Origin of the sequence: Pseudomonas sp. NPDC089743 (genome assembly GCF_044748785.1) — a bacterium.
In the GTDB taxonomy this organism is placed as follows: Bacteria; Pseudomonadota; Gammaproteobacteria; order Pseudomonadales; family Pseudomonadaceae; genus Aquipseudomonas; species Aquipseudomonas putida_X.
Genome location: NZ_JBIVGS010000020.1, coordinates 1 through 57,671 on the forward strand (window position 1 = coordinate 1; position 57,671 = coordinate 57,671).

Here is a 57,671-nt window from a genome sequence, read left to right on the forward strand (position 1 = left end):
TGATCGCATCAAGCTCAGGCTCAATGGCCTGAGCCCTGTGGAGTACAGGACTCGGGCTGCAGCTTAAAGCTGTCCAACTTTTGGGGGGCAGTCCATGGATCGCGCCGGCTTTTAGAGGTTGAGCAAGACAGTTGCTACAACCGGGGTCGGGTTTGCCGGCGAATCAGCGGGCAGGTCAGAGGGTGCGGGGGCGGGTGACGCGGTCTACCAGGTAGACCAGCCCGTGGTAATCGATGCCGCTGTGGCTGGACAGCCCGATCTCGCAGGTTCGGCTGGTAGAAATCCCTTCGCTGCAATGCTGCACCGCGTCCTTCAGGCTGCGCAGTGAGTGGGCATTCAGCTCGGGTGTGGTAAAGCCTTTGTCACCGGCAAAGCCGCAACAGTGAATCCCTTCTGGGATCACCACCTGCGTGCTGCAGCGCCGTGCCAGGTCGATCAGGGCCTGGCTTTCACCCAGGTGCTGGGTGCTGCAGGTCACGTGCACGGCCACCGGCTCGTCCTGTGGGGTGAACTCCAGCTTGTCCAGCAGGTGTGTGCGGATGAAGCGCACCGGGTCGTACAGGTCCAGGCGGGTGTCGCCCAGGCCCTGTACCAGGCGCAGGGTGCAGGGGCTGGTGTCACAGTAGATGGGGTCCAGGCCGCCGCGGCTGGCGTGCAGCAGTGCGTTGATCAGCTCTTGGCGCTTGTGCTCCGCTTGCTCGGGGTAACCTTTGGAGGCGAACGGCTGGCCGCAGCACAGGCTGTCGGCGTTGCCGGGGAACACCACTTGGTAACCGGCCTTTTCCAGCAGGGCGCGGGTTTTGTCCAGCAGTGAACTTTGTTCGCGGTCGGCATAGGCCGGGCCCATCACCCGCGACACGCACGCCGCCAGGTACACCACCCGTGGCCGGGCATCGTTGCTCGCCGGGCCAAAACTTACGCTGCGCAGCGGTTGCGGCATGGCGGCGGACCATTGCGGCAGGCGGCCTTTGCTGGCTTTGCTCAATGAGGCGCTCAGGCGGCCCAGGCGCGGGGCGCCGAGCAGCTTGCGCGCAGTGTTGGCGGCGGTCAGGGTCAGGCGGGCGCCGGCCAAGGTGGTGTGGAAGTGTTCGGCCAGCCAGTCGGCGGCCTTGGCATGCTCGGCGGCCTGGCTGCGCAACTTCTTCACCAGCTCGCCGGTGTTGATGCCCACCGGGCAGCGCTGGGCGCACAGGCCAGTGGCGGCGCAGGTGTCGATGCCTTGGTACTGGTACGTCTGCAGCAGGGCGCGGGTGTCGATGCCGGCGCGTTTTTTCGCCTGAATGTCACGCCACATGACGATGCGCTGGCGTGGGCTGAGGGTCAGGCCTTTGGATGGGCAGACCGGTTCGCAGAAGCCGCACTCGATGCATTTGTCGACGATCTCGTCGGCGGCTGGCAGCGGCTTGAGGTTTTTCAGGTGGATGTCCGGGTCTTCGCTCAACACCACATCGGGGTTGAGAATGCCGTTGGGGTCGAGCAGGCGTTTGAGCGTCCACATCAGCTGATAGGCGTCATGCCCCCACTCCAGCTCCACGAACGGCGCCATGTTGCGGCCGGTGCCGTGCTCGGCTTTGAGCGAGCCGCCGAATTCCACGGCCACCAGTTGCGCCACGTCATCCATGAAGGCCTGGTAGCGCGCCACTTCCTGCGCGCTGTTGAAGCCCTGGGTGAAGACAAAGTGCAGGTTGCCCTCCAGCGCATGGCCGAAGATGATCGCTTCGTCATAGTGGTGCTTGTCGAACAGCTGGATCAGGCGGTTGACGCCTTCGGCCAGTTGCTCGACGGGGAAGGTGACGTCTTCGATGATCACCGTGGTGCCGGTCTGGCGCACGGCGCCGACGGCGGGGAAGGTGTCCTTGCGGATCTTCCACAGCTGGTTGTACACCGCCGGGTCTTCGCTGAAGTCGACTTGCTGTTCCAGCGGGTATTCGGCGATGGAGGCCATGACCTGTTGCAGTTGTTCGTGCAGCAGGCTCTGGCTGGCGGCGCGGGACTCGATCAACAGCGCGCAGGCATTGTCCGACAGGCCTTTTACCCACAGCGGCATGCCCGGCATGTTCTGCACCGAACGCAGGCTGCGGCGGTCGAGCAGCTCCACGGCGGACACTGGCTGGCGCTTGAGCACGGTCACTGCGCGGCAGCAGCTTTCTACGCTGGGGAACACCAGCAGCGCGCTGGCCTTGTGCGGGTGATCGGGCACGGTGTCGTAGGTGACAGCGCTGATGAAGCCCAGCGTGCCTTCAGACCCAACCAGCAAGTGCTGGAGGATATCCAGCGGCTCGTCGTAGTCCACCAGGGCGTTGAGCGACAGGCCGGTGGTGTTCTTCAGCCGGTATTTGTGCCGGATGCGGTCTGCCAGTTCGGTGTTGGCGCGGGTTTCGCGGCCAAGCCGGGCCAGCGCTTCGAGCAGTTCGGCGTGGCTGCTTTCAAAGGCGGCAACGCTGGCCGGGTCTTCGCTGTCCAGGCGCGTGCCGTCTGCCAGCACCAGGCGCAGGCCGGCCAGGGTGTGGTAGGTGTTTTGCGCGGTGCCGCAGCACATGCCGCTGGCGTTGTTGGCAACGATACCGCCGATCTTGCAGGCATTGATCGAGGCCGGGTCCGGGCCGATCTTGCGCCCGTAAGGAGCCAGCCAGGCGTTGGCCTGGGCACCGATGACCCCGGGTTGCAGGCGGATCTGTTCGCCCTGGCCGCGGATCTCTTTGCTGCCCCAGTTATCGCCGAGCACGATCAGCACCGAGTCACTGATGGCCTGGCCGGACAGGCTGGTGCCCGCGGCGCGGAAGGTTACCGGCACGCGCTCGCGCTGGGCCAGCTGCAGCAGCCCGACCACTTCGTCTTCCGACTCCACACGCACCACCAGCTTGGGGATCAGGCGGTAGAAACTGGCGTCGGTGCCAAAGGCCAGGGTGGACGTAGGGTCGTCGAAACGGCGGTCGGCGGGTATCAGGCGCTCGGCATCACGCAGGAAGGCGGCGGGCAGGCTCATGCTATCTCCTCACGGGGCCACGGCGTCTGGCGCGCCGCGTGCCCCGGTCATACAGGCGGTGTTTGTGCAGGCGCTCAAGCGCCCAGTTCGCGTACCAGCGAGTCGCGGCTGATATCGCTGATCGACTTGGCGCCCGTGAGTACCATGGCCACGCGCATTTCCTTTTCGAACAGTTCGAGCAGGTTCTTCACCCCGGCCTGGCCGTGCACGGCAAGGGCCCAGAGGAAGGCGCGGCCGATCAGCACGGTGTCTGCACCCAGGGCGATCATGCGCACCACGTCCAGGCCACTGCGGATGCCGGAGTCGGCGAGGATTTTCAGGTCGCCTTTGACGGCGTCGGCAATCGCCGGCAACGCACGGGCGCTGGACTGCACGCCGTCGAGTTGGCGGCCGCCGTGGTTGGAGACGACGATGCCGTCGGCTCCGAACTTGACCGCGTCCCGTGCGTCGTCGGCGTCGAGGATGCCTTTGATGATCATCGGGCCGTCCCAGAACTCGCGGATCCATTCCAGGTCCTTCCAGGAAATGGACGGGTCGAAGTTGTTACCCAGCCAGCCGATGTAGTCGGCAAGGCCGGTGGGGTTGCCGCGGTATTTGGAGATGTTGCCCAGGTCGTGCGGGCGGCCCATCACGCCAACGTCCCAGGCCCATTCGGGGTGGGTCATGGCCTGCAACACGCGGCGCATGGGCCCATTGGCGCCGCTCATGCCGGAGTGGGCATCACGGTAACGGGCACCTGGCACCGGCATGTCGACGGTGAACACCAGGGTCTTGACCCCGGCAGCCTTGGCCCGCTCCAGCGCGTTGCGCATGAAGCCGCGGTCTTTGAGCACATACAGCTGGAACCACATCGGCCGGTCGATCGCCGGCGCCACTTCCTCGATCGGGCAGACCGACACGGTAGACATCGTGAACGGGATGCCGTGGGCGGCTGCCGCGCGGGCTGCCTGCACTTCGCCGCGGCGGGCGTACATACCGGTGAGGCCGACCGGGGCCAGGGCCACGGGCATGCTCAGGGTTTCGTCGAACAGCCGGGTTTCCAGGCTCAGTTCGGACATGTTCTTGAGCACCCGCTGGCGCAGGGCGATGCCGGCAAGGTCCGAGACGTTGTGGCGCAGGGTGTGCTCGGCGTACGCGCCGCCGTCGGCATAGTGGAAGAGGAAGGGGGGCAGCTTGCGTTGGGCCGCGGCGCGATAGTCAGTGGAGGCGGAAATGATCATGGATTCTCGCAGCGTGGGTTGAAGGAGACGCCGGGCGCTCGCTGGCGCCCGGCCCCTTTCACTTTAGTGATGAACCAGCATGCCGGTCAGCCAGTAGGCCTGGACCAGGGTGATCAGGCCAACGATGGTGGCGAAGAACAGGCTGTGCTTGACGGTGAAGCGGAACAGGTCGGACTCCTTGCCAACCAGGCCGGTGGCTGCGCAGGCCACGGCGATCGACTGCGGCGAGATCATCTTGCCGGTCACGCCGCCGCTGGTGTTGGCCGCTACCAGCAGGGTGTCGTTGACGCCGATCTGGTGGGCGGTGGTGGCCTGCAGCGAACCGAACAGGGCGTTGGACGAGGTGTCCGAGCCGGTGAGGAACACACCCAGCCAGCCCAGGAACGGCGAGAAGAATGGGAACGCAGCGCCAGTGCCGGCCAGTACCAGGGCCATGGTCGAAGACATGCCCGAATAGTTGGTGACGAAGGCGAAGGCCAGGACCATGCCGATGGAAAGGATCGGCCAGCGCAGTTCCCAGAAGGTCTCTTTGAAAGTGGTAAGACCAGTTTTGAAGTTGATTTTCAGCACGGCCATGGAGATCAGTGCCGACAGGAAGATCGCTGTGCCGGTGGCGGAGATCGGGTCGAGCTTGAACACCGCTGGCATGGCGGTCGGCGCGGCGACGATCGGCGCGGTCTTGATCACCAGTTGGTCGAGGTGCGGGATGGCGAAGTTGAACACGAAGTTGTACATCGCTCCGCCTGGGGCGAATGCTGCCTTGAACGGTTTCAGGGTCCAGAGGGTGACCAGCACGGTGAGGATCAGGAATGGCGACCAGGCCTTGAAGATTTCACCAAAACTGTAAGGGCTCGGCTGGCTGCCGCCGCTGCTGACCACGGCGGCGCCGACGCTGCCTTTGGCTTCGGCGAACGAGCGCTTGGGTTGCCAGACTTTCAGGAACAGGGTCAGGGCCACCAGGCTGGCCAGGGCCGAGGTGATGTCTGGCAGTTCCGGGCCGATGAAGTTGGAGGTGAAGTACTGGGTGACGGCGAAGCTCAGGCCGGCCACCAGGGCTGCAGGCCAGGTTTCTTTGACGCCGCGCAGGCCGTCCATCATGAACACCAGCCAGAACGGCACGAACAACGACAGCAGCGGCAGCTGGCGGCCGGTCATGGCGCCGATGTGGAAGGCGTCGATGCCGGTCACCTGGCCGGCGACGATGATCGGGATGCCCAGGGCGCCGAACGCCACTGGGGCGGTGTTGGCGATCAGGCACAGGCCGGCTGCGTACAGCGGGTTGAAGCCCAGGCCCACCAGCAGGGCGGCAGTGATTGCCACGGGGGCGCCGAAGCCGGCCGCGCCTTCGAGGAAGGCCCCGAAGCAGAAGCCGATCAGCAGCACCTGTAGGCGCTGGTCGTCGGTGATCGACAGTACCGAGCTGCGGATGACCTCGAACTGGCCGCTCTTGACGGTGAGCTTGTACAGGAACACCGCGGCAACGATGATCCAGGCGATTGGCCAGAGGCCGTAGAGGAAGCCATAGCCCGCGGCAGCGAGGGCCATGTCGACCGGCATCTGGAAGGCGAAGATCGCTACCAGCATGGCTAATCCAAGGGTGATGCTGCCGGCGACGTGGCCTTTGAGGCGGAACACGGCGAGGGCCAGGAAGAAGAACACGATGGGTATGACCGCCGCCAATGCGGACAGGCCAAGGCTACCGAGCGGGGAATAGAGTTGTTGCCAGGTTTGCATATGGGGTGGCCCCTAATTGTTGTTGGTCAGGCACTGGCATTGGATAATTGGTAAGACCAATTTACAATGGCTGGACGCTAGGTTAAAAGCGCTGTGATGGGTGTGTCAATTTGTCCTGTGCAAAACTTTGGTCGTGTGCCGATGAGCGGGCGGCTGATGGGGTTTGAAAAACGTCGCCTGATGGGTGTCGGCGTGGCGTGGATCGGCGAGAATAGACGCCCCCTGAATTTTGCCGGGGGTTTGTGGAGAGCATGTGATGGTTTTTGATCAGGTCCGCCAGCGGCGCCTGTCCGACGACATCGTCGACCGGTTGGAAGGGATGATTCTCGAAGGCACCCTGACCTCGGGCCAGCGGCTGCCGGCCGAGCGCGCCCTGGCCGAGCAGTTCGGTGTGTCGCGCCCCTCACTGCGCGAGGCGATCCAGAAGCTGGTGGCCAAGGGATTGTTGGTCAGCCGGCAGGGGGGTGGTAACTATGTGGCCGAATCGCTCGGCTCAACCTTCAGCGACCCGTTGCTGCAACTGCTGGAGCACAGCGCCGAAGCGCAGCGCGATTTGCTGGAGTTCCGTCATACCCTGGAGGCGTCATGCGCCTATTACGCTGCCCAGCGCGCCACCGAGCCTGATCGCGCCCGGCTCAAGGCTGCATTCGACACCCTGCAGGACTGTTATGCCCGGGCTGACCAGGTTACCCGGGCAGAGGAGGGGGCAGCGGATGCGCGCTTCCACCTGGCGATTGCCGAGGCCAGCCACAATGCCGTGCTGCTGCATACCATTCGCGGGCTGTTCGACCTGCTCAAGCGCAATGTGGTGACCAATATCGGGGGCATGTACCAGCAGCGCACCGAGACGCGGGACATGCTGATCAGCCAGCACCGTGAGTTGTATCAGGCGATTGTCGAGGGCAGGGCGGACGATGCGCGGGAGGTGTCCAGCCGGCACATTCTGTATGTGCAGGAGGTGCTGGAGGAGGCGCAGAACGAAGCCCAGCGCGTAGCGCGGGCAGAGCGGCGCAGCGGGCGCTGAAGTTCGTGGCCCTATCGCCGGCTTGCCGGCTTCCACAGGGGTTGCGCCAGCTTTTAGCAGTTGAGCAAGACAGATGTTTCCACAGGCGCGTCACTGACCTGAAGCCAGTGGGCTGCCTGTGAAAGCCGGCTTTCCGGCGATAGAGGCGCTACAAAGCGAAGAAGCCTTTAGTCTTCCTTGCCCTTGTTGCGCACCGCACGCTGCAGCTCGCGGTTGGAATCGCGTTCGCGCACGGTGTCGCGCTTGTCGAATTCCTTCTTGCCCTTGCCAAGCGCAATCTCGCACTTGATCAGGTGCTTGCTCCAGTACAGCGCCAGGGCCACACAGGTGTAGCCCTTTTGCGCCACCGCAGCTTCCACACGCTCCAGCTCGCGCTTGTTCAGCAGCAGCTTGCGCGAGCGGATGGGGTCGGCGATGACGTGGGTGCTGGCAGTGGTCAGCGGGGTGATGTGGCTGCCGAACAGCCAGGCTTCGCCATCCTTGAGCAGCACGTAGCTGTCGGTCAGGTGCGCCTTGCCGGCCCGCAGGCTTTTTACTTCCCAACCGGACAGGACCAGCCCGGCCTCGAACTTGTGTTCGATGAAGTAATCGTGTCGCGCCTTTTTGTTTTGCGCGATGGTCCCGGTCGGATGTTTCTTTTGTTTAGCCATAGGGGCGGCATTATAGGCAAGTCACCGCGTGGTCGGCTACGGGATTTCGGTGCGCTTGAGCCACCGCAATGAATACCGGACAATACAGGCCCTGTCTTACGCACAGGTTCTGTTTTTGGCACGCTGCGAAGCCCGCCACCCAGCCTTGGAAGTGACGCCTGGATGACTACCCATATTCAACGCTCCGCCCTGCTGCCGTACCCTGCCCAGGCGCTGTACGACCTGGTCAATGATGTAGCCAGCTACCCGCAGTTTTTGCCCTGGTGCTCGGCCTCGACGGTGCTCGAAGCCAGTGACACGCACATGCGGGCCAAGCTTGAGGTGGCCAAAGGGGGGATGAGCCAGCAGTTCGTGACCAGCAATGTGCTGGTGCCGGGGCAGTCCATCGAGATGAACCTGGAGGAAGGGCCGTTCACCCAGCTGCATGGCGTGTGGGTGTTCAAGGCGCTGGGCGAAAAAGCCTGCAAGATCAGCCTGGACCTGTCCTTCGATTATGCCGGGCCGATCGTGCGGGCGACCTTGGGGCCGCTTTTCAATCAGGCCGCCAATACATTGGTGGATGCGTTCTGCCAGCGTGCCAAGCAGCTCAATAGCTGATGCTGCCTAGCCACCAGGCACAAAAAAAGCCCGGAATGATCCGGGCTTTTTTTCGCCTGCAATTTATTGCGGCGAGGTATCCAGTGGGGCGGGTGTCGGCACCGGTGTGGTCTGGATGGTGTCGATCTCGCGCTGGATGGATTCTTCCACAGAGCCAGGCTTGGCCGGCTTCTCTTCCGGCTGCGATGCTGGCTGGCCTGGCTCGGTGGCCGGGCTGACAGTGGTATCGCTGCTGCCGCCCAGGATTTCCTGGTCGCGGCTCACCCCTGGCATGAAGTCGCCAGACAGGCTGACCAGCTGGTCGCTGTCATTGAAGAAGATGCTCATGCGCTCCTGTTGGCGTTGGCCGCCACCAGGCTGCAGGCTGTACAGGTAATCCCAACGATTGGTGTTGAAAGTATCCTGGAGCAGAGGGTTGCCCATGATAAACCTTACTTGCCGGCGGGTCATTCCGGGGCGTAATTGGTCTATCATGTCTTGCGTAACGACATTGCCCTGCTGGATGTCGATTTTGTAAACCCCGGGAAACGAGCAACCGGCGAGTGCGAGCAGTCCCACGAAGGTGAGGCTGGTTAGCAAGTGCTTGGTGTTGTTTTGCATCGGTGGGCGACTTCCACTATCTTGGCTGGACAACGTAAACCCCGATCATACCCGTATTAAGAGAAGCTGCGAAGCAGCATCGGCGAGAAAGCTGACCATGGTTGAAAATAGCGAACTGCGCAAAGCCGGTCTCAAGGTGACACTGCCTCGAGTCAAGATCCTTCAGATGCTCGATTCGACCGAGCAACGTCACATGAGCGCCGAGGATGTCTACAAGGCGCTGATGGAGGCTGGCGAGGACGTCGGTCTTGCAACCGTTTATCGCGTACTCACCCAGTTCGAGGCTGCTGGGCTGGTGGTGCGTCACAACTTCGATGGCGGTCACGCAGTTTTCGAGCTGGCGGACGGCGGTCACCACGACCATATGGTCAACGTGGAGACCAGTGAAGTCATCGAATTCATGGATGCCGAAATCGAGCGGCGTCAAAAAGAGATCGTGGCCGAGCATGGCTACGAGCTGGTGGACCACAACCTGGTCCTCTACGTGCGTAAGAAAAAGTAACGATTTCGGTCGTTATGAGCAGCAAAGGCGACCCTAGGGTCGCCTTTGTGCTTTGTGCCGCAGGGTTAACTGCTGGAGCCAGCTGCAGGCAGCCTCACGCCTTGCCGGACACCACCATCTTGCGTGCATGCGCCAGCGATTCCTTGGTCAGGTCGATCCCCCCCAACATCCGCGCCACCTCTTCGACCCGCTCGCGCTTGCCAAGGTTGGCCACGGCCGTGTGCGTTGTGTCGCTGTTGCGCACCTTGTGCACGAACAAATGATGATGCCCTTGCGCCGCGACCTGAGGCAGGTGGGTGACGGTCAGCACCTGGCCGCGTTCACCGAGGCGGCGCAACAGTTGGCCGACGATCTCGGCCGTCGGCCCACCGATACCCACGTCAACTTCGTCGAAGACCAGCGTCGGGATGCGTGAGGTTTGCGCCGTGATGACCTGAATCGCCAGGCTGATCCGTGACAGTTCACCGCCCGAGGCCACTTTGGCCAACGCTTTGAGCGGCTGCCCGGGGTTGGCGCTGACCAGCAGTTCTATCTGCTCAAGGCCGTGTGGCGACAGGTCGTTGCTTTGGTTGGGTGTGAGTTCGATGCAGAACCGCCCGCCAGGCATGCCCAGGCGCTGGATCTCTTGTTCGACCGCGACGGCGAGCTGTTTGGCGGCCTGTTGGCGCAAGGCGCTCAGCTCGGTTGCCTTTTCCTGATAATGCTTGGCATAGGCGGACAGTTCCTCACCCAGGCGCTCTATGGATTCGTCGCTGGCATTCAGGCCTTCGAGCTCCTCAAGCAGTTGTTGCTGCAGGTGGGGCAGTTCGGTCGGGTGCACGCGGTGTTTGCGTGCCAGGGTGTAGATGGTGTCGAGGCGCTCTTCCAGGGCCTGCAGGCGCATGGGGTCGGCGTCGAAGTTGTCGAGGAAGCGGTTGAGTTCGCCTACGGCTTCTTCTATCTGGATCTGTGCGCTGGCGATGAGGTTGGCGGCTTCACCCAGTGCCTTGGGCGTATTGGCTGCGGCGCCCAGGCGGTTGAGGCTGGAGGTGAGGGCGCCGAGCACATTGCCCGAGTCGCTTTCGCTGCACTGGTCGATGACCTGGCGGCAGATGCCGAACAGGGCCTCGGCGTTGGTCAGGTTCTTGTGTTCCTGCTCCAACTGCTCCAGTTCGTTTTCACCCAGGCCAAGGTTGTCGAGCTCTTCGAGCTGATAGCTGAGCAACTGGTGGCGGGCGCGCTGCTCATCGCCGGAGTTGGACAGGTGCTCAAGCTCCAGGCGGGTCTGGTTCCAGCGCTTGGCGGCCAGCTGAACCTGACGGGACAGGTCGATGGCACCGGCATATTCGTCGAGCAGGCGGCGGTGGGTGTCGGTCTTGAGCAGCGACTGGTGCTCATGCTGGCTGTGGATGTCGATCAGCAGTTCACCGAGCGCCTTCAGGTCACCCAGCGGGCAGGGCGTGCCGTTTATGTAGCCGCGGCTGCGGCCTTCGGCCGTGATCACGCGGCGCAGGATGCACGGGCCGCCATCGTCCAGGTCGCGATCGGCCAGCCAGGTGTGCGCTTCGGGGATGTCCACCAGGTCGAAGGTGGCCAGGATGTCCGCCTTGTCTGCGCCAGGGCGCACCACGCCGCTGTCGGCACGATCACCCAGGGCCAGGCCGAGGGCGTCGAGCATGATCGATTTGCCTGCGCCGGTTTCGCCGGTGATGACGGACATGCCGCGGGCGAGTTCGAGATCGAGGTGTTCGACGATGGCGTAGTTGTGAATGGACAGGTGCACCAGCATGGGGCGGCTCCCGAAAAGTCAGGTCTGGTTATTTATACAGTACTTTTTTCGGCCCTGCCAATGCCTGCTCGCAGTTTCCATCGTCGAGCCAAAACCGCTTTGCCCCTTGAAGCTGATTTTTCCGGCCCCATATAGCCGGCAGACACGGCGAGCTTTGCTCGTACTACAGAGATTGCGGAGGAGAGACCCCATGGCTGACGAACAGCTGAATGAGAAAGACCTTAACGCCGAAGAGGCAGGTGCAGTGGATAACGGCGCCCGCGTTCAAGAGCTCGAGGAGCAGCTGGCCGCCGCCAAGGATCAGTCCCTGCGTGCCGTCGCCGACCTGCAGAACGTGCGCCGCCGCGCCGAGCAGGATGTCGAGAAGGCGCACAAGTTCGCCCTGGAAAAATTCGCCGGCGACCTGCTGCCTGTGATCGACAGCCTTGAGCTGGCTCTGGCGCACTCCAGCGCTGAGGATGAGCAGGTCAAGAAGATCCGTGAAGGCGTCGAACTGACCCTCAAGATGTTCCAGGACACCCTCAAGCGTTACAACCTCGAAGCCATCGACCCGCACGGGCAGCCGTTCAACGCCGAGCACCATCAGGCCATGGCCATGCAGGAAAGCGCCGAGGTAGAGCCCAACAGCGTGCTGAACGTGTTCCAGAAGGGCTACCTGCTCAATGGCCGCCTGCTGCGCCCTGCCATGGTAGTGGTCAGCAAGGCGCCGAGCGCGCCGCAGCCTTCGATCGATGAAAAGGCTTGAAATCCGTCGGGGCATCCCCATCTAGGTGTCAAGCCTTCAAGTATTACCGCAGTTGGCCAAAGTAGTCGCTGCAACCAAATTCAAGTTTCGGGAGAGTAAACATGGGCAAAATCATCGGTATCGACCTGGGGACCACCAACTCGTGCGTCTCCATTCTGGAAAACGGTAACGTCAAGGTCATCGAAAACGCCGAAGGTGCGCGTACCACCCCTTCGATCGTGGCCTACGCCAATGACGGCGAAATCCTGGTTGGCCAGTCGGCCAAGCGCCAGGCCGTCACCAACCCGCACAACACCCTGTTCGCAGTGAAGCGCCTCATCGGCCGCCGCTTCGAAGAAGATGTCGTGCAGAAAGACATCAAGCTGGTGCCGTACAAGATCGTCAAGGCTAACAACGGTGACGCCTGGGTCGAGGCTTCCGGCAAGGAAATGGCGCCGCCGCAGATCAGCGCCGAAGTCCTGAAAAAGATGAAGAAGACCGCCGAAGACTACCTCGGCGAGCCAGTCACCGAAGCGGTCATCACCGTTCCGGCCTACTTCAACGACAGCCAGCGTCAGGCCACCAAAGACGCCGGCCGCATCGCGGGCCTGGACGTAAAGCGCATCATCAACGAGCCGACCGCTGCTGCGCTGGCCTATGGCATGGACAAAGCCAAGGGCGACCACACTGTCATCGTTTATGACCTGGGTGGTGGTACCTTCGACGTATCGGTCATCGAAATCGCCGAAGTCGACGGTGAGCACCAGTTCGAAGTACTGGCCACCAACGGCGACACCTTCCTGGGTGGCGAAGACTTCGACATGCGCCTGATCGACTACCTCGTCGACGAGTTCAAGAAAGAGTCGGGCATGGACCTGAAGAACGACCCTCTGGCCCTGCAGCGTCTGAAAGAAGCGGCGGAAAAGGCCAAGATCGAACTGTCCTCGGCCCAGTCGACCGACGTGAACCTGCCGTACATCACTGCAGATGCGACCGGTCCGAAGCACCTGAACGTGAAGATCTCCCGCGCCAAGCTGGAGTCGCTGGTCGAAGACCTGGTCAACCGTACCATCGAGCCTTGCCGCATCGCCCTGAAAGACGCAGGCATCGACGCCAGCAAGATCGACGACGTGATCCTGGTCGGTGGCCAGACCCGTATGCCGCTGGTGCAGAAGGCCGTAGCCGACTTCTTCGGTAAGGAAGCTCGCAAGGACGTCAACCCGGACGAAGCAGTCGCCATGGGCGCTGCCATCCAGGGTGCCGTACTGGCCGGTGACGTGAAAGACGTGCTGCTGCTGGACGTCAGCCCGCTGACCCTGGGTATCGAAACCATGGGCGGCGTGATGACCCCGCTGATCGAGAAGAACACCACCATTCCGACCAAGAAGTCGCAGGTGTTCTCGACGGCCGACGACAACCAGGGCGCAGTGACCATTCACGTGCTGCAGGGTGAGCGCAAGCAAGCCTCGCAGAACAAGTCGCTGGGCAAGTTCGACCTGGCTGACATCCCGCCAGCACCGCGTGGTGTTCCGCAGATCGAAGTGACCTTCGACATTGACGCCAACGGCATCCTGCACGTCGGCGCCAAAGACAAGGCCACCGGCAAGACCCAGTCGATCGTGATCAAGGCCAACTCCGGTCTGTCCGACGAAGAGATCGAAAAAATGGTGCGTGACGCCGAGGCCAATGCCGAGGAAGACCGCAAGTTCGAAGAGCTGGCCGCTGCCCGTAACCAGGGTGACGCGCTGGTTCACTCGACCCGCAAGATGGTCGCTGACGCCGGTGACAAGGTCACTGCCGAAGAGAAGACTGCCATCGAAGCGGCCGTGGTTGCCCTGGAAGCCGCTGTCAAAGGCGACGACAAGGCTGCCATCGATGCCAAGGTCGAGGAACTGTCCAAAGTCTCCGCGCCGGTAGCGCAGAAGATGTACGCCGAGCAGTCGGCCGAACAGCCTCAGGGCGGCGCTCAGCAGCAGGCCGAACCGGAAGCCAAGCACGATGACGTGGTTGACGCCGAGTTCGAAGAAGTGAAAGGCGACGACAAGAAGTAATCGTTGCATGTTGTCGGCCAGCTCACCGTCGTTTGGCGGTGAGCTGGTAGGATGTCGCCGCGCGGGGGCTTGCTCCCGCGTTGGCGTATCTGGAATTCGAGAATTTTTTACAGCATTTGTCTGGGCCGCATCGGGTCTTCAGGCGGGTGCTGACGGCGCGGCGCGGATGCCGAACGCCCAACAAGGTGCAAATGACCTATGTCCAAGCGTGATTATTATGAGGTCCTGGGTGTCGAGCGCGGCGCCAGTGAAGCAGACCTGAAAAAGGCTTATCGCCGCCTGGCGATGAAGTACCACCCGGACCGCAACCCGGGCGACAAAGAGTCCGAAGACAAGTTCAAGGAGGCCAACGAGGCCTACGAAGTGCTGTCTGATGCGAGCAAGCGGGCCGCGTTCGACCAGTATGGTCACGCCGGTGTCGACCCGAGCATGGGTGGCGGCGGTGCAGGCTTCGGTGGCGCCAACTTCTCCGACATCTTTGGCGATGTGTTCAGTGACTTCTTCGGTGGTGGGCGTGGCGGTGGTCGTGGTGGCGCTGCGCGCGGCAGCGACCTGCGCTACACCCTGGAACTGAACCTGGAAGAAGCCGTGCGCGGCACCACGGTCAGTATTCGTGTGCCGACCCTGGTCAATTGCCAGTCCTGTGACGGCAGCGGTGCGAAGAAGGGTTCGACGCCATCGACCTGCCCGACGTGCGGCGGCATTGGCCAAGTGCGCATGCAGCAGGGCTTCTTCTCTGTGCAGCAGACCTGCCCGCGCTGCCATGGCCAGGGCAAGATCATCACCGACCCGTGCAATGCTTGCCACGGTGAAGGCCGCGTCGAGGAATACAAGACCCTGTCGGTCAAGGTGCCGGCCGGCGTCGACACGGGCGACCGTATCCGCCTGTCCGGCGAAGGCGAGGCGGGCACTCACGGTGGCCCGACTGGCGACCTTTACGTAGTGATCAACGTGCGTGAGCACGAGATTTTCCAGCGTGACGGCAAGCACCTCTACTGCGAAGTGCCCATCAGCTATACCGATGCCGCTCTGGGTGGCGAGCTGGAAGTGCCGACCCTCGATGGTCGTGTGAAGCTCAAGATCCCGGAAGGCACTCAGACCGGCAAGCAGTTCCGCCTGCGTGGCAAGGGTGTGGCACCGGTGCGTGGTGGTGGTGCGGGTGACCTGCTGTGCCGCGTTGCGGTCGAGACCCCGGTCAACCTCAGCCGTCGCCAGCGTGAACTGCTCGAAGAGCTGCGCGACTCGCTCGAAGGCGACAGCTCCCACTCGCCCAAAGCCAATGGCTGGTTCGATGGCGTGAAGCGCTTCTTCGGCGATCTCTGACAAGGAACAGGCTATGCGACGTATTGCAGTGATGGGCGCGGCAGGGCGGATGGGCAAAACCCTGATCGAAGCTGTGCAGCAAACCCCAGGTGCCGGGCTGACCGCGGCGATCGATCGCCCGGACAGCTCGCTGGTCGGGGCGGATGCCGGTGAGTTGGCGGCCCTTGGCCGTATCGGTGTGCCGCTGTCGGATGACCTGGCCAAGGTTGCCGACGATTTCGATGTGCTGATCGACTTCACTCACCCTTCGGTGACCCTGAAGAACTTGGCGTTCTGCCGCAAGCATGGCAAGGCCATGATCATCGGCACCACCGGTTTCACCAGCGACGAGAAGCAGCTGTTGGCCGAGGCGGGCAAGGACATCCCGATCGTCTTCGCCGCCAACTTCAGCGTAGGCGTCAACCTCAGCCTGAAGTTGCTGGACATGGCCGCGCGGGTGCTGGGCGATGATGTCGACATCGAGATCATCGAGGCGCACCACCGGCACAAGGTCGATGCGCCGTCAGGCACTGCGCTGCGCATGGGTGAGGTGGTGGCCAATGCACTGGGCCGTGACCTTCAGGAAGTGGCGGTGTATGGCCGTGAGGGCCAGACGGGGGCGCGTGATCGCAAGACCATCGGCTTCGCCACCGTGCGTGCCGGCGATGTGGTCGGTGACCACACCGTGCTGTTCGCCGCAGAAGGTGAGCGCCTGGAAATCACCCACAAGGCTTCCAGCCGCATGACCTTCGCCAAGGGTGCGGTGCGTGCCGCGCTGTGGCTGGATGGGCGTGAGGCGGGCTTGTACGACATGCAGGATGTGCTGGAGCTGCGCTGAGTCTTGCAGCGACTGTGATGGCCCCATCGCCGGCTTGTCGGCGATGGGGTGCAAGGCACCCCTTGTCGCAATCATGTGTTTTAGAGGCACATTTGCGGTAGACCAAAAAAGCACTTTTCTGTAAGCTACAGCTTTAGTGTGTCCACTAAAAGCGCGCAGCGAATTGAATTCAGCACATAAAAGCGGGGTGACGTGTCCATACGTCACTCCGCTTTTTTGCAACCTGCGATCGCCCTTTCATGCTTGATTTACGGGAGGTCTTCTTGACAAAGCCAGCCATACTCGCCCTTGCCGACGGCAGTATTTTTCGCGGTGAAGCCATCGGTGCCGACGGTCAAACCGTTGGTGAGGTGGTATTCAACACCGCTATGACCGGCTACCAGGAAATCCTTACAGACCCTTCCTACGCGCAGCAAATCGTTACCCTGACTTACCCGCACATCGGCAACACCGGTACCACGCCGGAAGATGCCGAGTCGAACCGCGTCTGGTCCGCCGGCCTGGTCATTCGTGACCTGCCGCTGCTGGCCAGCAACTGGCGTAACACCCAGTCGCTGCCTGACTACCTCAAGGCCAACAATGTCGTTGCCATCGCCGGCATCGACACCCGTCGCCTGACCCGTATCCTGCGTGAAAAGGGCGCTCAGAACGGCTGCATTCTGGCTGGTGACAACATCAGCGAAGAAGCCGCCATCGCCGCGGCCCGCGCCTTCCCCGGCCTCAAGGGCATGGACCTGGCCAAGGTCGTTTCCACCAAGGAGCGTTACGAGTGGCGCTCCAGCGTGTGGGAGCTGAAAACCGACAGCCACCCGACCCTGGAAGCCTCCGAGCTGCCGTACCACGTTGTCGCCTTCGACTACGGCGTCAAGCTGAACATCCTGCGCATGTTGGTCGCCCGCGGCTGCCGCGTGACCGTGGTGCCTGCCCAGACCCCGGCCAGCGAAGTGCTCGCGCTCAACCCGGACGGCGTGTTCCTGTCCAACGGCCCTGGTGATCCGGAGCCATGCGACTACGCCATCCAGGCGATCAAAGAGATCCTCGAAACCGAGATCCCGGTGTTCGGCATCTGCCTCGGCCACCAGCTGCTGGCCCTGGCCTCCGGCGCCAAGACCGTCAAAATGGGCCACGGCCACCACGGTGCCAACCACCCGGTCCAGGACCTGGACACCGGCGTGGTCATGATCACCAGCCAGAACCACGGTTTCGCCGTAGACGAAGCCACCCTGCCGGGTAACGTGCGCGCCATCCACAAGTCGCTGTTCGACGGCACCCTGCAGGGTATCGAGCGTACCGACAAGAGCGCGTTCAGCTTCCAGGGCCACCCTGAAGCGAGCCCGGGCCCGACCGACGTCGCGCCACTGTTCGATCGTTTCACCGATGCCATGGCCAAGCGCCGCTGAGCATCCTGCTTCAAGGCCCCGGGCCGGCACCTGCCGCGCCCGGCCGCGCCTGACCCAGATTGTTCAAAGCGGCTTGCCGACTGACCCCGGATTTGAGTGACCACCATGCCAAAACGTACAGACATCAAAAGCATCCTGATTCTCGGCGCTGGCCCGATCGTGATCGGCCAGGCCTGCGAATTCGACTACTCCGGCGCCCAGGCTTGTAAAGCCCTGCGCGAGGAAGGTTTCCGCGTCATCCTGGTGAACTCTAACCCAGCCACCATCATGACCGACCCGGCCATGGCCGACGCCACCTACATCGAGCCGATCAAGTGGCAGTCGGTGGCCAAGATCATCGAAAAAGAGCGCCCGGACGCCGTATTGCCGACCATGGGTGGCCAGACCGCACTGAACTGCGCCCTGGACCTGGAGCGCCACGGCGTGCTGGAGAAGTTCGGCGTAGAGATGATCGGTGCCAACGCCGACACCATCGACAAGGCCGAAGACCGTTCGCGCTTCGACAAGGCCATGAAGGACATCGGTCTGGAGTGCCCGCGCTCCGGTATCGCCCACAGCATGGAAGAGGCCAATGCGGTCCTTGAGAAGCTTGGCTTCCCCTGCATCATCCGCCCGTCGTTCACCATGGGTGGCACCGGCGGTGGTATCGCTTACAACCGTGAAGAGTTTGAAGAAATCTGCACCCGTGGTCTGGACCTGTCGCCGACCAAAGAGCTGCTGATCGACGAATCGCTGATCGGCTGGAAAGAGTACGAGATGGAAGTGGTCCGCGACAAAAAGGACAACTGCATCATCGTCTGCTCGATCGAAAACTTCGACCCGATGGGCGTGCACACCGGTGACTCCATCACCGTGGCGCCAGCGCAGACCCTGACCGACAAGGAATACCAGATCATGCGCAACGCCTCGCTGGCGGTGCTGCGTGAAATTGGCGTTGAAACCGGCGGTTCCAACGTGCAGTTCGGTATCTGCCCGAACACTGGCCGCATGGTCGTGATCGAGATGAACCCGCGTGTTTCGCGTTCCTCGGCGCTGGCTTCCAAGGCAACGGGCTTCCCGATCGCCAAGATCGCCGCCAAGCTGGCCATTGGTTACACCCTCGACGAACTGCAGAACGACATCACGGGCGGCCGTACCCCGGCGTCCTTCGAGCCGTCGATCGACTACGTCGTGACCAAGCTGCCACGCTTCGCCTTCGAGAAATTCCCGAAAGCCGACGCCCGCCTGACCACCCAGATGAAGTCCGTGGGTGAAGTCATGGCCATCGGCCGTACCTTCCAGGAGTCCCTGCAGAAAGCCCTGCGCGGCCTGGAAGTCGGTGCTTGCGGCCTGGACCCGAAAGTCGACCTGGCCAGCCCTGAAGCCGCCAGCATCCTCAAGCGCGAGCTGACCGTGCCGGGCGCCGAGCGTATCTGGTACGTGGCTGACGCCATGCGTTCGGGTATGACCTGCGAAGAGATCTTCGCCCTGACCGGCATCGACATGTGGTTCCTGGTGCAGATGGAAGACCTGATCAAGGAAGAAGAGAAGGTCAAGACCCTGGCCCTGTCGGCGATCGACAAGGACTACATGCTGCGCCTCAAGCGCAAGGGCTTCTCGGACCAGCGTCTGGCCAAGCTGCTCGGTATCACCGACAAGAACCTGCGCCGTCACCGCCACAAGCTGGAAGTGTTCCCGGTTTACAAGCGCGTCGACACCTGCGCTGCCGAGTTCGCCACCGATACCGCCTACCTGTACTCCACCTATGAGGAAGAGTGCGAGGCCAACCCGTCGACCCGCGACAAGATCATGATCCTGGGTGGCGGCCCGAACCGTATCGGCCAAGGCATCGAGTTCGACTATTGCTGCGTGCACGCGGCACTGGCGCTGCGTGAAGACGGTTACGAGACCATCATGGTCAACTGCAACCCGGAAACCGTCTCCACCGACTACGACACCTCCGACCGTCTGTACTTCGAGCCGTTGACCCTGGAAGACGTGCTGGAAGTCTGCCGCGTCGAGAAGCCCAAGGGCGTCATCGTCCACTACGGCGGCCAGACCCCGCTGAAACTGGCGCGCGCCCTGGAAGAGGCCGGCGTACCGATCATCGGTACCAGCCCGGACGCCATCGACCGTGCCGAAGACCGTGAGCGCTTCCAGCAGATGGTTCAGCGCCTGAACCTGCTGCAGCCGCCAAACGCCACCGTGCGCAGCGAAGAAGAAGCCATCCGTGCCGCGGGCGGTATCGGTTACCCGCTGGTGGTGCGCCCGTCCTACGTACTGGGCGGCCGCGCGATGGAGATCGTCTACGAACTGGACGAGCTCAAGCGCTACCTGCGTGAAGCCGTGCAGGTGTCCAACGACAGCCCGGTACTGCTCGACCACTTCCTCAACTGCGCCATCGAGATGGATGTGGATGCGGTCTGCGACGGCACCGACGTTGTCATCGGCGCGATCATGCAGCACATCGAACAGGCCGGTGTTCACTCCGGTGACTCGGCGTGCTCGCTGCCGCCTTACTCGCTGAGCAAGGACGTGCAGGACCAGGTTCGCGACCAGGTGCGCAAGATGGCACTGGAGCTGGGCGTGGTTGGCCTGATGAACGTGCAGCTGGCCTTGCAGGGCGACAAGATCTACGTGATCGAAGTCAACCCGCGCGCCTCGCGTACCGTGCCGTTCGTGTCCAAGTGCATCGGCACCTCCCTGGCGATGATCGCTGCCCGCGTCATGGCTGGCAAAACCCTGAAAGAGCTGGGCTTCACCCAGGAAATCATCCCGAACTTCTACAGCGTCAAGGAAGCCGTCTTCCCGTTCGCCAAGTTCCCGGGGGTTGACCCGATCCTCGGCCCTGAGATGAAATCGACGGGTGAAGTCATGGGTGTCGGTGACAGCTTCGGTGAAGCGTTCGCCAAGGCCCAGATGGGTGCCAGCGAAGTGCTGCCAACGGGCGGTACCGCGTTCATCAGCGTACGTGACGACGACAAGCCGCAAGTGGCTGGCGTTGCCCGCGACCTGATCGCCCTGGGCTTTGAAGTGGTCGCTACTGCAGGTACTGCCAAGGTCATCGAGGCGGCGGGCCTGAAAGTGCGCCGCGTGAACAAGGTGACCGAAGGTCGTCCGCACGTGGTCGACATGATCAAGAACGACGAAGTGTCGCTGATCATCAACACCACCGAAGGCCGTCAGTCGATTGCTGACTCCTATTCGATTCGTCGCAATGCGTTGCAGCACAAGATCTACTGCACCACGACCATTGCGGCTGGTGAAGCCATCTGCGAAGCGCTGAAATTCGGCCCTGAAAAGACCGTTCGTCGCTTGCAGGATCTGCATGCAGGACTTAAAGCATGAGCATTACCAAGTATCCGATGACCGTTCAGGGCGCTCGCGCCCTGGAAGAGGAACATCTGTTCCTGAGCAAGACCGAGCGCCCGCGCCTGAGTCAGGCCATTGGCGAAGCGCGCGAACTGGGCGACCTCAAGGAAAATGCCGAATACCATGCCGCCCGTGAGGAGCAGGGCATGGTCGAGGCGCGTATCCGCGACATCGAAGGCCGTCTGCAGAACTCGGTCGTGATCGATGTGACCACTATTCCTCACACCGGCAAGGTGATTTTCGGTACCACTGTGGTGCTGGCCAACACTGAAACCGATGAAGAGGTGAGCTACCAGATCGTTGGCGAGGATGAAGCCGACGTGAAGCAAGGCAAGCTCTCGAGTGGCGCACCGATCGCCCGTGCCATCATCGGCAAGGAAGAAGGTGATACTGTCGTCGTCAAGACGCCAAGCGGCTCGGTCGAGTACGAGATTGTCGAAGTCAAGCACATCTGACCGGCGCCAGCGGGCGCCATCCCTCGAGGGGATCCTCTGGCAACTGGCCCAGGTTTTCTGGGTCGGTGGCCTTTGGGTGTTCCATGTGGGGCTGGTGCCTGCGCTCAAGGTCAGTGGCCTGGCGCCCTTGCTGGTACAGGACATCGCCGGGCAGATCGACCGTTGGTTGATAGGTGTGGCGATGCTCGGGCTGCTGACGCAGCTGGCGGTGCTGGCGAGGGTCGATGGCCTGGCTGCCTGGTGGCGGCAATTCCGTGGCCAGATGCTGTTGCTGGGCTTTGCGGCCTGCGTGGGGTACTACACCTTGCGCTACGGTATCTCGGTCGGCGAGCGCTGGCAGATGTTCTGTTTCCTGGTGCTGGGGTTTTCCGGCATCGTGCTGGTCGCTCAACCGGTACCGGTCAGGGCGCGTCAAGCGCGCCACTGAGCGGCGCCACCGTTACTTGTAACGGTGGATGTTGGACAGCTGCTTGTTCGGCTGCGGGTTCTTGCGGTAGATCAGCGCTTTCTTGCCGATGGTCTGCACCAGCTCGGCGCGGCCTTGCTTGCACAGCTCTGCGATGGTCTCGGCGCGCTCTTCGCGATCTTCCGAGCGAATTTCGACCTTGATCAGCTCATGGTCAGCCAGGGCGCGGTCCAGTTCAGCGATCACGCCTTCATTCAAACCGTTGCCAGCAACGATCAGGACCGGTTTCAGGTCATGACCAATGGATTTGTATTGCTTCTTCTGCTCGTTATTGAGCGGCATAATCTGACCCTTTCCGTCTGATTCTGTAAAATTGACGGGCATTTTACCCGAGGGCCTGTGGCTCCGCCCAGTCAAACACGACGCATATCATCGAGGTGCCCCGTGGTACAACGTTCCAAAAGCAGCGCCAACTGGCTGCGAGAGCATTTTAACGACCCTTTTGTTAAGCAGGCGCAGAAGGATGGCTACCGCTCGCGCGCAAGCTACAAACTGCTGGAGATCCAGGAGAAGGACCGCCTGATCCGTCCCGGCATGAGCGTGATCGACCTCGGCGCAGCCCCTGGCGGTTGGTCGCAGGTGACCAGTCGTCTGATTGGTGGCCAAGGCCGCCTGATCGCTTCCGACATTCTGGAAATGGACTCGATCCCTGACGTTACCTTCATTCAGGGCGACTTCACCCAGGATGAAGTGCTGCAACAGATTCTCGACGCTGTCGGTGATTCGCACGTAGACCTTGTGATTTCCGACATGGCCCCCAATATGAGTGGTACGCCTGAAGTGGACATGCCACGTGCGATGTTCCTCTGTGAGTTGGCCCTGGACCTGGCAACACGTGTACTCAAGCCCGGTGGTGATTTTCTCATCAAGATTTTCCAGGGCGAAGGCTTTGACATGTACCTGAAGGATGTTCGCACCAAGTTCGACAAGGTGCAGATGCGCAAGCCGTCGTCTTCGCGGGACCGCTCGCGTGAACAGTACCTGCTGGGTAGGGGGTTCAAGGGCGCTTGAATGGCGTGCTGCGGGGTGGTCGATAGTTATTTCCAATCGGCCGCCCCGTCTGGATTGTCCGAACTTCGTGTAGTCTAGATTTCACAAAGGGTTACAGACGGTGCCTGCGGTTGCGTAGGTAATGTAGTAAGTTAGGGCGATGAATATCATGCGAGGCACGGCTGCGTCGTGCGCCGGCCTCAGAGGGTAGCGAATTGAACGACATGGCAAAGAATCTGATCCTGTGGTTGATCATCGCAGCTGTCCTGGTGACGGTGATGAACAACTTCTCCAGCCCTAACGAGCCGCAGACCCTCAACTACTCCGACTTCATCCAGCAGGTCAAGGATGGCAAGGTCGAGCGTGTTACCGTCGATGGCTACATCATCACCGGCAAACGCTCCGATGGCGACAGCTTCAAGACCGTTCGCCCGGCCATTACCGATAACGGCCTGATCGGCGACCTGGTCGACAATAACGTGGTCGTCGAAGGCAAGCAGCCGGAGCAGCAGAGCATCTGGACTCAGCTTTTGGTGGCGAGCTTCCCGATCCTGGTGATCATCGCCGTGTTCATGTTCTTCATGCGCCAGATGCAGGGCGGTGCAGGCGGCAAGGGCGGGCCGATGAGCTTCGGCAAGAGCAAGGCGCGCCTGTTGTCCGAAGACCAGGTCAAGACCACCCTGGCCGACGTCGCAGGTTGCGACGAGGCCAAGGAAGAAGTCGGCGAGCTGGTCGAGTTCCTGCGCGACCCGGGCAAGTTCCAGCGTCTGGGCGGGCGCATCCCGCGTGGCGTGTTGATGGTTGGCCCACCGGGTACCGGTAAGACCTTGCTGGCCAAGGCCATTGCCGGCGAAGCCAAGGTGCCTTTCTTCACCATCTCCGGTTCGGACTTCGTCGAGATGTTCGTCGGTGTGGGTGCCAGCCGTGTGCGCGACATGTTCGAGCAGGCCAAAAAGCACGCCCCATGCATCATCTTCATCGACGAGATCGACGCCGTTGGTCGCCACCGTGGCGCCGGCATGGGCGGTGGTCACGACGAGCGTGAGCAGACCCTCAACCAGTTGCTGGTCGAGATGGACGGCTTTGAAATGAACGATGGCATCATCGTCATCGCCGCCACCAACCGTCCGGATGTACTGGACCCGGCCTTGCTGCGTCCTGGCCGTTTCGACCGCCAGGTGGTGGTCGGCCTGCCGGACATCCGTGGTCGTGAGCAGATCCTCAAGGTCCACATGCGCAAGGTGCCGATCGGCGAAAACGTCAACCCGGCGGTCATTGCCCGTGGTACGCCAGGCTTCTCCGGTGCTGACCTGGCCAACCTGGTCAACGAAGCTTCGCTGTTCGCGGCACGCTCCAACAAGCGCCTGGTCGAGATGAAAGAGTTCGAACTGGCCAAAGACAAGATCATGATGGGCGCCGAGCGCAAGACCATGGTCATGTCCGAGAAGGAAAAACAGAACACCGCTTACCACGAGGCCGGTCACGCCATCGTGGGTCGTCTGGTGCCTGAGCATGACCCGGTCTACAAGGTCTCGATCATCCCGCGCGGTCGCGCCCTGGGTGTGACCATGTTCCTGCCCGAAGAAGACCGCTACAGCCTGTCCAAGCGTGCGCTGATCAGCCAGATCTGCTCGCTGTACGGTGGCCGTATCGCCGAGGAAATGACCTTGGGCTTCGACGGCGTCACCACCGGTGCCTCGAACGACATCATGCGCGCCAGCCAGATCGCCCGGAACATGGTTACCAAGTGGGGCCTGTCCGAGAAGCTCGGCCCGCTGATGTATGCCGAAGAAGAGGGCGAGGTCTTCCTCGGCCGCAGCGCCGGTAGCCAGCACGCCAGTGTTTCCGGTGAAACTGCCAAGCTGATCGATTCGGAGGTGCGCAGCATCATCGACCAGTGCTATGCCACTGCCAAGCAGCTGCTGACCGACAACCGCGACAAGCTCGACGCCATGGCCGAAGCACTGATGAAGTACGAGACCATCGACGCCGACCAGATCGACGACATCATGTCCGGTCGTACGCCTCGCGAACCGCGTGACTGGGACGACGATAAGACTTCGGGCACGCCTGCTGCCCAGAATGATCGCCCTGAATCGCCGATCGGCGGCCCAGCGGCTCAACACTAAGGGCATCTATGAGCTCTAAGCTGTACCCGACCCGGTTGCCTTGCGGCAACCGGGTTCTTGATTTGTCCCGTACCCATGTCATGGGTATCCTCAATATCACCCCTGATTCCTTCTCTGATGGCGGGCGCTTCAGTCAGCGCGACGAGGCCCTGCGTCATGCAGAAGCCATGGTGGCGGCAGGCGCGACGCTGATCGACATCGGCGGCGAGTCGACTCGCCCGGGTGCCCGTGCGGTGTCGGTCACCGAGGAGCTCGAGCGTGTGGCGCCTATGGTCGAGGCGATCAACAGTCGCCTTGACGTGGTCATTTCGGTCGATACCTCCACGCCTGCCGTCATGCGTGAGTCAGCCCGCCTCGGTGCTGGCCTGATCAACGACGTGCGTGCACTGGAACGTGATGGTGCCCTCGATGCCGCGGCAGATACCGGGCTGCCGGTGTGCCTGATGCACATGCGCGGTGAGCCGGGGAACATGCAGGACGACCCGCATTACGAGGATGTGACTGCTGACGTAACGCGCTATCTTGAACAGCGGATGGCGGCTTGCGCAGCGGCGGGAATCGGTGCCGAACGCATCATCCTCGACCCAGGTTTCGGCTTCGCCAAGACACTGGCGCATAACCTCAGCCTGTTCAAACATATGGAAGCGCTCTACAGCCTCGGTCGCCCGTTGCTGGTGGGGGTTTCACGCAAGAGCATGATCGGCCTGACGCTGGATCGTCCGGTCGGCGAGCGGCTGTACGGCAGCCTCGCGCTTGCGGCATTGGCCATGACCAAGGGTGCCAGCATTCTGCGCGTCCATGATGTGGCCGAGACCGCCGATGTGGTGCGCATGATCGCTGCGGTACAGAACGCCGAATAAGAACATTGGAGTCCCTATGAGCAGAAAATACTTTGGTACCGACGGCATCCGTGGCCGCGTCGGCGAATACCCGATCACCCCCGACTTCATGCTCAAGCTGGGCTGGGCGGCGGGCATGGCCTTCCGCAAGCAAGGTAACTGCCGCGTGCTGGTGGGCAAAGACACGCGTATTTCCGGTTACATGTTCGAGTCCGCGCTCGAGGCGGGCCTTTCTGCTGCAGGTGCTGACGTCTTGCTGCTCGGGCCGATGCCGACCCCGGCCATCGCCTACCTGACCCGTACCTTCCATGCCGAAGCGGGTATCGTCATCAGTGCTTCGCACAACCCGCACGATGACAACGGTATCAAGTTCTTCTCGGGCCAGGGCACCAAGCTGCCCGACGAAATCGAGCTGATGATCGAGGAGCTTCTTGACCAGCCGATGACGGTGGTCGACTCCAGCAAACTGGGCAAGGTTTCGCGCATCAACGATGCCGCTGGCCGCTACATCGAGTTTTGCAAGAGCAGTGTGCCGACCAGCACCGGTTTCGAAGGCCTCAAGCTGGTGGTGGACTGCGCCCATGGGGCGACCTACAAAGTCGCGCCGAGCGTGTTCCGTGAGCTGGGTGCCGACGTGACGGTGCTGCATGCGCAGCCTGATGGCCTGAACATCAACGAAAACTGCGGTTCGACCCATATCGAGTCGCTGCAGGCGGCAGTGCTGGTCGGTCATGCCGACTTGGGTATCGCCTTCGATGGTGACGGTGACCGGGTGTTGATGGTCGACCATACCGGCGCGATCGTCGATGGTGACGAGCTGCTGTTCATCATCGCCCGGGACCTGCACGAGCGGGGCAAGTTGCAGGGTGGGGTGGTCGGTACGCTGATGAGTAACCTGGGCCTGGAGCTTGCGCTCAAGGACCTGGACATACCCTTCGTGCGGGCCAAGGTTGGCGACCGCTACGTGATGGCCGAGCTGCTCGAGCGCGGCTGGCTGGTGGGGGGGGAAAACTCTGGGCATGTCGTGTGCTGCAACCACACCACCACCGGTGACGCGATCATTGCCGCACTGCAGGTACTGCTGGCGCTCAAGCGCCGCGGCGAGACCTTGGCGCAGGCTCGCCAGGCCTTGCGCAAGTGCCCACAGGTGCTGATCAATGTGCGCTTTGGCGCGAGCAAGGTCGACCCCCTGGAGCATCCGGCCGTCAAAGAGGCCAGTGCCAAGGTCACTGACGACATGGCGGGGCGTGGGCGTGTGCTGTTGCGCAAGTCGGGCACCGAGCCGTTGGTGCGGGTGATGGTTGAAGGTGACGACGAAAGCCAGGTGCGCACGCATGCCGAAGCCCTGGCCAAGCTGGTCGCTGAAGTTTGTGTCTGAATTGGGCTTGCCAGCGCAGATCTGGTTGGGTAAGATCTGCGCCCACTTTGACCGACGAGGTAAAGCATGCGTCGCCCTATGGTAGCTGGTAACTGGAAGATGCACGGTACCCGCGCCAGCGTCGCTGAGCTGACTCAGGGCTTGGGCAATATGCTCATTCCCGACGGTATCGAAGTCGCGGTGTTTCCTCCGGTCCTGTTCATCAATCAAGTCATTGATGGCCTGCAAGGCAAAGGAATCATCGTCGGAGCACAGAATTCTGCAGTACAGCCCGAACAGGGTGCGCTGACCGGTGAAGTTGCACCGAGTCAGTTGGCTGAAGCGGGTTGCAAGTTGGTGTTGATTGGCCACTCCGAACGTCGCCAGGTTATCGGTGAAAGTGAAGAAGTGCTTAATCGCAAGTTTGCAGCTGCTCAGAAAAGTGGTTTGACGCCGGTGCTCTGTATAGGGGAAACTCTCGAAGAGCGCGAAGCGGGCAAGACGCTAGAAGTTGTAGGGCGTCAACTAAGCAGTGTTATCGACGCGTTCGGTATTGCCGCTTTTGCCAATGCAGTAATTGCCTATGAGCCTGTATGGGCCATCGGTACAGGTTTGACGGCCTCGCCGCAACAAGCTCAGGATGTGCATGCCGCCATCCGCAAGCAGTTGGCAGCGAAGGACGCCGAAGTTGCGCAGAACGTGCAGCTTCTCTACGGCGGTAGCGTGAAGGCGGCCAATGCGGCCGAACTGTTCGGCATGCCGGATATTGATGGGGGGCTCATTGGTGGAGCATCCCTGAACGCAGACGAATTCGGTGCAATTTGTCGCGCCGCAGGAAACTGAACAAATGCTGGAAACAGTTATCGTTGTTTTTCATCTGTTGGCAGCGCTGTCGCTTGTAGTGCTGGTTCTGTTGCAACAGGGTAAGGGTGCGGAAGCAGGTGCATCTTTCGGCGCAGGTGCTTCAAATACTGTGTTCGGAAGCCAAGGTTCTGCTACCTTCCTGAGTAAATTCACTGCTATACTTGCTGCCACTTTCTTTTTGACAGCACTTGGGTTAGGATACTTCGCCAAGCAACAAGCTCACCAGCTTGGTCAGGCGGGACTTCCGGATCCAGCGGTCTTGGAAGTGCAACAGCCAAAGCCGGCAGTAAATGATGATGTACCGGTGCTCCAGGAGCAGAAGAGCGAAACCACCCCAGCGGGTGACGTACCTCCTCCAGCCGAAGAGCAGAAGTAACGGGTTTCAAGAAGTAATATTGCCGAGGTGGTGGAATTGGTAGACACGCAACCTTGAGGTGGTTGTGCCCATAGGGTGTAGGGGTTCGAGTCCCCTTCTCGGTACCAATTAAAGCTTGAGAGCCCGCTTTAGCGGGCTTTCTTGCAGGTGGAGGTTAGATTGACCCAGCGACGGGTTCAGTCTTATACTTTCGCCCCAGCTTTGTCGCGGGGTGGAGCAGCTTGGTAGCTCGTCGGGCTCATAACCCGAAGGTCGTTGGTTCAAATCCAGCCCCCGCAACCAGCTTCAGCGGAGCCCCTTTTCAGGGGCTTTTTGCTAGCCGAACAGTTTACGGCGTCGTTGTCCAACGGCGCTTTCAGGGATGGGCGCTTCGCCCATTTTTTATTTGCACAGCATGCACGAGGGGGTTCAGGTGTCGAGCAAGCTAGAACAGTTGCAGGCCTTGTTGGCCCCGGTGGTCGAGGGTCTGGGCTATCAATGCTGGGGGATCGAGTACGTTTCCCAGGGTAAGCATTCGGTACTGCGCATCTATATCGACAAGGAAGGCGGCATCCTGGTGGAGGACTGTGAAGCGGTCAGCCGTCAGGCCAGCGCCATTCTTGATGTGGAAGATCCGATCAGCAGTGAATATACCCTTGAGGTGTCCTCTCCAGGCATGGATCGCCCGCTGTTCACGCTGGAACAGTTTGCCTCGCATGCCGGCGAACAAGTGAAGATCAAGCTGCGTACGCCCTTCGAAGGTCGTCGTAACTTCCAGGGCCTTCTCCGCGGTGTGGAGGAGCAGGATGTGGTGGTCCAGGTGGACACTCACGAGTTTCTGTTGCCGATCGATTCGATCGACAAGGCCAATATTATTCCCAGTTTTGACTGAGACGTGCCGGGCCCGGCGGACTATCCGGGCCCAATGGCTTGCGCAAGGCGAGGCGTACGATGAGCAAAGAAGTACTGCTGGTTGTTGAATCGGTATCCAACGAAAAAGGTGTACCGCCCGGCGTCATTTTCGAAGCGCTGGAAGTGGCTCTGGCCACTGCAACCAAAAAACGTTTTGAAGACGAAGTCGATCTGCGTGTGGAAATCAACCGCCACACCGGTAGCTACGAGACCTTCCGTCGCTGGACCGTGGTCGACGAAGCCGATCTGGACGATCCGGCGATCGAGACCTGGCTGGCCAAGATTCACGAAACTCACCCTGAAGCCAAAGTGGGTGACGTGATCGAGGAGAAGATCGAGTCCATCGAATTCGGTCGTATCGCCGCCCAGACCGCCAAGCAGGTCATCGTGCAGAAGGTCCGTGAGGCCGAGCGCGCCCAGGTGGTCGATGCCTACCGCGAACGCGTTGGCGAGATCATCTCCGGCACTGTCAAAAAGGTTACCCGCGACAACGTCATCGTCGACCTGGGCAACAACGCCGAGGCGCTGCTGGCTCGCGAAGACATCATTCCACGTGAGACCTTCCGGGTCAGCGTGCGCTTGCGTGCGCTGCTCAAGGAAATCCGCACCGAGAACCGCGGTCCGCAGCTGATCCTGTCGCGCACCGCGCCACAGATGCTGATCGAACTGTTCCGCATCGAAGTGCCGGAAATCGCCGAAGGCCTCATTGAAGTCATGGCCGCTTCCCGTGATCCGGGTTCGCGTGCCAAGATCGCCGTCCGCTCCAAGGACAAGCGCATCGACCCGCAGGGTGCCTGTATCGGCATGCGCGGTTCGCGCGTCCAGGCCGTATCCGGCGAGCTGGGTGGCGAGCGTGTGGATATCGTCCTGTGGGACGAGAACCCGGCGCAATTTGTCATCAACGCCATGTCGCCGGCTGAAGTCGCGGCGATCATCGTTGACGAAGATGCCCATGCCATGGACATCGCCGTTGCCGAGGACAACCTGGCCCAGGCCATTGGCCGTGGTGGTCAGAACGTTCGCCTGGCCAGTCAGTTGACCGGCTGGACCCTGAACGTGATGACCGAGAAGGATATCCAGGCCAAGCAGCAGGCGGAAACCGGTGACATCCTGCGCAACTTCATCGAGGAACTGGAAGTCGACGAGGAGCTGGCCCAAGTGCTGGTCGACGAAGGCTTTACCAGCCTTGAAGAAATTGCCTACGTACCGTTGGAAGAAATGCTCAACATCGATGGCTTTGACGAGGAAATCGTCAATGAGCTCCGCGCTCGAGCCAAGGACCGTTTGTTGACCAAGGCCATCGCTACCGAAGAAAAACTGGCAGACGCCCATCCGGCCGAAGACCTGCTCTCCCTTGAGGGCATGGACAAGGACCTGGCGGCGGAACTGGCGGTGCGCGGCGTGGTTAACCGCGAAGACCTGGCCGAGCAGTCGATTGACGACCTGCTCGACATCGACGGCATCGACGAAGAGCGTGCCGGCAAGTTGATCATGGCCGCCCGAGCCCACTGGTTCGAGTAATTAGGCGCGGCCTGAGGAGAGAAGTGCATGACGCAAGTCACGGTGAAAGAACTGGCCCAAGAGGTCGAGGCACCGGTAGAGCGCCTGCTGCAGCAGATGCGTGAGGCAGGTCTGCCGCACACCGACGCCGGTCAGGTAGTGACCGACAATGAGAAGCAGACTCTGCTGACCCATTTGAAGAGCAGCCACAAGAGCAAGGCGGAAGAGCCGCGCAAGATTACCTTGCAGCGCAAGACCACCAGCACCCTGCGTGTCGCCGGTAGCAAAAGCATCAGCGTAGAAGTACGCAAGAAGAAAGTATTCGTTCAGCGCAGCCCTGAAGAAATTCAGGCTGAGCAGAAACGTGAGCAGGACGAGCGCCGTGCGGCTGAAAACGCCGCGCGTGACAAGGTCGACGCCGACGTTCGCCAGCGCAACGAAGAGCAGGCTCGTCGCCACGCGAACGCCACTGCTGCCGCTGCCCCAGCTGCCAAGGCCGAGCCGGCACCCGCCGCTCCAGCTGCAGCTCCGGCACCCGCACCGGTCGTCGCTGACGCGCCTGCTTCCGAAGACGCTGCAGCCCGTGCTGCCGAGCGCAAGAAGGACGAGACCCGTCGCAACGAAAGCCGCACCCGCGATGACGATCGTCGCCGTGGCGAGGCGCCACGTGTGTCGATCAAGGTCAAGGTGAAGGAGAAGGAAAAGGCTCCGACCCCTCGTGCCGCTCCGCGCACCACCGACGAAGAGAGCGATGGCGCTCGCCGTGGTCGTGGTGGCAAGGGCAAGCTGAAGAAGCGCAACCAGCATGGCTTCCAGAACCCGACTGGTCCGGTCATCCGTGACGTGACCATCGGCGAGACCATCACGGTCTCTGAGCTTGCGCAGCAGATGTCGGTCAAGGCCGCTGAAGTCGTCAAGTTCATGTTCAAGATGGGTACTCCGGTCACCATCAACCAGGTGCTCGACCAGGAAACCGCTCAGCTGATCGCAGAAGAGCTGGGCCACAAGGTCACCCTGGTCAGCGATACCGCCCTGGAAGATTCCCTGGCCGAATCGCTGAAGTTCGAAGGCCAGGCCGAGTCGCGTGCACCGGTGGTTACCGTCATGGGTCACGTTGACCATGGCAAGACGTCCCTGCTCGACTATATCCGTCGTGCCAAGGTTGCCGCTGGCGAAGCCGGTGGTATCACCCAGCACATCGGTGCCTACCACGTGGAAACCGACCGCGGCATGGTCACCTTCCTCGATACCCCAGGCCACGCTGCGTTCACTCAGATGCGTGCCCGTGGTGCCAAGGCGACCGACATCGTCATCCTGGTGGTGGCGGCGGACGACGGCGTGATGCCACAGACCCGTGAAGCCGTTCAGCATGCCAAGGCAGCTGGCGTCCCGCTGGTGGTTGCGGTGAACAAGATCGACAAGCCTGGTGCAGACCTCGATCGCATCCGTAACGAGCTGTCGGTCGAAGGCGTGACCTCCGAGGAATGGGGTGGTGACACGCCGTTCGTCAAGGTTTCGGCGAAGATGGGTACCGGTGTCGACGAACTGCTCGAAGCCGTACTGCTGCAGGCCGAAGTGCTCGAGTTGACGGCCACTCCGACCGCGCCTGGTCGTGGTGTGGTGGTTGAATCGCGCCTGGACAAGGGCCGCGGCCCGGTGGCTACCATCCTGGTTCAGGACGGTACCCTGCGTCAGGGCGACATGGTCCTGTGCGGCTCCAACTATGGCCGCGTGCGTGCCATGCTGGACGAGAACGGCAAGCCTGTTAAGGAAGCCGGCCCGTCTATCCCGGTCGAGATTCTTGGCCTGGATGGCACCCCGGAAGCCGGTGACGAGCTGTCCGTGGTCGCCGACGAGAAGAAAGCCCGCGAAGTTGCTCTGTTCCGTCAGGGCAAGTACCGCGAGGTCAAGCTGGCTCGTGCTCACGCCGGCAAGCTGGAAAACATCTTCGAGACCATGGGTCAGGAAGAGAAGAAGACCCTCAACATCGTCCTCAAGACCGACGTGCGCGGTTCCCTGGAAGCACTGCAGGGTTCGCTCGGCGGCTTGGGCAACGACGAAGTTCAGGTTCGCGTGATCGGTGGTGGCGTCGGTGGTATCACCGAGAGCGATGCCAACCTGGCGCTGGCGTCCAATGCGGTGCTGTTCGGCTTCAACGTGCGTGCCGATGCCGGTGCGCGCAAGATCGTCGAGCAGGAAGGTCTGGATATGCGTTACTACAACGTGATCTACGACATCATCGAAGACGTCAAGAAGGCCCTGACCGGCATGCTCGGCAGCGATGTCCGCGAGAACATCCTGGGCGTTGCCGAAGTGCGTGACGTGTTCCGTTCGCCGAAGTTCGGCGCCATCGCTGGCTGTATGGTCATCGAAGGTACCGTGTACCGCAACCGTCCGATCCGCGTACTGCGCGACGACGTGGTCATCTTCGAAGGCGAGCTGGAATCGCTGCGTCGCTTCAAGGACGACGCTGCAGAAGTACGTTCGGGCATGGAGTGCGGTATTGGCGTCAAGAGCTACAACGACGTCAAGGTCGGCGACAAGATCGAAGTCTTCGAGAAAGTCCAGGTTGCTCGTACCCTTTAAGGGCGAGCAGGGTCTCAGCCCCCGCCCCAGGGCGGTGGGCAGCCCCTCAGTAGGTAGCGCCCGGTCAGGCTTCAGCCTGACCGGGCGTTTGCCGCTTTAAGTTACAGGTAGCAAGAATGGCCAAAGAATACAGCCGTACCCAACGTATCGGTGATCAGATGCAGCGTGAGCTGGCAGAGCTGATCCGCCGTGAAGTCAAGGACCCACGCGTGGGCCTGGTGACGATCACTGCCGTGGACGTCAGTCGCGACCTGGGCCACGCCAAGGTCTACATCACTGTCATGGGTGAAGAAACCCCGGACGCCGTGCAGCAGTCGCTGAAGGCGCTGAACAGCGCAGCCAGCTTCCTGCGCCTGCACCTGGGCCGCTCCATGCAGCTGCGCAGCGTGCCGCAGTTGCACTTCCATTTCGATGAAAGCGTCAGCCGCGGTGTGCATCTGTCGGCGCTGATCGAGCGTGCAGTGGCCGAAGACCGCCTGCACAAGGATACCGACGAGCAGGACACCAAGGAGTAACCGGTGGCCCAGGTCAAACGTATCCGCCGCAACGTCAGCGGCATCATCCTGCTGGACAAGCCACTTGGCTTCACTTCCAACGCCGCACTGCAGAAAGTGCGCTGGTTGCTCAACGCGGAAAAGGCCGGCCACACTGGCAGCCTCGACCCGTTGGCTACTGGCGTGCTGCCGCTGTGCTTCGGCGAAGCGACCAAGTTTTCGCAGTACCTGCTCGATTCCGACAAGGGCTACGAAACCGTCATGCAGCTGGGGCAGACTACCAATACTGCCGATGCGGAAGGCGAGGTCCTGCAAACCCGTGAGGTGACCGTTGGTCGTGCCGACATCGAGGCGCTGCTGCCACGTTTTCGCGGCCCGATCAGCCAGATACCGCCGATGTACTCGGCGCTCAAGCGTGATGGTCAGCCGCTTTACAAGCTGGCGCGTGCAGGAGAGGTAGTGGAGCGCGAGGCGCGTTCTGTTACTATTAACCGCTTGGAGTTGCTCGAGTGCGAAGGTACACGAGCACGGCTGAGCGTAGGATGCAGCAAAGGCACCTATATTCGCACCCTGGTGGAGGATATCGGCGAGGCCCTTGGCTGTGGCGCCTATGTTGCCGAGCTGCGCAGGACCCACGCCGGGCCCTTCGAGCTGGCCCAGACCGTGACCCTCGAGGAACTCGAGCAGGCCCACGCCGATGGCGGTAACGAAGCGCTCGATCGCTTCCTCATGCCTTCGGACAGTGGCCTGCAGGACTGGCCGCTGATTGGCCTGTCCGAACACAGCGCGTTCTACTGGCTGCATGGCCAGGCGGTACGTGCGCCGGACGCGCCGCAATTTGGCATGGTCCGGGTACAGGATCACAATGGTCGTTTCATCGGTATCGGTGAAGTGAGCGAAGACGGGCGTATTGCGCCGCGTCGACTGATTCGATCGGAATGATCGAAACCGCGGGCTTCGGCTTTTGCTGTGGCCCGCGGATACAAGGGTGGCTGTCAGTAGGCACGGTCACACCTTTTTTATTAATACAGGGATTTGTCCCTGGCCTATTGGACCCGCTTGCGGGTTCCGTTATCAGGAGAAGCCAAATGGCCCTCAGCGTTGAAGAAAAAGCTCAAATCGTTACCGACTTCCAGCAAGCTGCTGGTGACACTGGTAGCCCGGAAGTTCAGGTCGCTCTGCTGACCGCGAACATCAACAAGCTGCAAGGCCACTTCAAGGCCAACGGTAAAGACCACCACTCGCGTCGTGGCCTGATCCGTATGGTTAACCAGCGTCGTAAGCTGCTGGACTACCTGAAGGGCAAAGACACCACTCGTTACAGCGCCCTGATCGGTCGCCTGGGCCTGCGTCGCTAATAGCGGCCTGGTCAGTGGTGTGCATGGCGTGTTGCATGCTTCGCCAGCGCTGCTTGGCAGCGTTTGCGTCGGACACGTCACGCGTATCTTCGAGGTTGGCAGCCTGGCAACGCTGAGCGGTTTTTCCGCCCGGCGCCAGGCTCCCAGCCTCGTGTTGTATCTGGACGGTCAATGGGGCCGATTCCCTGTTCTGCCCAAGAATTCGCAAGAAACCAGTTCCCCCAGAGCCACTGAAAAAAGGTAGGAAACCGTGAACCCGGTAATCAAGAAATTCCAGTTCGGTCAATCGACCGTTACTCTCGAAACGGGCCGCATTGCCCGTCAGGCAACCGGCGCCGTGCTGGTTACCGTCGACAACGATGTCACCGTGCTGGTGACCGTAGTCGGTGCCAAGCAGGCCGATCCAGGCAAGGGCTTCTTCCCGCTGTCGGTCCACTACCAGGAAAAGACCTACGCCGCCGGCAAGATCCCGGGTGGCTTCTTCAAGCGTGAAGGCCGTCCTTCCGAGAAAGAGACGCTGACCTCGCGCCTGATCGACCGTCCGATCCGCCCGCTGTTCCCTGAAGGCTTCATGAACGAAGTCCAGGTCGTCTGCACCGTGGTGTCGACCAGCAAGAAGACCGATCCGGACATCGCTGCGATGATCGGTACCTCGGCTGCCCTGGCCATCTCCGGTATCCCGTTCGAAGGCCCGATCGGCGCTGCCCGTGTTGCCTTCCACGAAAGCACTGGCTACCTGCTGAACCCGACTTACGAGCAACTGGCTGCCTCGAGCCTGGACATGGTCGTTGCCGGTACCTCCGACGCCGTACTGATGGTTGAATCGGAAGCCCAAGAGCTGACCGAAGACCAGATGCTGGGCGCTGTACTGTTCGCCCACGACGAATTCCAGGCCGTTATCCAGGCTGTCAAAGAGCTGGCTGCCGAAGCCGGCAAGCCGACCTGGGACTGGAAACCTGCCGTTGCCAACACCGAGCTGTTCAACGCCATTCGCGCTGAGTTCGGCGAAGCGGTTTCCCAGGGCTACACCATCACCGTCAAGGCCGACCGCTATGCGCGCCTGGGCGAGCTGCGTGACCAGGCGATCGCCAAGTTCTCCGGCGAAGAAGGCCAGCCTTCGGCCAGCGAAGTCAAAGAAATCTTCGGTGAGATCGAATACCGCACCGTTCGCGAAAACATCGTTAACGGCAAGCCGCGTATCGATGGTCGTGACACCAAGACCGTACGCCCGCTGAATATCGAAGTTGGCGTTCTGCCGAAGACGCACGGTTCGGCACTGTTCACCCGTGGTGAAACCCAGGCCCTGGTCGTCGCGACCCTGGGTACTGCCCGTGACGCCCAGCTGCTGGACACCCTGGAAGGCGAGAAGAAAGACCCCTTCATGCTGCACTACAACTTCCCGCCGTTCTCGGTGGGTGAGTGTGGCCGCATGGGCGGTGCTGGCCGTCGTGAAATCGGCCACGGCCGCCTGGCCCGCCGTTCGGTACAGGCCATGCTGCCTGCCGCTGACGTGTTCCCGTACACCATCCGTGTCGTGTCGGAAATCACCGAATCCAACGGTTCCAGCTCCATGGCTTCGGTCTGCGGTGCTTCCCTGGCACTGATGGATGCTGGTGTACCGATGAAGGCACCGGTGGCCGGTATCGCCATGGGCCTGGTCAAGGAAGGCGAGAAGTTCGCTGTCCTGACCGACATCCTGGGTGACGAAGACCACCTGGGCGACATGGACTTCAAGGTTGCCGGTACTGCCAAAGGCGTTACCGCACTGCAGATGGACATCAAGATCAACGGCATCACCGAAGAGATCATGGAAATCGCCCTGGGCCAAGCCCTGGAAGCGCGCCTGAACATCCTCGGCCAGATGAACCAGATCATTGGCCAGTCGCGTACCGAGCTGTCGGCCAACGCGCCGACCATGATCGCGATGAAGATCGACACCGACAAGATCCGTGACGTCATCGGTAAAGGCGGCGCCACCATTCGCGCCATCTGCGAAGAGACCAAGGCTTCGATCGATATCGAAGACGATGGCTCGATCAAGATCTTCGGCGAAACCAAAGAAGCTGCAGAAGCAGCGCGTCAGCGCGTTCTGGGCATCACCGCCGAGGCCGAGATTGGCAAGATCTACGTGGGCAAGGTCGAGCGTATCGTCGACTTCGGCGCCTTCGTCAACATCCTGCCTGGCAAGGATGGTCTGGTGCACATCTCCATGCTCAGCGATGCACGCGTAGAGAAAGTGACCGATATCCTCAAAGAAGGTCAGGAAGTCGAAGTACTGGTACTGGACGTGGATAACCGCGGCCGTATCAAACTGTCGATCAAAGACGTTGCCGCGGCCAAGGCCTCGGGCGTCTGAGCGACCAGCAACGCTGTATGAAAAGGGCCCCTAGCGGGCCCTTTTTTTATGGCCTGCCGGGAACCTTTTGCACACTTGCATCTTGCACGCAGATTTACCTCGCAGGTTGCAATTTGCACGATCAGCCGCTTTTCGAGACTTGTATAAGTTGTTGATATTCAAGGGAAAAAATAAATCTCAGAACCTGGCACAGCCCGTGCAACTACCTTCATATCTGCCGCCAGGACATACGGCGCAGACCTTTCGAAAAACAGGAGTGACTCACATGAAGAAGTTCGCCATTGCTGCCGCTACTGCTACCGCTCTGACCCTGACCATGGCTGGTGGCGCGTTCGCCGCAGAGCCAGTTCAGGCTCCAGTCATGTTGGCTGCCAACGATACTGTGGACAACATGCAACAGGAAGGCTCCGACACTTGGATCACTACCAAAGTCAAAGCTGACCTGATGACTGAAAAAGGCGTGCCAGGCTCTGACATCAAAGTCGAAACCAGCCAAGGTGTGGTTTCGCTGTCTTCTGACGTGAAGGTCACCGACTCTCAGAAAGAAAAAGCAGTACGCATTACCAAGAACATCGAGGGCGTCAAGAGTGTCATGGCTGATGGCCTGAAGTCCGAATAAGGAATGTCCCGTCGGCCAGAAGGACCTGGCCACCTTTAAAAAAAGCCCCGGCCTCGGCCGGGGCTTTTCATTAGCGCTCAATTCACCGGATTGCGCGCGACGACATCGCCTTCGAAACACACCTGCTCGGCGATCAGTGGCTCCACAAGCGGCCGGCTCTCACGAAAGTGCGGGGTTTGGGTATGCGCTTCGTACGCCTTGTCATCGCGGTAGATTTCGTAGAGGTAGATCACCTCGGGGTCGACTCGATCCTGTGACACATCGAATACCAGGCAGCCGGGTTCTGTGGCAACGGAAGCGGCAGCGTTTACCTTGATGGCAGTGAGAAATAGTTCGGCGCAACCCGGCTTGACCCGTGTCTTGATGAACAGACTGTACACATGAGGCTCCTTTTGTTTTAAATTCAACAATGAATTGTATACAAAAATGGAGCCAGCCGATGTCTGATTTACCTGCACGCCCCGGTCGCCTCAATGGCCTGCGCCATATCGCCCTGTTGGTGCCCAACCTTGAAGAATGCGAGCGCTTCTATGTCGATGTGCTCGGCATGGAGGTATTGAATCGGGCCAACGAGGATCTGGTCTACTTGACCTGCGGTAACGACAACCTGTCGCTGGGGCGGGGGGCAGGCGCTGCCAATGGCCTACAGACGCTGGATCACTATGGGTTCATCGTCGACAGCGTAGAGGAATTGGAGGCCTGGTATCAGTACTTCAAGGCCTGCGGGGTGACGCTGCTGGACCGGCCCTTCAATCATGGGGATGGCGCGCGCAGCTTCCACTTGCTGGACCCGGCAGGCAACAAGGTGCAGCCGCTGTACCACCCGGCGGTGTCGGGGCAGCGGTTGGTCTGAATTCAGGTTGTGGATGTGATGGCCCCATCGCCGGCAAGCCGGCTGCCACAGGGATCGCGCCAGCTTCTCGGGGCAGTGCAGCACCGGTGGGGGCCGGTGCAGCTGGCAGGGATTACTCAGCATCAAGGTGCAGCGGCGTAATCACCCGACCATCTGATTCAGCCTGCCCCAGCGTGGTATCGATGAAGTAGACCCGGTCATCCTCAAGCTTGCCCTTGTCGACCAGGTAGTCCTTGATACTGCTGGCCCGCTCCTGGCCCAGGGTCCGCAGCAATGCGGCACTTTCGGCCCATGACTTGAGTACCGCCTCGCGCAGCTTGGCGGTGCGTTCCTCGCGGCTGAGCTGTTCCCAGTCGGCCGGCGGTTGCTGTTTCAGGCGGCTACGGTAGATGCCTTCGAGCATGGCCGGTTTGTCGCTGTCGTCGACCACCAGCATGGACGCGTTGGCCGGGACCTTGTCGCCACGGCGTTGCAGAATCTTGTACCAGATGGCCTGATACTCCCGCTCCAGGCGCTGCTGAGCGAGCAGTGGGCCATCGCTGCTCTGGGCACTGGTGCCTTCGATTTCCAGGCGCAGTTCAGGGCGCTCCTTGAGCGCCGAGGCGAGTTTGTTCAGGGCCGATTGCGCATCGCCATTGAGCTCGCTGGAACCGGGGGCGAACGATACATTGCCGAGGTCTTGTGAGCCGCCGCCAGCGATCAGCCCGCCGATGAATTTGAACGGTGCCTGGGCCGCCCGCAGCACTAGGTTACGCAAGGTCTGCCAGACGATTGGCATGACGCTGAACTGCGGGTTGTTGAGGTCGCCGGTCACTGGCAGTTCGATCGAGATCTTACCTTCGGTGTCCTTGAGCAGCGCAACCGCCAAGCGGATGGGCAGGTCGACCGCATCCGGGCTATCGACTTTTTCCCCCAGTTGCAGCTGTTCGACCACCACTTTGTTCTCGGCTTTGAGCTGGCCGTTGGTGATCAGGTAGTGCAGGTCGAGGTTGAGGCGGCCCTTGCGAATGCGAAAGCCTGCAAACTTGCCGGAGTAGGGCGTCAGCGTGGTCAACTCGACGCGCTTGAAGCTGGTGGCGATATCAAGGCTGGCCAGCGGGTTGAACGGGTTGAGCGCGCCTTTGATGGTAACGGGTGCGTAACGGTCGACTTTACCCTTGATGTCCACCTTGGCTGGCGCCGGCTTACGGTTGTCGATGGTGCCGATCTGGCCGTTCATTTGCTGGACGGCCGTGGCGAAGTTAGGTGTGAGGGTGAGGTCGGCGAAGTTGGCTGAGCCATCGTTGATGCTGATCTGCCCGATGCGGATGCCCAGCGGCTTGCTGCCTGCGGGGCTGGCCGGCTTGGCTTCGCTTGGCGCGGGGGCATCGGCAGGCTGCGGGATGAGCAGGTCATCCACGTTGGTGCTGCGGTCTTCGTTGATGATGAAGCGGGCATAGGGCTGCAGGAGGGTTACCTTATCGATCGACAGGGTATCGCCGTGCACATAGGCCAGGCCGTCGACATTCACCTGCTGCCATTTGACGAAGTCGCGGTTCTTGATGGTGTCCAGGGTGTGCAACTGGTTGACCTGCGCCTTGCCGGCCACGGTGAAGGCCATTGGCTCGGTGCCTTTGAGGTCGACCTTGAGGTCGCTGGCGAGCATGCCGCTACGCAGCTCCAGGCGGATGAACGGGTTGATGTAGGCCTGCGCAATACGCAGATCGATGTCGCGTGTGCTGACGTCGAGCCTGGCGCTGACCGGCGCCAGGTTGACCTCGCCACTGGCCTGCAGCTTGCCCTGCTTGCCAATGCCGGTGTCGAGCTTGAGGGTGAAGGGCGACTGGTTGAGGCTGTCGAAGCCCTGCATGTCGACGTTCAGCGGCCCAACGTCCAGCGCAACCGGCTCTTTCTGGCTGCGGTCGGCCAGGTGCACCTGATAATTGCGCAGCTGAACGTCCTTGAGTAGCACTTGCCATGGCTTGCTCGGCTGCTTTGCTGCCTCGTCGTTGGGGGCCGGTGCTGCGGCGGCCGGCTCTGCCTTTTCCTTGGGCGTGGGCTTGGCCGGCTGGCTGGCGAAGAGTTTTTGCCAGTCGAGTTGGCCGTCCGGCTCCAGGGCGGCCCAGGTTTCCAGTTTTTCACTGCGGATCTTGCCCACGGTCACCAGCTGCTTGGCCAGGTCGATGCGGGTTTCGCTGACATCGAGGCTCGCCAGGCGGACCAGTGGGCGGCCATCCGGCGCCTTTATGGCGAATGGCGCGACACGTACCGAGGTGTTGTCCAGCAACAGCTCGGTTTGCTTGGACAGGTTGAGCCTGTAGTGCGTGTCGAAGTTGACCACGCCGTCCTCCAGCACCAGCGGCACGGCGTCGCGAACGTAGGGCCAGAACAGCTTCATTTTGCCGTCGGTGATTTTCAGTGTGCCTTCGGACGCTATAGGCGCCAGGCTCAAGGTGCCGTTCCAGTCGATGCGCCCGCCGTTAGGGCCCAGTGCCACCAACGTCATGTCGGCGTTGTCGTTCGGCAGCGTGCTGAGGTTTTTCAGCTCCAGGTTCATGTCGTCGTAGACGAATTCGATCGGCTCGCTTGGGCGTTGGTCGGCAAAATGCAGGTAGCCAGCGTTGAGCTTGATGCTGCCGATGCGCAAGGGGAACGGATCCGATGCAGGCTCGTCAGCTTTGGGTTCGCTGGCCGGCAGCTTGAAAAGCTCGGTGAGGTTGAGCGTACCGTCCTTGGCGAAGAGCACTTCGTTGCGGGGCTTGTCGAGTTCGACCGCCTGCAGGTGCAGGGCGCCGCTCCACAGGCTGTCGAGCGCCAGGTTGGCATACAGCCGCTCGAAGCCTACCTGTTCCTTGCCCGGTTCGCCGATCTGCAGGCCCCACAGCGTCAGTTCGAGGCTGAACGGGTTGAGTTCTATGCGCTCAATGTGCGCCGGCAGCGTGGCGTATTGCGCCAGCTGCTGGTTGGCGATGCGCAGGGCAACGCCAGGCGCGATTAGAAAGCCAAGCAGGCTGTAGAGGGCCACCAGAGCCAACAGGGCGCCGAGGGCGCGAGTCAATCCTTTGTACATGTGTCGCTTCGTCTGTCCAGGCAGGAGAGCTTGGAGTATGGCAGGTTAAATCGGTTCCGCCGGGGCGAGGGCATTTGCGCTCACTCGATCCCCATACGCCTTCTGGCGCGATGCGCCGAACCGTCACGCATGGCCCAACGCAGCACGGGGGCGGTGCGGTTGAGTCCCATACGGATCATGCGCCGCTGCAACGGGCTCTGATGCAGGCCGAGCATGGCCTGGGCCCAGTCCGGCAACAGGTCGATACCCGCTTGCAGCATCAACCTGCCAACCGGCTCGGCAAGTCGGCTCGGGGCTGGGGCCTGAAGCAGGATCTCGACCACTTCCAGGCTGCGCGCGTCGCAGTGCAATTGAGGCCGCATACGCTGCAGGTACTCGTCAACCTGCTGGCATGAGCGGGGTACATTGCGGGCGCCGAGGCGTTCGGCGATCAGGGCGATCTCATCGTAATAGCCATCCTGCTCGGCGCGCGACAGCTGCGGGTCGCGATAGCGCAGATGGGCGGCGAGGAAGCTGCTGACTTCGGCCACGTGAACCCAGGTCAGCAGGTCGGGGTCGCTGGCAGCGTATGGACGGCCATCGGGCGATGTCCCGGTGACCTGCAGGTGAATGGTGCGGACCTTGTCGATCAGCCATTCGGCATCACGGGTCGAGCCGAATGTCGTGCCCGAAATGAACTGGCTGGTGCGGCGCAGACGGCCGAGCAGGTCTTGGCGAAAGTTGGAGTGATCCCACACCCCCGCCAGTGCCAGCGGGTGCAGCAGTTGCAGCATGAGGGCGCTGATACCGCCAACCAGCATGCTGGGGAAGTCGCCGTGCACCCGCCAGCTCATGCTGTGCGGGCCGAACAGGCCAGGGTCACCTTTGGGGGATTCCAGGTCGAGCTGGCCGAGGGCCAGCCCGGTGAGGCTCATGACCTGGGTTTCGATGCGGCGGCGTAGGGCTTCCATGGTGACCTGTCGTTCAGGGCGGCCATGAACAGCTGCCGCCGGCTATTGGTTGAGGCGTTTGTCGATCAACCCCTGCACCACGCTCGGGTCAGCCAGGGTCGAGGTATCGCCCAGGGTGTTCAGCTCGTTGCAGGCAATCTTGCGCAGTATACGCCGCATGATCTTGCCCGAGCGGGTCTTGGGCAAGGCCGGCGCCCACTGGATCAGCTCGGGTTTGGCGAAACTGCCGATCTCTTTGCTGACCAGTGCCAGCAGTTCGGCCTGCAGGGCATCGTCCGGCGTCACGCCATTCATGGTCGTCACGAAGGCATACACCCCCTGACCCTTGAGGTCATGGGGGTAACCGACCACTGCGGCCTCGGCGACGCTTTCGTGCAACACCAAGGCGCTTTCCACTTCGGCGGTGCCGATGCGGTGACCGGAAACGTTGATCACATCATCGATGCGGCCAGTGATCCAGTAGTCGCCATCGGCATCGCGGCGGGCGCCGTCGCCGGTGAAGTAATAGCCGGGCATGGGTTTGAAGTAGGTGTCTACCATGCGTTGGTGGTCGCCGTAGACGCTGCGGATCTGCCCCGGCCAACTGGCCTTTATCGCCAGCAGGCCGGCGCCGGGGCCTTCGATCAGCTTGCCTTTGTCATCCAGCAGCACCGGCTGCACACCGAACATGGGTTGGGTCGCACAACCGGGCTTGAGCTTCTGCGTGCCGGGCAGCGGGGTGAGCATGATGCCGCCGGTTTCGGTCTGCCACCAGGTGTCGACGATAGGGCAGCGTTTTTGGCCGACTTGCTCGAAGTACCATTCCCACGCCTCTGGGTTGATCGGCTCGCCGACGCTACCGAGCAGGCGCAGGCTCTTGCGCGACGTACCCTGCAACGGGCCAGAGCCTTCACGCATCAGTGCCCGCAGCGCGGTGGGCGCGGTATAGAAGATATTGACCTTGTGCTTGTCCACCACCTGCCAGAACCGGGAGCTGTCAGGGTAGTTGGGAACGCCCTCGAACATCAGTGAAACCGCGCCGTTGGCCAGCGGGCCATAGACGATGTAACTGTGGCCGGTGACCCAGCCCACATCGGCGGTGCACCAGAACACCTCGCCGTCACGGTAGTCGAACACCACCTTGAAGGTCATGGCGGCCTGCAGCAGGTAACCGGCAGTGGTGTGCAGCACGCCCTTGGGTTTACCGGTGCTGCCGGAGGTGTAGAGGATGAACAGCGGATCTTCGGCCTCCATGGGTTCAGGTGGGCAGTCGTCACCCGCGTTTTCCGTCGCCTGGTCGTACCAGAGGTCGCGGCCTTCGCTCCAGGCGACGTCGGTGCCCGTACGGCGTACTACCACTACGCTGCTGACGTCCGGGCAACTGGCCAATGCCTTGTCGACATTCTGCTTGAGCGGGATGCGTTTGCCGCCGCGCACGCCCTCGTCGGCGGTGATCACGGTGCGGCAGTCAGCATCGAGAATGCGGTCGCGCAACGCATCCGGCGAGAAACCGCCGAACACCACCGAGTGAATCGCGCCGATGCGCGTGCAGGCAAGCATGGCGTAGGCGGCTTCGGGGATCATCGGCATATAGATGCATACCCGGTCGCCTTTTTGCACGCCACGTGCCTTGAGCGCATTGGCCAAGCGGCAGACCTGGCGGTGCAGCTCTTGGTAGGTGATGGCCTTGGAGTCCGCTGGGTCGTCGCCTTCCCACAACAGGGCGGTCTGCGCGCCGCGCTGGGCCAGGTGGCGATCGATGCAGTTGTAGCTGACGTTCAGTTGACCACCTTCGAACCAACGGGCTTCGCCGGTCTTGAGGTCGCAGTGCTGTACGCTGGACCACGGTCTGATCCAGTCCAGGCGCTTGGCCTGTTCTGCCCAGAAGGTGTCGGGGTCTTCGACCGACTGGCGGTAGAGGCGGCTGTAGTCGTCGGAAGAAAGGCTGGCGGACTGGCTGACGGCCAGGGCCTGGGGATAGTCGCGGATATCGAACATGGCAGGTGGTCCTTTGCTCTTGTCGGGGCGGTGGACTGCAACGGCTATTCGATTGGACAGTGTAGCTGGAACAGGTGTTCAACCTGTGCCGGCGTCTTCGCGGGCGGGCCACGAAGACGCCGGCATCGGTCAGCCGCGGTGACGGCCGCGGAAGTAGTTGATCAGGCCCTGGGTGGAACCATCTTCGGCGCTGTCTTCCAGGCTGCCGACGATACGCTGGTAGACACCCTTGCCCAGCTCCTTGCCCAGTTCCACACCCCACTGGTCGAAGGCGTTGATGCCCCAGATCACGCTCTGCACGAACACCTTGTGCTCATACATCGCCACCAGCGCGCCAAGGCGACGCGGGCTGATGCGTTCGACCACAAGGGTGTTGCTCGGGCGGTTGCCCGGGATCACCTTGTGCGGCGCGAGTTTTTCGATGTCGGCTTCATTCAGGCCTTTTTGACGTAATTCGGCCTCTGCCTCTTCACGTGTCTTGCCCAGCATCAGCGCCTGGCTTTGCGACAGGCAGTTGGCGTACAGCCACTGATGGTGGTCGGCGACCGGGTTGAAGCTCACCACCGGGACGATGAAGTCGGCCGGGATCAGCTGGGTGCCCTGGTGCAGCAACTGGTGGTAGGCGTGCTGGCCATTACAGCCGACGCCACCCCAGATGACCGGGCCGGTATCGGTCTTCACTGGCGTACCGTCGGTCAGCACGCTCTTGCCGTTGGATTCCATGTCCAACTGCTGCAGGTGTTTGGTGATGTTGCGCAGGTAGTGATCGTAGGGGAGGATCGCGTGGCTGCGGGCACCCCAGAAATTACCGTACCAGACGCCCAGCAGGGCCAGCAGCACCGGCATGTTCTTCTCGAACGGCGCGGTCTGGAAGTGCTGGTCCATGGTGTAGGCACCCGACAGCAGTTCCTTGAAGTTGGCGGTCCCGATGGCCAGGGCAATCGGCAGGCCGATGGCCGACCACAGCGAATAGCGCCCGCCGACCCAGTCCCACATGGGGAAGATGTTTTCTTCGCGGATACCGAAGGCCACGGCGGCAGCCTTGTTGCTGGAAACGGCGATGAAGTGGCGATACAGCTCTGCTTCGGAACCGCCCTGGGCCAGGTACCAGGTACGTGCGGCCATGGCGTTCTTCAGGGTCTCGAGGGTGTTGAACGACTTGGACGAGACGATGAACAAGGTGGTTTCGGCGCGCAGGTTGGCCGACAGCTCATGGAATTCACTGCCGTCGATATTGGCCAGGTAGTGGCAGCGCACGCCTCGCTGGGCGTAGGGCAGCAGCGCCTCGGAAACCAGCTCTGGGCCCAGGAAAGAGCCGCCGATGCCAATGTTGACCACGTCGGTGATCGGCTTCTCACTGTAGCCACGCCATAGCCCGTCATGGATACGCCCCACCAGCTCGGTGATCTGGTTGAGTACCTTGTGCACCTCGGGCATCACGTTGACGCCGTTGACGCTGAGCTTGTCACCCACCGGGCGGCGCAGGGCGGTGTGCAGCACCGGGCGGCCTTCAGAGGCGTTGATGATTTCGCCGCTGAACATCGACTTGATCGCATCCTGCAGGCCGACTTGTTCGGCCAACTGCACCAGCAGGTCGCGGCTTTGTTCGTTGATCAGGTTTTTCGAGTAGTCGAGGAACAGGCCGCAGCAGCTCAGGGAGAATTCATCGAAGCGCTTGGGGTCGGCGGCGAAGGCTTCGCGCATGCTGAAATCCTGCATGGCGTCGCGGTGCTGCTGAAGGGCCTGCCAGGCTGGCAGGGCCGTAACATCATGGGGTGTCCGGTAATACGCCATTGCGCAGAATTCCTTGTTGCGTAGGTGTGGCCTTGGACAGGGGCGTCATGGCCAGGTTCAGGCAGGCCATCATTATAGGCATTGGTTGCGCGCAGGGAATGGGGCGGGGAGGGGAATTTGGGGCTGCAGTGCAGCCCCTCGGCGTCACGCGGTCGGTTCGTCAAGGTGCACATAAAGGTTGTCGATAAGCCGCGTGTTCCCCAGGTAGGCGGCAACCAGAATCACCAGGTCACGGTCATCGATCATCGCTGGGCGAAGGGTCAGCGCATGGCGTACCTGCAGGTAGTCCGGGCGCAGGCCGGCTGCTGCCAGCTGATCCTGGCCCTCGGCAACCAGCGCGGCAAAGTCGCGTTGGCCACGGCTGATGGCGTCCCCGATGTGCTTGAGCGTGCGGTAGACCACCGGCGCGGTAGCCCGCTGCTCGGCCGTCAGGTAACCATTGCGTGACGACAGCGCCAGGCCATCTTCGGCGCGCACGGTCGGCTCGCCGATGATCTGGATCGGCATGTTCAGGTCGCGCACCATGGCGCGAATCACCGCCAGTTGCTGGTAGTCCTTTTCGCCGAATACCGCGAGATCAGGCTGCACCATGTTGAACAGCTTGCTGACCACGGTTGCTACGCCCTCGAAATGCCCCGGACGGCTTGCGCCACACAGGCCTTCGGAAAGGTTCGGCACGCTGACGCGGGTCTGCACGGCCATGCCGTCTGGGTACATCTCTTGCACAGTAGGCGCGAACAGCAGATCGCAACCCGCCTGGAGCAGGCGCTCTTGGTCGGCGGCGAGGGTGCGAGGGTACTTGTCGAGGTCTTCGTTGGCGCCGAACTGAAGCGGGTTGACGAAGATGCTGGCAACGACGAAGTCGGCACGTTGGGCCGCTTTGGTCACCAGCGCAGCATGGCCGCTGTGCAGGTTGCCCATGGTTGGCACGAAGCCGATACGCTTGCCCTCGCCACGGGCGCGAGCGATGGCCGCGCGCAGTTCACCGACGGTATTGACTGTATTCATGCGCTGAATCCGTGCTCACTCGCTGGGAAGCTCACGTCTTTGACCGCCTTGACGTAGGCGGCAAGTGCGCTCGCGATGTCTGGCTGGCCGACCATGAAGTTTTTCACGAACTTCGGCACCCGGCCGCTCAGGGACAAGCCCAGCATGTCGTGCAGGACCAGCACCTGGCCGTCGGTAGCGCTGCCGGCACCGATGCCGATCACCGGGATACTCACGGCCTGGGTAATCTCGGCGGCCAGTTCGGCTGGTACGCATTCGAGCAGCAGCATGGCGGCGCCGGCCTGTTCCAGCGCGATGGCATCAGCGCGCATCTGCCGGGCCTGGGCTTCCTGGCGCCCCTGCACTTTATAACCGCCCAGAACGTTGACGGTTTGCGGGGTCAGGCCCATGTGGGCGCACACCGGCACGCCGCGCTCGGCCAGCAGGCGAATGGTCTCGGCCAGCCATGCAGCGCCTTCAAGCTTGATCATGTGGGCGCCAGCCTGCATCAGCATGGCGCAGTTGGCGAAGGCCTGCTCGGGGGTGGCGTGGGCCATGAACGGCAGGTCGGCAAGAATCAGCGCACCCTCGTTGCCGCGTTTGACGCAGGCGGTGTGGTAGGCCATTTCCGCCGTGGTGACGGGCAGCGTGCTGTCATGGCCCTGCAGGACCATCCCCAGGGAGTCGCCCACCAGCAACACTTCGACCCCGGCCTGGCTGGCAGCCTTGGCAAAGGTGGCGTCGTAGCAGGTCAGCATGGTGATCTTTTCACCCTTGGCCTTGAGGCCGTGCAGGGTGGTCAGGGTTACGTCAGGCATGTAGGAAAATCCTCGTTCAGGCGCTGTGAAAAACGACCGCCAACAACGCGTGTAGCCATCTTCCGGAGCGGCACATCATCGCGCGTGATGTTCGGGGCACAGGTCCGTCCGGGCCTAAATACGGGTATGCGGCACTTTGGTGCCACACGGGACGCCTATAGTCGTGAGCGAGGTGGGGGAAGTCAATCACCCTGTTACCGCATTGTTACTAACAGGGTGTTACTGGCGTTACCGCCCTTGGAGAAGGGCCGCAGCGCCTGGGCTACAGGCGTTCCAGGCCAACGAACGGGCAGGCTTGGAGCAACTGGGCAAGCGGGCGCCCGTCGGCCAGGTGAAAATCGTCTGCCACCAGCTCGGCCAGTGGGTATAGCACGAAGGGGCGGGCATGCATGTGGTAGTGCGGCACCTGCAGGCGTGGCACATCGATGACATGGTCGCCGAACAGCAAGATGTCCAGGTCGAGCGTGCGTGGGCCCCAGCGTTCCTTGCGCACACGGCCCTGTTCGTTTTCGATGGCTTGCAGGGCGTCCAGCAGGTCCAGGGGGGCGAGTGAGGTGTCCAGGGCAGCGACGGCGTTGGTGTAACGCGGCTGGCCAGGCAGCAGGGAGTCGCTGGTGTACAGGGCAGACGCTGCCACCAGGCGGGTGTTCGCCACCCGGTCCAGCGCCTGCAGGGCGTTGCCCAGTTGCTCGGCAGGCGCATCCAGGTTGCTGCCAAGGCCGATGTAGGCGCGAGTGGTCACTCGAACGCCTCATCGCCACCACGTTTACGCTTGCTGGAGCTGCGCTTGCGCTTGCGTGGGCCGGCGCCGGTGCCTTCATCGCGGCTGCCCAGCTCGCGGATCATCTCGCGGCGCTCGGCGTCGTTGGCGTCCTGGTAATCGGTCCACCACTGGCCGAGGTCATCGGTTTCTTCGCCTGCGCTCTCACGCAGTAGGAGGAAATCGTAGCCGGCGCGGAAGCGTGGGTTGTCGAGCAGCACGTCGGCACGTTTGCCGCTGCGGCGCGGCAGGCGCTCCTGCATGTCCCAGATCTCGCGGATAGGCAGGGTGAAACGCTTTGGAATGGCAATGCGTGCACACTGTTCGGCAATCAGGTCGTGGGCTGCGCCATTCATCGCCGGGATCGGCGGTACGCCCTGGTTTTGCAGGTGCAGCACGCGGCTTGGCAGTGCTGGCCAGAGCAGGGCGGCGAACAGGAAGGCCGGGGTCACCGGTTTGCCTTGCTTGATACGCAGGTCAGTGTTGCTCAGGGCCTGGCTGATCAGGGTATGGGTGTAGGTCGGGCGCTCTTCCAGTGCATGCGCACTGGCCGGGAACAGCGGCTCGAACAACGCCAGGTCTACCAGCATCTCGAAGACGATCGCGCCTTGCCCGGACAGGAACAGCTTGAGGCACTCCTCGAACAGCCGCGCTGGCGGGATTTCGCGCAGCAGCGGCGCCAGGCCGCGGATCGGCTGGTAAGTGTGCTTTTCGATGCCGAAGTCGAGCTTGGCGGCGAAACGCACCGCGCGCAGCATGCGTACCGGGTCTTCCTGGTAGCGATGAGTCGGGTCACCGATCAGGCGCAGCAGGCGGTTGCGTACGTCATGCACGCCGTTGGCGTAATCGAGGATGCGTTCGCTGACCGGGTCGTAGTACAGGGCGTTGATGGTGAAGTCGCGGCGTTGCGCGTCCTCTTCCAGGCTGCCGTATACGTTGTCGCGCAGAATGCGGCCACTGGCATTGTGCGACGAGCGGTGGCTGTCACCCTGGTCGTCTTCGGAGTGAGGGGCACGGAAGGTCGCGACTTCGATGATTTCACGGCCGAAATGCACGTGAACCAGCTTGAAGCGACGGCCGATGATGCGCGCATTGCGGAACTCGGCACGTACCTGCTCAGGTGTTGCGCTGGTGGCGACGTCGAAGTCCTTGGGCGTGATGCCCAGCATCAGGTCGCGTACGCAACCACCGACCAGGTAGGCCTGGTAGCCCGCGCCTTGCAGGCGCTCGACGATATTCACCGCATGGCGGCTGAACTGGTGGCGCTGCAGCGAGTGTTGGCTCTTGTTGATCACCTCAGGCGTGGTGCGCTTGTGGTGCTGGCCCGGTACGGGAGGGCGGAAAGACTGGAACAGCTTCTTCAGCATGGGATGCACTGTGTGAAGGAATGTTCGGCCAAGAATAGGAGAATGGCCGCATGATGGGCGGGGATTCTAGCATTTACTCGGGGAATGGTGTAGGCGGTAGCAGGATGGACTGCCAGAAGGGGAGAAACGACAAGGGGAGCCTAAGCTCCCCAAGAAGTCGTTGCGTGCTCTTATTGTTTTTATGCCGGGCTTCTTGTTTTTGTTGAGTGCCCTGCCCACAAATCTCAAAGCTTGTGGACGACCCCCAATCCAGGGGTTAAGAGCAAACGGATTGCTTTGGCCGCTGATGTCATGCTGATCAATCGATCCAACCAGTTCAGGCGCTGCTTTTTAGTGCAGTTTTTGTTGTTCTCTGCCTGGTCGTGGGGCAAGCCCCAAACACGCATCCTCTCCAAAAGAATCAGTTAGCTGCGCCTCCGCCGTCTTGTTTTTATTGTGCGTGAGCCGTTTCGTCTTGTTCTTATTCTGAGTTGCAGTGCTTGTTATTGTTCTTGTACTGAACATATAGCAGGTGGCGTGCCAACTTTGAGAAACCCAATGAAATCAATGGTTTGACGGGTTTGACGAGAGGCTGGCCGGTGGGGAATGACGAGATTTCGTTACCGTACGCCTCGGGAACTGTTACGGCGAAAAGGTTAGGTAACAGATTTTTGCGGGGGCCGATTGTTACCAGGGGCACAGAGGCTGTTGCGCGTCCATGCAATGGAGCGCCGCGCGGGCGGCGCTCCATAGGAGCCGCTCATTCGCTGGTAGCGTTGCTCTTGCGGCGCGGTATGCCCAGGCGTTGGCGGCGTTCCCACAGGCACTTGCGGCTGACGCCGAGCTTGCGGGCCAGTTCGGTTTCGGTCATATGGTCCTGGTGCTCGAGCACGAAATGCTGGAAGTAGTCTTCCAGCGACAGGTCCTCGGTCGGCTCATGGCTGGCGTTGTTGGCAGCGCCCGCGGCCATCGCGTTGTCGAGCGCGTCGTCATCGTCCATGTCGCTCAGCTCGATGTCGATACCCAGCAGTTCGGCCGATATCTCCGCGCTCTCGCTTAGAATCACCGCACGCTCTACGGCGTTCTCCAGTTCGCGCACGTTGCCCGGCCAGCTGTAATGACGAATGGCTTGCTCGGCTTCAGACGAGAAGTGCAAATCGTCACGACCGATGCGCGCGCTCTGCCTGGCGAGGAAGGCGCTGGCGATCTCGTTGACGTCACTGCCGCGCTCACGCAGGGCTGGCAACTTGAGGGCGATCACGTGCAGGCGGTAATAAAGGTCTTCACGGAATTGCCCAGCCTTGGCCAGGTTTTTCAGGTCGCGGTGGGTCGCGGCAATCAGGCGCACGTCGACTTTTTGCGACTGTACCGAACCCACCCGGCGGATTTCGCCCTCCTGCAACACCCGCAGCAGACGGGCTTGGGCTTCCAGCGGCAGTTCACCGATCTCATCGAGGAACAGGGTGCCGCCGTCTGCCGCTTCCACCAGGCCGGCACGCCCTGCGCTGGCACCGGTGAATGCCCCTTTTTCGTGGCCGAACAGTTCCGACTCGATCAAGGTTTCGGGGATGGCCGCGCAGTTCACCGAGATCATCGGCGCTTTGGCGCGCCGTGACAGGTTGTGCAGGGCACGGGCTACCAGTTCCTTACCGGTACCGGACTCGCCCTGGATAAGCACATTGGAATCGGTCGGCGCCACCTTGCGGATCTTGCTGTACATGTCCTGCATGGGAGGGCACGAGCCAATGATGCCGATCTCGCCGTTGGCCGATGCCGGAGCGCCTTTGTCGGCAGGGGATGCCTTGCCGTTGCTGCGTGGCTCGGCCACTGGGGCGGGTGCCGGTGCACTCTGCCGGTCGCGCAGAATACGCGCCACCGCCTGGAGCATTTCGTCGTGGTCGAAAGGCTTGGCGATGTAGTCCACCGCGCCCATCTTCATCGAGTCCACCGCCGAGCGCAGGCTGGCGTAACTGGTCATGATCAGCACTGGGGTGCCTTGGCCAAGCTTGATCAACTCGGTACCCGGCGCGCCGGGCAGGCGCAGGTCGCTGACGATCAGGTCGAAGGTGGCAATGCTGAAGCGTTCCTGTGCTTCCTGCACCGAGCCGGCTTCGCTGACCTGGTACTGGTTCCGCTCGAGCAGGCGACGCAAGGCCGAGCGGATGATGGTTTCGTCTTCGACGATCAGAATATGCGGCATTGATTCAATTCTCTCGACGGTCTCGAATTTCAGGGGACGTCGCTACGACATGCCGGGGCAGGGTCACGCGGATCCGGGTGCCACGTTGCCGTTCGATGTCGGCCGGGCTGTCGATGGTGATTTGCCCATAATGCTCTTCCACGATGGAATAGACCAGAGCGAGCCCTAGTCCGGTTCCCTCGCCAGGGTCCTTGGTGGTGAAGAAAGGTTCGAACAGGCGGTCCATGATGTTCTTCGGAATCCCACTGCCTTCGTCCTCGACGATCAGGTCGACGGTGTGCTCGCTGACCTCGGTGCGTACCCGCACGGCGCTGCCAGGCGGCGACGCGTCACGCGCGTTGGAGAGCAGGTTGATCAGCACCTGGGCCAGGCGCTGAGGATCCCCCTCTGCCCAGTGGTCGGGGTCGCAGAGGTTGAAGAACTGTACTTCGAAATTGCGCCGGTTCAACGCCAGCAGACCGATGGCATCCTGGGCCACTTCGGCCAGGCACACTGGCTCTTCGCTGTTCTGGTGGCTACCGCCGGCATGGGCAAAGCTCATCAGCGACTGCACGATGCGCGACACCCGTTTGGTCTGTTCGAGGATCTGGCTCGACAATTCGATGATCTCGCCGTCGCCTTCGCGCTCCTCGCGCAGGTTTTGCGCCAGGCAGGCGATGCCGGTGATCGGGTTGCCGATCTCGTGGGCCACGCCCGCAGCGAGGCGGCCGATGCTGGCCAAGCGTTCGGAGTGCACCAGCTTGTCTTCCAGGGCCTGTGTCTCGGTGAGGTCTTCGACCAGCAACACCAGCCCGCTGTTGCCAGGTGCCAGGGGCTCATCGATGGCCGCTTTGTGCAGGTTGAGCCAGCGCGGCTGGCCGTCCAGTGCCAGGCGCTGTTTGTGCAAGTGCTCATCGGGTACGTTGATGAAACCCAGCAGCAGGCCGCGCCACGGTTCATCGATGGTTACCAGGCGCGACCCGACCACGTGCTTGGCGGCGATGCCGGTCAGCTCCTCCATGGCCTTGTTCCACATCAGGATTTCTTTGTCCTTGGCCAGCGAGCAGACGCCCATGGGCAGCTCCTGCAGGGTCTGACGGTGGTAGCGGCGCAAGGCATCGAGTTCGGCAGCCAGGCCCGTCAGGCGCGAGTGGTAATCTTCCAGGCGGCTTTCGATGAAGTGGATGTCTTCGGTGACGTAGTTCTCGTTGCCAGACTTGTAGGGCAGGAAGGTTTCGACCATGTCCTGGGCCACGCTCGGCCCCATCAGGCCCGAGAGGTTGGCCTCGATGCGGTCACGCAGGCGGCGCAGGGCATAGGGGCGGCGCTCGTCGAACGGCAGGTAGAGGTCACGCAGGGCTTGTTCGACTTCCTTCTGTGCAGCCTTTGCACCCAGTGGCTTGGCCAGTTGGGTGGCGAACTCCTGCGGTGAAGCTGCATGCAGCTCGCGGCGCTGGGGCCGGCGCACGTTGTCCACTGCACATGCTTCGGCGGCACTGACCTCCTCGCTGCTGGCGTTGGTGAACAGTGAAATCAGCGTGAACAACAGTACGTTGGCTGCCAGGGAGGCGATCGCTGCCATGTGCCAGCTGGTGTCGTCGAGCACATAGATCATGTCCAGCAGTGGGATGTAGAAGCCCTGCAGGTTGCCCAGCAGGGGCAGCAGCATGGTCACCATCCAGACCAGGGTGCCGGCCAGCAGGCCGGCGATGAAGCCGCGGCGGTTCGCGGTTGGCCAGTACAGCACCGACAGCACCCCCGGCAGGAACTGCAACGTGGCGACGAAGGCGACGATGCCCAGGTTGGCCAGGCTCTGGTGGGTGTTCTGGTTCAGGTAGAACATGAAGCCGGCGGTGATGATGGCGACGATCAGTGCGCGGCGGGTCCATTTCAGCCAGCGGTAGATGTTGCCTTCAGCCGGCGGCTGGTACAGCGGCAGCACCAGGTGGTTGAGCGCCATGCCCGACAGGGCCAGGGTGGTGACGATGATCAGGCCGCTGGCGGCGGACAGCCCGCCGACATAGGCCAGCAGTGCCAGCGCCTTGTTGTTGGCGGCGATCCCAAGGCCCAGGGTGAAGTACTCGGGGTTGGTGCTGGCGCCCAGGCGCAGGCCCGCCCACAGCACCAGCGGCACGGCCAGGCTCATCAGCAGCAGGAACAGCGGCAGGCCCCAGCTGGCGCTGACCAGTGAGCGCGGGTTGAGGTTTTCGGTGAAGGCCATGTGGTACATGTGCGGCATGACGATGGCCGAGGCGAAGAACACCAGCAGCAGGGTGCGCCATGGGCCCTCCTGCAGCGGGGTGTGCAGCGCGGCCAGGGCGGTCTGGTTCTGCAGCAGCCACACTTCCAGCCCGTGCGGGCCACCGAACACGCCGTACAGGGCGTACAGGCCAATGCCGCCCAGCGCCAGCAGCTTGATCACCGACTCGAAGGCGATGGCGAACACCAGCCCTTCATGCTTTTCGCGCGTGGCGATGTGGCGCGAGCCGAAGAAGATGGTGAACAGGATGATCAGTGCGCAGAAGGCAAAGGCCACGCGTGCCTTGACCGGTTCGCCGGTGAGAATGCTGATCGAGTCGGCCACTGCCTGAATTTGCAGGGCCAGCAAGGGAAGCACACCGATCAGCATGAAAATGGTCGTCAGCGCACCGGCCCAGGTGCTGCGAAAGCGAAAGGCCAGCAAGTCGGCCAATGACGACAATTGGTAGGTGCGGGTGATCTTGAGGATCGGATAAAGCAGCACAGGCGCCAGCAGGAAGGCGCCGGAGACGCCCAGGTAACAGGCGAGGAAGCCGTAGCCATACTGATAGGCCAGGCCCACCGAGCCGTAGAAAGCCCAGGCACTGGCGTAGACGCCCAGCGACAGGGTGTAGGTCAGCGGGTGGCGAATGATCGAACGGGGTATCAACCCACGCTCGCTGATCCAGGCCACACCGAACAGCACCATCAGGTACCCGGCGCTGATCAGGATCATCTGGGTCAGGCTAAAGCTCATCGGCATCTCGTTGGCTCTGCAGGATGAAAGTGACGACGATCAGGATCAGCCAGAGCAGGTAAGGGCGATACCAGGCGCCGGTCGGTTCGATCCACCAGTCCATGATGGCCGGGGAGAACAGGTAGATCCCCACGACCAGAAGCAGGACCAAACGATAGATGTACATGCTGGCCTCGATGGTTGGGCGCTGCGGGCTTGGACTTATTATTGGCGCAAATGGTTGGAGCGATGCTAGCGGGAATCGGTGGTGTTCGCCAAGGGTTTGAAATTATTGGGCTTTTGTTTTTGAGGCGTGGGTTGCCCGATTTCGCCCTGTCGCCAGCTGGCCGCGAGGTAGCGCACTGTTACTGTGGAAGCCGGCTTGCCGACGATAGGGCCGGTGATGCTTCACTTCAAATCAGCCTCGGGCACCGTTGTTCGCTGTGCAATGGCTTCTGGCTGCCAGCGCTGGCGCGCCACGGCCAATACTTCAGCGGGCGATGCCGTCAGCAACTGAGGGTCGGCTTCCTGGCCCAATGCGCGCAATGCCCGCAACAGCAACGGCGTTGCCTGATCAGCCTCAAGCGGCGGTGAACGGTATGACTTGCCCAGCTTGTGCCCATCAGGTTGCACGATCAATGGAATGTGCAGGTAACGCGGTTGGGAAAAGCCCAGCAATTCCTGCAAGTACAGCTGGCGCGGCGTGTTGTCGAGCAGGTCGGCCCCGCGCACGATGTCGGTAACACCTTGCCAGGCGTCGTCCAGTACGACTGCCAGCTGGTACGCATACAACCCGTCGCGGCGCTGAATCACGAAGTCGCCCACCTCGCGGCCAAGGTGTTGCTGGAACTCCCCTTGCACGCGATCGGTAAAGCGGTAGAGCAGTTCTGGCACCCGCAGGCGGATGGCGGCGCCTTCGCGCGCGTGCCCGGCGTTGCGGCAAAACCCTGGATAGATGCCGTTGTAGCCTTCGAGCTGTTTGCGCGAACAGGTGCAGGCGTAGGCCAGGCCCATATTGAACAGGCGGTCTACCACCGCGCCGTAAGCGTCGTGGCGCTGGCTCTGGAAGACCACCTCGCCATCCCATTCCAGCCCATAGCGCTCCAGGGTCTGCAGGATTGCATCACGGGCGCCGGGCATTTCCCGTGGCGGGTCGGTGTCTTCGACGCGTAGCAGCCAACGGCCATTGACCGCGCGGGCGTCAAGCCAGGAGGCCAGGGCGGCCACCAGCGAGCCGAAGTGCAGAAAACCGCTGGGGGTGGGGGCGAAGCGTCCGATGTAGCGCGAGTCGTTCATGGGCAGTGGTGTTTCTGAAAATAAAACGGGGCGCATGATGCGCCCCGTTCGGAGGAGAGAAGGATCAGCCTTTGCCGACTGTCTTTTCCTTTTTCTCGGCGATTTCCTTGCAGTCGAAGCACAGGTCCGCGGTGGGGCGGGCTTCCAGGCGACGCAGGCCGATTTCGATGCCGCACGATTCGCACCAGCCGTACTCTTCGTCCTGGATCTTCTGCAGGGTCTTGTCGATTTTCTTGATCAGCTTGCGCTCGCGGTCACGGTTGCGCAGCTCAAGAGCAAATTCTTCTTCCTGGCTGGCACGGTCGGCCGGGTCCGGGAAGTTCGCAGCTTCATCTTTCATGTGGTCTACGGTGCGATCCACACTCTGCATGAGCTCGCCTTTCCAGGCGTTGAGAAGCGTGGTGAAGTGCTTCTTCATGGGCTCACCCATGTACTCTTCGCCCTTGGTCTCATTATAGGGCGCGACACCGTACATGGTTTGACCGGTTTTTTGCTTTTCTACGGTGGACATGAATAGACCGCCTCTTACTCATCTGATCCAATGCGCAGGATGCTCCATCTCCGGCACCCGCCGGCCCTGCGACTGCGAGCCGCCGAACTTACCAGATAGATCGGGGGTGCGCTAGCCCGCCCGATCCTACGTGTTGACAGCGCCATGGGG

At 61.7% G+C, this 57,671-nt stretch carries 47 protein-coding genes and 2 tRNA genes; 28 read left to right on the forward strand and 21 right to left on the reverse strand.

Features of this window, described 5'->3' with window-relative positions; translation table 11 throughout:
* Positions 1 to 175: 175 nt before the first annotated feature.
* The 3 genes from ACIPZC_RS23625 to ACIPZC_RS23635 form a co-directional block, all read right to left on the reverse strand.
* On the reverse strand, positions 176 to 2,986 hold the full coding sequence (locus tag ACIPZC_RS23625; protein WP_400629875.1) for an FAD-binding and (Fe-S)-binding domain-containing protein: 2,811 nt from the start codon (positions 2,984 to 2,986) through the stop codon (positions 176 to 178).
* 74 nt (positions 2,987 to 3,060) lie between these two features.
* Complete coding sequence (gene lldD / locus ACIPZC_RS23630) at positions 3,061 to 4,206, reverse strand: FMN-dependent L-lactate dehydrogenase LldD (RefSeq protein ID WP_241803863.1); 1,146 nt, start codon at positions 4,204 to 4,206, stop codon at positions 3,061 to 3,063.
* A 63-nt stretch (positions 4,207 to 4,269) separates the two neighbouring features.
* Positions 4,270 to 5,940: a lactate permease LctP family transporter gene (locus tag ACIPZC_RS23635; protein ID WP_241803862.1), complete on the reverse strand. Its 1,671-nt coding sequence runs from the start codon at positions 5,938 to 5,940 to the stop codon at positions 4,270 to 4,272.
* 256 nt (positions 5,941 to 6,196) lie between these two features.
* On the opposite strand from ACIPZC_RS23635, the gene ACIPZC_RS23640 reads away from it, so the two are divergent.
* Positions 6,197 to 6,964, forward strand: coding sequence for an FCD domain-containing protein (locus ACIPZC_RS23640; protein ID WP_012312632.1), 768 nt, complete (start codon positions 6,197 to 6,199; stop codon positions 6,962 to 6,964).
* 167 nt (positions 6,965 to 7,131) lie between these two features.
* Here ACIPZC_RS23640 and smpB read toward each other — a convergent pair whose 3' ends face one another.
* Positions 7,132 to 7,614: an SsrA-binding protein SmpB gene (gene smpB, locus ACIPZC_RS23645; RefSeq protein ID WP_012312633.1), complete on the reverse strand. Its 483-nt coding sequence runs from the start codon at positions 7,612 to 7,614 to the stop codon at positions 7,132 to 7,134.
* Positions 7,615 to 7,776: 162 nt separating this feature from the next.
* Here smpB and ACIPZC_RS23650 point away from each other — a divergent pair, with 162 nt between their 5' ends.
* Positions 7,777 to 8,211: a type II toxin-antitoxin system RatA family toxin gene (locus ACIPZC_RS23650; RefSeq protein WP_241803861.1), complete on the forward strand. Its 435-nt coding sequence runs from the start codon at positions 7,777 to 7,779 to the stop codon at positions 8,209 to 8,211.
* 63 nt (positions 8,212 to 8,274) lie between these two features.
* Here the strand turns inward: ACIPZC_RS23650 and ACIPZC_RS23655 are convergent, their stop codons facing one another.
* Positions 8,275 to 8,811: an outer membrane protein assembly factor BamE gene (locus tag ACIPZC_RS23655; protein WP_241803860.1), complete on the reverse strand. Its 537-nt coding sequence runs from the start codon at positions 8,809 to 8,811 to the stop codon at positions 8,275 to 8,277.
* 97 nt (positions 8,812 to 8,908) lie between these two features.
* Between ACIPZC_RS23655 and fur the strand changes: the two genes are divergently transcribed.
* Positions 8,909 to 9,313: a ferric iron uptake transcriptional regulator gene (gene fur, locus ACIPZC_RS23660; RefSeq protein ID WP_008096237.1), complete on the forward strand. Its 405-nt coding sequence runs from the start codon at positions 8,909 to 8,911 to the stop codon at positions 9,311 to 9,313.
* 94 nt (positions 9,314 to 9,407) lie between these two features.
* Here fur and recN read toward each other — a convergent pair whose 3' ends face one another.
* A complete protein-coding gene (gene recN, locus ACIPZC_RS23665; protein WP_349975268.1) occupies positions 9,408 to 11,081 on the reverse strand; it encodes a DNA repair protein RecN in 1,674 nt (557 codons plus the stop codon).
* Positions 11,082 to 11,271: 190 nt separating this feature from the next.
* Here recN and grpE point away from each other — a divergent pair, with 190 nt between their 5' ends.
* From grpE to ACIPZC_RS23705, 8 genes are all read left to right on the forward strand, one after another.
* Complete coding sequence (grpE, locus tag ACIPZC_RS23670; RefSeq protein ID WP_012312638.1) at positions 11,272 to 11,826, forward strand: nucleotide exchange factor GrpE; 555 nt, start codon at positions 11,272 to 11,274, stop codon at positions 11,824 to 11,826.
* A gap of 101 nt (positions 11,827 to 11,927) precedes the next feature.
* Entirely contained in the window at positions 11,928 to 13,856 is a 1,929-nt protein-coding gene (dnaK, locus tag ACIPZC_RS23675; protein WP_012312639.1) for a molecular chaperone DnaK, read from the forward strand.
* Between the two features lie 198 nt (positions 13,857 to 14,054).
* On the forward strand, positions 14,055 to 15,179 hold the full coding sequence (gene dnaJ / locus ACIPZC_RS23680; protein ID WP_400629881.1) for a molecular chaperone DnaJ: 1,125 nt from the start codon (positions 14,055 to 14,057) through the stop codon (positions 15,177 to 15,179).
* A gap of 13 nt (positions 15,180 to 15,192) precedes the next feature.
* Positions 15,193 to 15,996 carry a 4-hydroxy-tetrahydrodipicolinate reductase gene (gene dapB, locus ACIPZC_RS23685; RefSeq protein WP_349975269.1) on the forward strand — a complete coding sequence of 268 codons (804 nt, stop codon included), beginning with the start codon at positions 15,193 to 15,195 and terminating at the stop codon, positions 15,994 to 15,996.
* 263 nt (positions 15,997 to 16,259) lie between these two features.
* The gene (carA, locus tag ACIPZC_RS23690; protein WP_241803855.1) at positions 16,260 to 17,396 is read left to right on the forward strand and encodes a glutamine-hydrolyzing carbamoyl-phosphate synthase small subunit; all 1,137 of its coding nucleotides are present in this window, start codon (positions 16,260 to 16,262) and stop codon (positions 17,394 to 17,396) included.
* Positions 17,397 to 17,501: 105 nt separating this feature from the next.
* Positions 17,502 to 20,723, forward strand: coding sequence for a carbamoyl-phosphate synthase large subunit (carB, locus tag ACIPZC_RS23695; RefSeq protein WP_241803854.1), 3,222 nt, complete (start codon positions 17,502 to 17,504; stop codon positions 20,721 to 20,723).
* Positions 20,720 to 21,202 carry a transcription elongation factor GreA gene (gene greA / locus ACIPZC_RS23700; protein WP_012312644.1) on the forward strand — a complete coding sequence of 161 codons (483 nt, stop codon included), beginning with the start codon at positions 20,720 to 20,722 and terminating at the stop codon, positions 21,200 to 21,202. The genes carB and greA overlap by 4 nt, the downstream gene beginning before the upstream one ends.
* A complete protein-coding gene (locus ACIPZC_RS23705) occupies positions 21,180 to 21,629 on the forward strand; it encodes an MFS transporter (protein ID WP_241803853.1) in 450 nt (149 codons plus the stop codon). The genes greA and ACIPZC_RS23705 overlap by 23 nt, the downstream gene beginning before the upstream one ends.
* A 12-nt stretch (positions 21,630 to 21,641) precedes the next feature.
* Here the strand turns inward: ACIPZC_RS23705 and yhbY are convergent, their stop codons facing one another.
* Positions 21,642 to 21,950 carry a ribosome assembly RNA-binding protein YhbY gene (gene yhbY / locus ACIPZC_RS23710; RefSeq protein WP_241803852.1) on the reverse strand — a complete coding sequence of 103 codons (309 nt, stop codon included), beginning with the start codon at positions 21,948 to 21,950 and terminating at the stop codon, positions 21,642 to 21,644.
* A 102-nt stretch (positions 21,951 to 22,052) separates the two neighbouring features.
* Here yhbY and rlmE point away from each other — a divergent pair, with 102 nt between their 5' ends.
* From rlmE to ACIPZC_RS23790, 16 genes are all read left to right on the forward strand, one after another.
* Positions 22,053 to 22,679 (forward strand): 23S rRNA (uridine(2552)-2'-O)-methyltransferase RlmE, encoded by a 627-nt coding sequence (rlmE, locus tag ACIPZC_RS23715; protein WP_241803851.1) that lies wholly within the window; start codon positions 22,053 to 22,055, stop codon positions 22,677 to 22,679.
* A gap of 203 nt (positions 22,680 to 22,882) precedes the next feature.
* Complete coding sequence (gene ftsH, locus ACIPZC_RS23720) at positions 22,883 to 24,787, forward strand: ATP-dependent zinc metalloprotease FtsH (protein ID WP_241803850.1); 1,905 nt, start codon at positions 22,883 to 22,885, stop codon at positions 24,785 to 24,787.
* Between the two features lie 8 nt (positions 24,788 to 24,795).
* Positions 24,796 to 25,647, forward strand: a complete 852-nt coding sequence (gene folP / locus ACIPZC_RS23725; RefSeq protein ID WP_046788151.1) for a dihydropteroate synthase — start codon at positions 24,796 to 24,798, stop codon at positions 25,645 to 25,647.
* A gap of 16 nt (positions 25,648 to 25,663) precedes the next feature.
* Positions 25,664 to 27,004 (forward strand): phosphoglucosamine mutase, encoded by a 1,341-nt coding sequence (gene glmM, locus ACIPZC_RS23730; RefSeq protein WP_241803848.1) that lies wholly within the window; start codon positions 25,664 to 25,666, stop codon positions 27,002 to 27,004.
* 66 nt (positions 27,005 to 27,070) lie between these two features.
* Positions 27,071 to 27,826: a triose-phosphate isomerase gene (gene tpiA, locus ACIPZC_RS23735; RefSeq protein WP_400629886.1), complete on the forward strand. Its 756-nt coding sequence runs from the start codon at positions 27,071 to 27,073 to the stop codon at positions 27,824 to 27,826.
* A 4-nt stretch (positions 27,827 to 27,830) separates the two neighbouring features.
* Complete coding sequence (gene secG, locus ACIPZC_RS23740) at positions 27,831 to 28,223, forward strand: preprotein translocase subunit SecG (protein WP_241803846.1); 393 nt, start codon at positions 27,831 to 27,833, stop codon at positions 28,221 to 28,223.
* Positions 28,224 to 28,244: 21 nt separating this feature from the next.
* Positions 28,245 to 28,330, forward strand: a tRNA-Leu gene (locus ACIPZC_RS23745).
* A gap of 98 nt (positions 28,331 to 28,428) precedes the next feature.
* Positions 28,429 to 28,505 (forward strand) — tRNA-Met (locus tag ACIPZC_RS23750).
* Positions 28,506 to 28,635: 130 nt separating this feature from the next.
* Positions 28,636 to 29,094, forward strand: a complete 459-nt coding sequence (rimP, locus tag ACIPZC_RS23755) for a ribosome maturation factor RimP (RefSeq protein ID WP_241803845.1) — start codon at positions 28,636 to 28,638, stop codon at positions 29,092 to 29,094.
* A gap of 59 nt (positions 29,095 to 29,153) precedes the next feature.
* Entirely contained in the window at positions 29,154 to 30,635 is a 1,482-nt protein-coding gene (gene nusA / locus ACIPZC_RS23760) for a transcription termination factor NusA (RefSeq protein ID WP_241803844.1), read from the forward strand.
* 27 nt (positions 30,636 to 30,662) lie between these two features.
* Positions 30,663 to 33,200: a translation initiation factor IF-2 gene (gene infB / locus ACIPZC_RS23765; protein ID WP_241803843.1), complete on the forward strand. Its 2,538-nt coding sequence runs from the start codon at positions 30,663 to 30,665 to the stop codon at positions 33,198 to 33,200.
* Positions 33,201 to 33,316: 116 nt separating this feature from the next.
* On the forward strand, positions 33,317 to 33,715 hold the full coding sequence (gene rbfA, locus ACIPZC_RS23770) for a 30S ribosome-binding factor RbfA (protein ID WP_241803842.1): 399 nt from the start codon (positions 33,317 to 33,319) through the stop codon (positions 33,713 to 33,715).
* Positions 33,716 to 33,718: 3 nt separating this feature from the next.
* On the forward strand, positions 33,719 to 34,636 hold the full coding sequence (gene truB, locus ACIPZC_RS23775; RefSeq protein WP_119688251.1) for a tRNA pseudouridine(55) synthase TruB: 918 nt from the start codon (positions 33,719 to 33,721) through the stop codon (positions 34,634 to 34,636).
* 146 nt (positions 34,637 to 34,782) lie between these two features.
* A complete protein-coding gene (gene rpsO / locus ACIPZC_RS23780) occupies positions 34,783 to 35,052 on the forward strand; it encodes a 30S ribosomal protein S15 (protein WP_012274241.1) in 270 nt (89 codons plus the stop codon).
* A gap of 250 nt (positions 35,053 to 35,302) precedes the next feature.
* Positions 35,303 to 37,408 carry a polyribonucleotide nucleotidyltransferase gene (gene pnp, locus ACIPZC_RS23785; RefSeq protein WP_012312657.1) on the forward strand — a complete coding sequence of 702 codons (2,106 nt, stop codon included), beginning with the start codon at positions 35,303 to 35,305 and terminating at the stop codon, positions 37,406 to 37,408.
* Between the two features lie 265 nt (positions 37,409 to 37,673).
* A complete protein-coding gene (locus tag ACIPZC_RS23790; RefSeq protein WP_400629891.1) occupies positions 37,674 to 38,027 on the forward strand; it encodes a BON domain-containing protein in 354 nt (117 codons plus the stop codon).
* A gap of 77 nt (positions 38,028 to 38,104) precedes the next feature.
* Here the strand turns inward: ACIPZC_RS23790 and ACIPZC_RS23795 are convergent, their stop codons facing one another.
* Entirely contained in the window at positions 38,105 to 38,407 is a 303-nt protein-coding gene (locus ACIPZC_RS23795) for a putative quinol monooxygenase (protein ID WP_400629893.1), read from the reverse strand.
* Positions 38,408 to 38,466: 59 nt separating this feature from the next.
* On the opposite strand from ACIPZC_RS23795, the gene ACIPZC_RS23800 reads away from it, so the two are divergent.
* A complete protein-coding gene (locus tag ACIPZC_RS23800) occupies positions 38,467 to 38,880 on the forward strand; it encodes a VOC family protein (RefSeq protein ID WP_267820853.1) in 414 nt (137 codons plus the stop codon).
* A 112-nt stretch (positions 38,881 to 38,992) separates the two neighbouring features.
* Here the strand turns inward: ACIPZC_RS23800 and ACIPZC_RS23805 are convergent, their stop codons facing one another.
* The 13 genes from ACIPZC_RS23805 to dksA all read right to left on the reverse strand — a co-directional run bounded on the left by ACIPZC_RS23805 (position 38,993) and on the right by dksA (position 57,521).
* Positions 38,993 to 41,929: a DUF748 domain-containing protein gene (locus tag ACIPZC_RS23805; protein ID WP_400629895.1), complete on the reverse strand. Its 2,937-nt coding sequence runs from the start codon at positions 41,927 to 41,929 to the stop codon at positions 38,993 to 38,995.
* An 80-nt stretch (positions 41,930 to 42,009) separates the two neighbouring features.
* Positions 42,010 to 42,879 carry an oxygenase MpaB family protein gene (locus tag ACIPZC_RS23810; RefSeq protein WP_400629897.1) on the reverse strand — a complete coding sequence of 290 codons (870 nt, stop codon included), beginning with the start codon at positions 42,877 to 42,879 and terminating at the stop codon, positions 42,010 to 42,012.
* Positions 42,880 to 42,921: 42 nt separating this feature from the next.
* Positions 42,922 to 44,856: an acetate--CoA ligase gene (gene acs, locus ACIPZC_RS23815; RefSeq protein ID WP_400629899.1), complete on the reverse strand. Its 1,935-nt coding sequence runs from the start codon at positions 44,854 to 44,856 to the stop codon at positions 42,922 to 42,924.
* Between the two features lie 129 nt (positions 44,857 to 44,985).
* Positions 44,986 to 46,650 (reverse strand): glucose-6-phosphate isomerase, encoded by a 1,665-nt coding sequence (gene pgi, locus ACIPZC_RS23820; protein ID WP_241803836.1) that lies wholly within the window; start codon positions 46,648 to 46,650, stop codon positions 44,986 to 44,988.
* Positions 46,651 to 46,794: 144 nt separating this feature from the next.
* On the reverse strand, positions 46,795 to 47,658 hold the full coding sequence (gene panC, locus ACIPZC_RS23825) for a pantoate--beta-alanine ligase (protein ID WP_349975272.1): 864 nt from the start codon (positions 47,656 to 47,658) through the stop codon (positions 46,795 to 46,797).
* The gene (gene panB / locus ACIPZC_RS23830; protein ID WP_267820866.1) at positions 47,655 to 48,455 is read right to left on the reverse strand and encodes a 3-methyl-2-oxobutanoate hydroxymethyltransferase; all 801 of its coding nucleotides are present in this window, start codon (positions 48,453 to 48,455) and stop codon (positions 47,655 to 47,657) included. Before panB ends, panC begins: the two co-directional genes overlap by 4 nt.
* A 262-nt stretch (positions 48,456 to 48,717) precedes the next feature.
* Positions 48,718 to 49,197, reverse strand: a complete 480-nt coding sequence (gene folK / locus ACIPZC_RS23835; RefSeq protein ID WP_241803833.1) for a 2-amino-4-hydroxy-6-hydroxymethyldihydropteridine diphosphokinase — start codon at positions 49,195 to 49,197, stop codon at positions 48,718 to 48,720.
* Positions 49,194 to 50,582, reverse strand: coding sequence for a polynucleotide adenylyltransferase PcnB (locus tag ACIPZC_RS23840; RefSeq protein WP_241803832.1), 1,389 nt, complete (start codon positions 50,580 to 50,582; stop codon positions 49,194 to 49,196). Before ACIPZC_RS23840 ends, folK begins: the two co-directional genes overlap by 4 nt.
* Before the next feature lie 739 nt (positions 50,583 to 51,321).
* A complete protein-coding gene (locus ACIPZC_RS23845; RefSeq protein WP_400629903.1) occupies positions 51,322 to 52,761 on the reverse strand; it encodes a sigma-54-dependent transcriptional regulator in 1,440 nt (479 codons plus the stop codon).
* A gap of 4 nt (positions 52,762 to 52,765) precedes the next feature.
* The gene (locus ACIPZC_RS23850) at positions 52,766 to 55,741 is read right to left on the reverse strand and encodes a sensor histidine kinase (protein WP_241803830.1); all 2,976 of its coding nucleotides are present in this window, start codon (positions 55,739 to 55,741) and stop codon (positions 52,766 to 52,768) included.
* Positions 55,725 to 55,901 carry a hypothetical protein gene (locus ACIPZC_RS23855; protein ID WP_003250005.1) on the reverse strand — a complete coding sequence of 59 codons (177 nt, stop codon included), beginning with the start codon at positions 55,899 to 55,901 and terminating at the stop codon, positions 55,725 to 55,727. The genes ACIPZC_RS23850 and ACIPZC_RS23855 overlap by 17 nt, the downstream gene beginning before the upstream one ends.
* Before the next feature lie 221 nt (positions 55,902 to 56,122).
* The gene (gluQRS, locus tag ACIPZC_RS23860; protein ID WP_400629905.1) at positions 56,123 to 57,010 is read right to left on the reverse strand and encodes a tRNA glutamyl-Q(34) synthetase GluQRS; all 888 of its coding nucleotides are present in this window, start codon (positions 57,008 to 57,010) and stop codon (positions 56,123 to 56,125) included.
* Between the two features lie 64 nt (positions 57,011 to 57,074).
* On the reverse strand, positions 57,075 to 57,521 hold the full coding sequence (dksA, locus tag ACIPZC_RS23865; protein WP_241803828.1) for an RNA polymerase-binding protein DksA: 447 nt from the start codon (positions 57,519 to 57,521) through the stop codon (positions 57,075 to 57,077).
* Positions 57,522 to 57,671: the final 150 nt, after the last annotated feature.

Bases quoted from the DNA above. Each gene is read 5' to 3' on its own strand.
- ACIPZC_RS23625 (WP_400629875.1), bottom strand. From the start codon at position 2,986: ATGAGCCTGCCCGCCGCCTTCCTGCGTGATGCCGAGCGCCTGATACCC.
- lldD (WP_241803863.1), bottom strand. From the start codon at position 4,206: ATGATCATTTCCGCCTCCACTGACTATCGCGCCGCGGCCCAACGCAAG.
- ACIPZC_RS23635 (WP_241803862.1), bottom strand. From the start codon at position 5,940: ATGCAAACCTGGCAACAACTCTATTCCCCGCTCGGTAGCCTTGGCCTG.
- ACIPZC_RS23640 (WP_012312632.1), top strand. From the start codon at position 6,197: ATGGTTTTTGATCAGGTCCGCCAGCGGCGCCTGTCCGACGACATCGTC.
- smpB (WP_012312633.1), bottom strand. From the start codon at position 7,614: ATGGCTAAACAAAAGAAACATCCGACCGGGACCATCGCGCAAAACAAA.
- ACIPZC_RS23650 (WP_241803861.1), top strand. From the start codon at position 7,777: ATGACTACCCATATTCAACGCTCCGCCCTGCTGCCGTACCCTGCCCAG.
- ACIPZC_RS23655 (WP_241803860.1), bottom strand. From the start codon at position 8,811: ATGCAAAACAACACCAAGCACTTGCTAACCAGCCTCACCTTCGTGGGA.
- fur (WP_008096237.1), top strand. From the start codon at position 8,909: ATGGTTGAAAATAGCGAACTGCGCAAAGCCGGTCTCAAGGTGACACTG.
- recN (WP_349975268.1), bottom strand. From the start codon at position 11,081: ATGCTGGTGCACCTGTCCATTCACAACTACGCCATCGTCGAACACCTC.
- grpE (WP_012312638.1), top strand. From the start codon at position 11,272: ATGGCTGACGAACAGCTGAATGAGAAAGACCTTAACGCCGAAGAGGCA.
- dnaK (WP_012312639.1), top strand. From the start codon at position 11,928: ATGGGCAAAATCATCGGTATCGACCTGGGGACCACCAACTCGTGCGTC.
- dnaJ (WP_400629881.1), top strand. From the start codon at position 14,055: ATGTCCAAGCGTGATTATTATGAGGTCCTGGGTGTCGAGCGCGGCGCC.
- dapB (WP_349975269.1), top strand. From the start codon at position 15,193: ATGCGACGTATTGCAGTGATGGGCGCGGCAGGGCGGATGGGCAAAACC.
- carB (WP_241803854.1), top strand. From the start codon at position 17,502: ATGCCAAAACGTACAGACATCAAAAGCATCCTGATTCTCGGCGCTGGC.
- greA (WP_012312644.1), top strand. From the start codon at position 20,720: ATGAGCATTACCAAGTATCCGATGACCGTTCAGGGCGCTCGCGCCCTG.
- yhbY (WP_241803852.1), bottom strand. From the start codon at position 21,950: ATGCCGCTCAATAACGAGCAGAAGAAGCAATACAAATCCATTGGTCAT.
- ftsH (WP_241803850.1), top strand. From the start codon at position 22,883: ATGGCAAAGAATCTGATCCTGTGGTTGATCATCGCAGCTGTCCTGGTG.
- folP (WP_046788151.1), top strand. From the start codon at position 24,796: ATGAGCTCTAAGCTGTACCCGACCCGGTTGCCTTGCGGCAACCGGGTT.
- glmM (WP_241803848.1), top strand. From the start codon at position 25,664: ATGAGCAGAAAATACTTTGGTACCGACGGCATCCGTGGCCGCGTCGGC.
- tpiA (WP_400629886.1), top strand. From the start codon at position 27,071: ATGCGTCGCCCTATGGTAGCTGGTAACTGGAAGATGCACGGTACCCGC.
- secG (WP_241803846.1), top strand. From the start codon at position 27,831: ATGCTGGAAACAGTTATCGTTGTTTTTCATCTGTTGGCAGCGCTGTCG.
- nusA (WP_241803844.1), top strand. From the start codon at position 29,154: ATGAGCAAAGAAGTACTGCTGGTTGTTGAATCGGTATCCAACGAAAAA.
- infB (WP_241803843.1), top strand. From the start codon at position 30,663: ATGACGCAAGTCACGGTGAAAGAACTGGCCCAAGAGGTCGAGGCACCG.
- rbfA (WP_241803842.1), top strand. From the start codon at position 33,317: ATGGCCAAAGAATACAGCCGTACCCAACGTATCGGTGATCAGATGCAG.
- rpsO (WP_012274241.1), top strand. From the start codon at position 34,783: ATGGCCCTCAGCGTTGAAGAAAAAGCTCAAATCGTTACCGACTTCCAG.
- ACIPZC_RS23790 (WP_400629891.1), top strand. From the start codon at position 37,674: ATGAAGAAGTTCGCCATTGCTGCCGCTACTGCTACCGCTCTGACCCTG.
- ACIPZC_RS23800 (WP_267820853.1), top strand. From the start codon at position 38,467: ATGTCTGATTTACCTGCACGCCCCGGTCGCCTCAATGGCCTGCGCCAT.
- ACIPZC_RS23805 (WP_400629895.1), bottom strand. From the start codon at position 41,929: ATGTACAAAGGATTGACTCGCGCCCTCGGCGCCCTGTTGGCTCTGGTG.
- ACIPZC_RS23810 (WP_400629897.1), bottom strand. From the start codon at position 42,879: ATGGAAGCCCTACGCCGCCGCATCGAAACCCAGGTCATGAGCCTCACC.
- acs (WP_400629899.1), bottom strand. From the start codon at position 44,856: ATGTTCGATATCCGCGACTATCCCCAGGCCCTGGCCGTCAGCCAGTCC.
- pgi (WP_241803836.1), bottom strand. From the start codon at position 46,650: ATGGCGTATTACCGGACACCCCATGATGTTACGGCCCTGCCAGCCTGG.
- panC (WP_349975272.1), bottom strand. From the start codon at position 47,658: ATGAATACAGTCAATACCGTCGGTGAACTGCGCGCGGCCATCGCTCGC.
- panB (WP_267820866.1), bottom strand. From the start codon at position 48,455: ATGCCTGACGTAACCCTGACCACCCTGCACGGCCTCAAGGCCAAGGGT.
- ACIPZC_RS23840 (WP_241803832.1), bottom strand. From the start codon at position 50,582: ATGCTGAAGAAGCTGTTCCAGTCTTTCCGCCCTCCCGTACCGGGCCAG.
- ACIPZC_RS23845 (WP_400629903.1), bottom strand. From the start codon at position 52,761: ATGCCGCATATTCTGATCGTCGAAGACGAAACCATCATCCGCTCGGCC.
- ACIPZC_RS23850 (WP_241803830.1), bottom strand. From the start codon at position 55,741: ATGCCGATGAGCTTTAGCCTGACCCAGATGATCCTGATCAGCGCCGGG.
- ACIPZC_RS23855 (WP_003250005.1), bottom strand. From the start codon at position 55,901: ATGTACATCTATCGTTTGGTCCTGCTTCTGGTCGTGGGGATCTACCTG.
- gluQRS (WP_400629905.1), bottom strand. From the start codon at position 57,010: ATGAACGACTCGCGCTACATCGGACGCTTCGCCCCCACCCCCAGCGGT.
- dksA (WP_241803828.1), bottom strand. From the start codon at position 57,521: ATGTCCACCGTAGAAAAGCAAAAAACCGGTCAAACCATGTACGGTGTC.